Annotated in this window: 56 protein-coding genes and 2 tRNA genes (2 of these 58 only partly in view); 32 read left to right on the top strand and 26 right to left on the bottom strand. The window is 68.0% G+C overall.

Annotation, left to right across the window (positions count from 1 at the left end):
* Together desA and Q333_RS0108725 are read right to left on the bottom strand one after the other, a co-directional pair.
* Positions 1-958, bottom strand: the 5' portion of a protein-coding gene (gene desA / locus Q333_RS0108720) for a syringate O-demethylase (RefSeq protein ID WP_029416365.1). The gene continues 440 nt to the left of window position 1, outside the view; the window shows 958 of its 1,398 coding nt (coding positions 1-958); the start codon lies at positions 956-958; its stop codon lies off the left edge, out of view.
* Positions 959-983: 25 nt separating this feature from the next.
* Positions 984-1,721: an alpha/beta fold hydrolase gene (locus Q333_RS0108725; RefSeq protein ID WP_029416366.1), complete on the bottom strand. Its 738-nt coding sequence runs from the start codon at positions 1,719-1,721 to the stop codon at positions 984-986.
* Between the two features lie 116 nt (positions 1,722-1,837).
* Between Q333_RS0108725 and Q333_RS0108730 the strand changes: the two genes are divergently transcribed.
* The 4 genes from Q333_RS0108730 (at position 1,838) to Q333_RS0108745 (ending at position 5,885) form a co-directional block, all read left to right on the top strand.
* Positions 1,838-2,719 carry a methylenetetrahydrofolate reductase gene (locus tag Q333_RS0108730; protein ID WP_029416367.1) on the top strand — a complete coding sequence of 294 codons (882 nt, stop codon included), beginning with the start codon at positions 1,838-1,840 and terminating at the stop codon, positions 2,717-2,719.
* 25 nt (positions 2,720-2,744) lie between these two features.
* The gene (gene purU / locus Q333_RS0108735; RefSeq protein ID WP_029416368.1) at positions 2,745-3,605 is read left to right on the top strand and encodes a formyltetrahydrofolate deformylase; all 861 of its coding nucleotides are present in this window, start codon (positions 2,745-2,747) and stop codon (positions 3,603-3,605) included.
* The gene (locus tag Q333_RS0108740) at positions 3,605-4,480 is read left to right on the top strand and encodes a bifunctional 5,10-methylenetetrahydrofolate dehydrogenase/5,10-methenyltetrahydrofolate cyclohydrolase (protein ID WP_029416369.1); all 876 of its coding nucleotides are present in this window, start codon (positions 3,605-3,607) and stop codon (positions 4,478-4,480) included. The genes purU and Q333_RS0108740 overlap by 1 nt, the downstream gene beginning before the upstream one ends.
* Before the next feature lie 67 nt (positions 4,481-4,547).
* On the top strand, positions 4,548-5,885 hold the full coding sequence (locus Q333_RS0108745; protein ID WP_051651204.1) for an MFS transporter: 1,338 nt from the start codon (positions 4,548-4,550) through the stop codon (positions 5,883-5,885).
* 58 nt (positions 5,886-5,943) lie between these two features.
* Here Q333_RS0108745 and Q333_RS0108750 read toward each other — a convergent pair whose 3' ends face one another.
* Both Q333_RS0108750 and Q333_RS0108755 read right to left on the bottom strand, forming a co-directional pair.
* On the bottom strand, positions 5,944-8,397 hold the full coding sequence (locus Q333_RS0108750; protein WP_029416371.1) for a S9 family peptidase: 2,454 nt from the start codon (positions 8,395-8,397) through the stop codon (positions 5,944-5,946).
* Between the two features lie 154 nt (positions 8,398-8,551).
* A complete protein-coding gene (locus Q333_RS0108755; protein ID WP_029416372.1) occupies positions 8,552-9,226 on the bottom strand; it encodes a tetratricopeptide repeat protein in 675 nt (224 codons plus the stop codon).
* 179 nt (positions 9,227-9,405) lie between these two features.
* Here Q333_RS0108755 and Q333_RS0108760 point away from each other — a divergent pair, with 179 nt between their 5' ends.
* The 3 genes from Q333_RS0108760 (at position 9,406) to Q333_RS0108770 (ending at position 10,424) form a co-directional block, all read left to right on the top strand.
* A complete protein-coding gene (locus Q333_RS0108760) occupies positions 9,406-9,870 on the top strand; it encodes an RcnB family protein (protein ID WP_029416373.1) in 465 nt (154 codons plus the stop codon).
* Between the two features lie 117 nt (positions 9,871-9,987).
* Positions 9,988-10,158, top strand: coding sequence for a hypothetical protein (locus Q333_RS17765; RefSeq protein ID WP_169738145.1), 171 nt, complete (start codon positions 9,988-9,990; stop codon positions 10,156-10,158).
* On the top strand, positions 10,155-10,424 hold the full coding sequence (locus Q333_RS0108770; protein WP_029416374.1) for a hypothetical protein: 270 nt from the start codon (positions 10,155-10,157) through the stop codon (positions 10,422-10,424). The genes Q333_RS17765 and Q333_RS0108770 overlap by 4 nt, the downstream gene beginning before the upstream one ends.
* Here Q333_RS0108770 and gatB read toward each other — a convergent pair.
* Complete coding sequence (gene gatB, locus Q333_RS0108775) at positions 10,421-11,890, bottom strand: Asp-tRNA(Asn)/Glu-tRNA(Gln) amidotransferase subunit GatB (RefSeq protein WP_029416375.1); 1,470 nt, start codon at positions 11,888-11,890, stop codon at positions 10,421-10,423. The genes Q333_RS0108770 and gatB overlap by 4 nt on opposite strands.
* A 100-nt stretch (positions 11,891-11,990) precedes the next feature.
* Here gatB and Q333_RS16955 point away from each other — a divergent pair, with 100 nt between their 5' ends.
* Positions 11,991-12,335 (top strand): hypothetical protein, encoded by a 345-nt coding sequence (locus Q333_RS16955; RefSeq protein ID WP_051651205.1) that lies wholly within the window; start codon positions 11,991-11,993, stop codon positions 12,333-12,335.
* A 4-nt stretch (positions 12,336-12,339) separates the two neighbouring features.
* On the opposite strand, the gene pyrC is transcribed toward Q333_RS16955, so the two are convergent.
* The 5 genes from pyrC to ruvX all read right to left on the bottom strand — a co-directional run bounded on the left by pyrC (position 12,340) and on the right by ruvX (position 16,610).
* Positions 12,340-13,614, bottom strand: coding sequence for a dihydroorotase (pyrC, locus tag Q333_RS0108785; protein ID WP_029416377.1), 1,275 nt, complete (start codon positions 13,612-13,614; stop codon positions 12,340-12,342).
* Positions 13,611-14,591 carry an aspartate carbamoyltransferase catalytic subunit gene (locus Q333_RS0108790; protein ID WP_029416378.1) on the bottom strand — a complete coding sequence of 327 codons (981 nt, stop codon included), beginning with the start codon at positions 14,589-14,591 and terminating at the stop codon, positions 13,611-13,613. The genes pyrC and Q333_RS0108790 overlap by 4 nt, the downstream gene beginning before the upstream one ends.
* Positions 14,592-14,636: 45 nt before the next feature.
* A complete protein-coding gene (locus tag Q333_RS0108795) occupies positions 14,637-15,158 on the bottom strand; it encodes an RICIN domain-containing protein (protein WP_029416379.1) in 522 nt (173 codons plus the stop codon).
* A 61-nt stretch (positions 15,159-15,219) separates the two neighbouring features.
* Positions 15,220-16,143, bottom strand: coding sequence for an AEC family transporter (locus Q333_RS0108800; RefSeq protein ID WP_029416380.1), 924 nt, complete (start codon positions 16,141-16,143; stop codon positions 15,220-15,222).
* The gene (ruvX, locus tag Q333_RS0108805; protein ID WP_029416381.1) at positions 16,140-16,610 is read right to left on the bottom strand and encodes a Holliday junction resolvase RuvX; all 471 of its coding nucleotides are present in this window, start codon (positions 16,608-16,610) and stop codon (positions 16,140-16,142) included. The genes Q333_RS0108800 and ruvX overlap by 4 nt, the downstream gene beginning before the upstream one ends.
* A gap of 71 nt (positions 16,611-16,681) precedes the next feature.
* Here ruvX and Q333_RS0108810 point away from each other — a divergent pair, with 71 nt between their 5' ends.
* The 4 genes from Q333_RS0108810 (at position 16,682) to Q333_RS16960 (ending at position 19,382) form a co-directional block, all read left to right on the top strand.
* A complete protein-coding gene (locus tag Q333_RS0108810) occupies positions 16,682-17,221 on the top strand; it encodes a hypothetical protein (RefSeq protein ID WP_029416382.1) in 540 nt (179 codons plus the stop codon).
* An 80-nt stretch (positions 17,222-17,301) separates the two neighbouring features.
* Positions 17,302-17,589, top strand: a complete 288-nt coding sequence (gene gatC, locus Q333_RS0108815; protein WP_029416383.1) for an Asp-tRNA(Asn)/Glu-tRNA(Gln) amidotransferase subunit GatC — start codon at positions 17,302-17,304, stop codon at positions 17,587-17,589.
* A 1-nt stretch (position 17,590) separates the two neighbouring features.
* Complete coding sequence (gene gatA / locus Q333_RS0108820; protein ID WP_029416384.1) at positions 17,591-19,069, top strand: Asp-tRNA(Asn)/Glu-tRNA(Gln) amidotransferase subunit GatA; 1,479 nt, start codon at positions 17,591-17,593, stop codon at positions 19,067-19,069.
* Between the two features lie 49 nt (positions 19,070-19,118).
* A complete protein-coding gene (locus Q333_RS16960; protein WP_157072406.1) occupies positions 19,119-19,382 on the top strand; it encodes a hypothetical protein in 264 nt (87 codons plus the stop codon).
* 212 nt (positions 19,383-19,594) lie between these two features.
* Here the strand turns inward: Q333_RS16960 and Q333_RS0108830 are convergent, their stop codons facing one another.
* Positions 19,595-20,527, bottom strand: coding sequence for a glycerophosphodiester phosphodiesterase family protein (locus Q333_RS0108830; RefSeq protein ID WP_029416385.1), 933 nt, complete (start codon positions 20,525-20,527; stop codon positions 19,595-19,597).
* Positions 20,528-20,655: 128 nt separating this feature from the next.
* On the opposite strand from Q333_RS0108830, the gene plsY reads away from it, so the two are divergent.
* Both plsY and dprA read left to right on the top strand, forming a co-directional pair.
* On the top strand, positions 20,656-21,297 hold the full coding sequence (gene plsY, locus Q333_RS0108835) for a glycerol-3-phosphate 1-O-acyltransferase PlsY (protein ID WP_029416386.1): 642 nt from the start codon (positions 20,656-20,658) through the stop codon (positions 21,295-21,297).
* On the top strand, positions 21,294-22,382 hold the full coding sequence (gene dprA, locus Q333_RS0108840; protein ID WP_029416387.1) for a DNA-processing protein DprA: 1,089 nt from the start codon (positions 21,294-21,296) through the stop codon (positions 22,380-22,382). Before plsY ends, dprA begins: the two co-directional genes overlap by 4 nt.
* On the opposite strand, the gene Q333_RS0108845 is transcribed toward dprA, so the two are convergent.
* A complete protein-coding gene (locus Q333_RS0108845; RefSeq protein ID WP_157072407.1) occupies positions 22,379-22,621 on the bottom strand; it encodes a hypothetical protein in 243 nt (80 codons plus the stop codon). The two genes, dprA and Q333_RS0108845, sit on opposite strands and share 4 nt — an antisense overlap.
* A 142-nt stretch (positions 22,622-22,763) precedes the next feature.
* Between Q333_RS0108845 and topA the strand changes: the two genes are divergently transcribed.
* On the top strand, positions 22,764-25,391 hold the full coding sequence (gene topA, locus Q333_RS0108850) for a type I DNA topoisomerase (protein ID WP_029416389.1): 2,628 nt from the start codon (positions 22,764-22,766) through the stop codon (positions 25,389-25,391).
* An 897-nt stretch (positions 25,392-26,288) separates the two neighbouring features.
* On the top strand, positions 26,289-27,365 hold the full coding sequence (locus Q333_RS0108855) for a PA0069 family radical SAM protein (RefSeq protein WP_029416390.1): 1,077 nt from the start codon (positions 26,289-26,291) through the stop codon (positions 27,363-27,365).
* A 4-nt stretch (positions 27,366-27,369) separates the two neighbouring features.
* Here Q333_RS0108855 and Q333_RS0108860 read toward each other — a convergent pair whose 3' ends face one another.
* Entirely contained in the window at positions 27,370-27,753 is a 384-nt protein-coding gene (locus tag Q333_RS0108860) for a hypothetical protein (protein ID WP_029416391.1), read from the bottom strand.
* Positions 27,754-27,755: 2 nt separating this feature from the next.
* Entirely contained in the window at positions 27,756-29,000 is a 1,245-nt protein-coding gene (locus tag Q333_RS0108865) for a class I SAM-dependent RNA methyltransferase (RefSeq protein ID WP_029416392.1), read from the bottom strand.
* A 143-nt stretch (positions 29,001-29,143) separates the two neighbouring features.
* Here Q333_RS0108865 and Q333_RS0108870 point away from each other — a divergent pair, with 143 nt between their 5' ends.
* Positions 29,144-29,680, top strand: a complete 537-nt coding sequence (locus Q333_RS0108870; RefSeq protein ID WP_051651208.1) for a glycine zipper 2TM domain-containing protein — start codon at positions 29,144-29,146, stop codon at positions 29,678-29,680.
* 109 nt (positions 29,681-29,789) lie between these two features.
* Here Q333_RS0108870 and Q333_RS0108875 read toward each other — a convergent pair whose 3' ends face one another.
* Together Q333_RS0108875 and Q333_RS0108880 are read right to left on the bottom strand one after the other, a co-directional pair.
* On the bottom strand, positions 29,790-30,551 hold the full coding sequence (locus tag Q333_RS0108875) for a TlyA family RNA methyltransferase (RefSeq protein WP_029416394.1): 762 nt from the start codon (positions 30,549-30,551) through the stop codon (positions 29,790-29,792).
* Positions 30,548-31,438 (bottom strand): LysR family transcriptional regulator, encoded by an 891-nt coding sequence (locus Q333_RS0108880; protein ID WP_029416395.1) that lies wholly within the window; start codon positions 31,436-31,438, stop codon positions 30,548-30,550. Before Q333_RS0108880 ends, Q333_RS0108875 begins: the two co-directional genes overlap by 4 nt.
* A gap of 129 nt (positions 31,439-31,567) precedes the next feature.
* Between Q333_RS0108880 and Q333_RS0108885 the strand changes: the two genes are divergently transcribed.
* Positions 31,568-32,128 carry a carboxymuconolactone decarboxylase family protein gene (locus tag Q333_RS0108885; RefSeq protein WP_029416396.1) on the top strand — a complete coding sequence of 187 codons (561 nt, stop codon included), beginning with the start codon at positions 31,568-31,570 and terminating at the stop codon, positions 32,126-32,128.
* A 70-nt stretch (positions 32,129-32,198) separates the two neighbouring features.
* The gene (locus tag Q333_RS17970; protein WP_281173715.1) at positions 32,199-32,327 is read left to right on the top strand and encodes a hypothetical protein; all 129 of its coding nucleotides are present in this window, start codon (positions 32,199-32,201) and stop codon (positions 32,325-32,327) included.
* On the opposite strand, the gene Q333_RS0108895 is transcribed toward Q333_RS17970, so the two are convergent.
* The 4 genes from Q333_RS0108895 to Q333_RS0108910 all read right to left on the bottom strand — a co-directional run bounded on the left by Q333_RS0108895 (position 32,324) and on the right by Q333_RS0108910 (position 38,312).
* Positions 32,324-35,038, bottom strand: a complete 2,715-nt coding sequence (locus tag Q333_RS0108895) for a valine--tRNA ligase (protein ID WP_029416397.1) — start codon at positions 35,036-35,038, stop codon at positions 32,324-32,326. The genes Q333_RS17970 and Q333_RS0108895 overlap by 4 nt on opposite strands.
* Before the next feature lie 228 nt (positions 35,039-35,266).
* The gene (locus Q333_RS0108900; protein WP_029416398.1) at positions 35,267-35,881 is read right to left on the bottom strand and encodes a DUF2497 domain-containing protein; all 615 of its coding nucleotides are present in this window, start codon (positions 35,879-35,881) and stop codon (positions 35,267-35,269) included.
* A gap of 142 nt (positions 35,882-36,023) precedes the next feature.
* Positions 36,024-37,553 (bottom strand): TolC family outer membrane protein, encoded by a 1,530-nt coding sequence (locus tag Q333_RS0108905; protein WP_029416399.1) that lies wholly within the window; start codon positions 37,551-37,553, stop codon positions 36,024-36,026.
* Between the two features lie 129 nt (positions 37,554-37,682).
* Positions 37,683-38,312 (bottom strand): protein-L-isoaspartate O-methyltransferase family protein, encoded by a 630-nt coding sequence (locus Q333_RS0108910; RefSeq protein WP_029416400.1) that lies wholly within the window; start codon positions 38,310-38,312, stop codon positions 37,683-37,685.
* A 156-nt stretch (positions 38,313-38,468) separates the two neighbouring features.
* Between Q333_RS0108910 and Q333_RS0108915 the strand changes: the two genes are divergently transcribed.
* Positions 38,469-38,542: transfer RNA gene (locus Q333_RS0108915), tRNA-Cys, on the top strand.
* Positions 38,543-38,770: 228 nt separating this feature from the next.
* Here Q333_RS0108915 and Q333_RS0108925 read toward each other — a convergent pair.
* Complete coding sequence (locus tag Q333_RS0108925; protein ID WP_029416401.1) at positions 38,771-39,580, bottom strand: TrmH family RNA methyltransferase; 810 nt, start codon at positions 39,578-39,580, stop codon at positions 38,771-38,773.
* Between the two features lie 65 nt (positions 39,581-39,645).
* Between Q333_RS0108925 and Q333_RS0108930 the strand changes: the two genes are divergently transcribed.
* Together Q333_RS0108930 and Q333_RS0108935 are read left to right on the top strand one after the other, a co-directional pair.
* Positions 39,646-39,720, top strand: a tRNA-Asn gene (locus tag Q333_RS0108930).
* 392 nt (positions 39,721-40,112) lie between these two features.
* A complete protein-coding gene (locus Q333_RS0108935) occupies positions 40,113-40,904 on the top strand; it encodes a DUF4198 domain-containing protein (protein WP_051651209.1) in 792 nt (263 codons plus the stop codon).
* A 258-nt stretch (positions 40,905-41,162) separates the two neighbouring features.
* On the opposite strand, the gene Q333_RS0108940 is transcribed toward Q333_RS0108935, so the two are convergent.
* Together Q333_RS0108940 and Q333_RS0108945 are read right to left on the bottom strand one after the other, a co-directional pair.
* Complete coding sequence (locus Q333_RS0108940) at positions 41,163-41,924, bottom strand: glutaredoxin family protein (RefSeq protein WP_029416403.1); 762 nt, start codon at positions 41,922-41,924, stop codon at positions 41,163-41,165.
* A 157-nt stretch (positions 41,925-42,081) separates the two neighbouring features.
* Positions 42,082-43,311: a hypothetical protein gene (locus tag Q333_RS0108945; RefSeq protein ID WP_157072408.1), complete on the bottom strand. Its 1,230-nt coding sequence runs from the start codon at positions 43,309-43,311 to the stop codon at positions 42,082-42,084.
* Positions 43,312-43,638: 327 nt separating this feature from the next.
* On the opposite strand from Q333_RS0108945, the gene Q333_RS0108955 reads away from it, so the two are divergent.
* Entirely contained in the window at positions 43,639-44,025 is a 387-nt protein-coding gene (locus Q333_RS0108955) for an ArsR/SmtB family transcription factor (protein ID WP_084175862.1), read from the top strand.
* A 5-nt stretch (positions 44,026-44,030) separates the two neighbouring features.
* On the opposite strand, the gene Q333_RS0108960 is transcribed toward Q333_RS0108955, so the two are convergent.
* Positions 44,031-44,486, bottom strand: coding sequence for a MerR family transcriptional regulator (locus tag Q333_RS0108960; RefSeq protein ID WP_029416406.1), 456 nt, complete (start codon positions 44,484-44,486; stop codon positions 44,031-44,033).
* Between the two features lie 73 nt (positions 44,487-44,559).
* On the opposite strand from Q333_RS0108960, the gene Q333_RS0108965 reads away from it, so the two are divergent.
* From Q333_RS0108965 to Q333_RS0108990, 5 genes are all read left to right on the top strand, one after another.
* Positions 44,560-45,204 (top strand): cation transporter, encoded by a 645-nt coding sequence (locus Q333_RS0108965; RefSeq protein ID WP_029416407.1) that lies wholly within the window; start codon positions 44,560-44,562, stop codon positions 45,202-45,204.
* A gap of 491 nt (positions 45,205-45,695) precedes the next feature.
* A complete protein-coding gene (locus Q333_RS0108975; protein WP_029416409.1) occupies positions 45,696-46,949 on the top strand; it encodes a TolC family protein in 1,254 nt (417 codons plus the stop codon).
* Positions 46,946-48,133 (top strand): efflux RND transporter periplasmic adaptor subunit, encoded by a 1,188-nt coding sequence (locus tag Q333_RS0108980; protein ID WP_029416410.1) that lies wholly within the window; start codon positions 46,946-46,948, stop codon positions 48,131-48,133. The genes Q333_RS0108975 and Q333_RS0108980 overlap by 4 nt, the downstream gene beginning before the upstream one ends.
* A gap of 11 nt (positions 48,134-48,144) precedes the next feature.
* Positions 48,145-51,366 carry an efflux RND transporter permease subunit gene (locus tag Q333_RS0108985; protein WP_029416411.1) on the top strand — a complete coding sequence of 1,074 codons (3,222 nt, stop codon included), beginning with the start codon at positions 48,145-48,147 and terminating at the stop codon, positions 51,364-51,366.
* Positions 51,363-51,947, top strand: a complete 585-nt coding sequence (locus Q333_RS0108990) for a cation transporter (RefSeq protein ID WP_029416412.1) — start codon at positions 51,363-51,365, stop codon at positions 51,945-51,947. Before Q333_RS0108985 ends, Q333_RS0108990 begins: the two co-directional genes overlap by 4 nt.
* Positions 51,948-52,236: 289 nt before the next feature.
* Here Q333_RS0108990 and Q333_RS0109000 read toward each other — a convergent pair whose 3' ends face one another.
* Positions 52,237-52,425, bottom strand: a complete 189-nt coding sequence (locus Q333_RS0109000) for a hypothetical protein (protein ID WP_029416414.1) — start codon at positions 52,423-52,425, stop codon at positions 52,237-52,239.
* Positions 52,426-52,525: 100 nt separating this feature from the next.
* Here Q333_RS0109000 and Q333_RS18070 point away from each other — a divergent pair, with 100 nt between their 5' ends.
* Positions 52,526-53,071, top strand: coding sequence for a hypothetical protein (locus tag Q333_RS18070; protein ID WP_035294030.1), 546 nt, complete (start codon positions 52,526-52,528; stop codon positions 53,069-53,071).
* A gap of 36 nt (positions 53,072-53,107) precedes the next feature.
* Here the strand turns inward: Q333_RS18070 and Q333_RS0109010 are convergent, their stop codons facing one another.
* The gene (locus tag Q333_RS0109010) at positions 53,108-53,512 is read right to left on the bottom strand and encodes a MerR family transcriptional regulator (RefSeq protein WP_029416415.1); all 405 of its coding nucleotides are present in this window, start codon (positions 53,510-53,512) and stop codon (positions 53,108-53,110) included.
* A gap of 64 nt (positions 53,513-53,576) precedes the next feature.
* Between Q333_RS0109010 and Q333_RS0109015 the strand changes: the two genes are divergently transcribed.
* The 3 genes in view from Q333_RS0109015 to Q333_RS0109025 are tightly spaced (at most 35 nt apart) and all read left to right on the top strand, a layout consistent with a single transcriptional unit that may run on beyond the window.
* Positions 53,577-53,960, top strand: coding sequence for an MFS transporter permease (locus tag Q333_RS0109015; RefSeq protein WP_245591513.1), 384 nt, complete (start codon positions 53,577-53,579; stop codon positions 53,958-53,960).
* Entirely contained in the window at positions 53,957-54,172 is a 216-nt protein-coding gene (locus Q333_RS0109020) for a GDCCVxC domain-containing (seleno)protein (protein ID WP_029416417.1), read from the top strand. Before Q333_RS0109015 ends, Q333_RS0109020 begins: the two co-directional genes overlap by 4 nt.
* Positions 54,173-54,207: 35 nt before the next feature.
* Positions 54,208-54,453, top strand: partial view of a bleomycin resistance protein gene (locus tag Q333_RS0109025; RefSeq protein WP_029416418.1) — the 5' portion only. 114 nt of this gene lie beyond the right edge of the window; the window shows 246 of its 360 coding nt (coding positions 1-246); the start codon lies at positions 54,208-54,210; the stop codon falls past the right edge of the window.

The raw sequence follows: 54,453 nt of genomic DNA on the forward strand, positions 1-54,453 counted from the left end.
CTTCCTTGCCGATGAAGTCGTGGTCGAACTTGACGAAGGGGCCGTACCCGAGGTCCCACGGGGTCAGATAGTAGTCCTCAATGTTGTCCGAGTAGAAGCTGCCGCCCAGCGACGCCTTGCCCTCATAGCTCGTGGCCGGCAGCCACTCGCGGTAGGGCCGCATGGCCTCGCCGGTGTAGACGGCCGGCAGCGGCGACGGGATCCAGCCGGACTCCAGCGTGTTGGACGAATAGGTCCGGCCACCCACCAGCTTCAGGCCGAAGTCGGCGCCTGCGGCCACCAGGGCGGCGTGCACCTCGTCGCGCTCCTCCCACGGTCCGAACAGTTCGAAGCCCGGCTGGCCGGCCATGCCGTGACGCAGCGCCCGCACCTGACGACCGGCGATGGTCAGGGTCGTCATGTGGAAGAACTTCAGCTCCGGCGGCGTGTGACCCAGCGCCTTCTCCATCAGCTTCATCGCGTTCGGGCCCTGGATCTGGTACCGGTACGACTTGCGGGTCTGGGGGTCGGGGCGGACCGCGGTGCGCTCGTCGCGGGCGACGCGCACGTCCCAGCCGCCGGTCGCGGCGTGGTACTCGACCCACTCGATGGTCGGAGCACGGCCCACGAGGTTGAAGGTATTTTCGGCCAGATAAAACAGGATGACGTCGCCGATGACGTAGCCGTCGTGGCTGACCGGGACGAACTGCTTGGCGCGGTCGGGCACAAAACCCTTGAAGCTGTTGATGCCCAGGCTGTTCAGCATGGCGAAGGCGTCGGGGCCTTCCACCAGCAGGTCCACCATGTGGTAGCTCTGGTTGAACAGGACACAGGTCTGCTGCCAGGCGATCTGCTCGTCGCGCCAGTTGCTGTATTCAGCCGGGACGCCCGGATAGGCGTTCGGACCCGCCTGCTGATTCCTCAGGAAATCGGGGATGTTTTTGACGCCGTTCAGGACGTCCTGCAGGCTCTGGGTCATGGGGTCTCCTCCTTGAGTTTCTTGTTCAGGCGACGTGTCGAACGGGAAGCGAAACGGGGTCTGCCGCCAGCCAGTCGACTACGGCGGCGACGAAGGCGGCGGGGGCTTCAGCGGGCAGCATGTGGCCCGCGCCCTCGATGATCTTCAGGGTCGCACCGGGAATGGCCGCGGCGATGGCGCGGTGCTGGTCGGGCGGGCTCCACTGATCCTCGGAGCCGACCAGCACGAGGGTCGGACAGCCGATGGTCGGAAGCAGACGTTCGACCTCGGGCCGATGCAGCAGGGCCTTGATCTGATGCGCGAAGGTTTCCACGCCCGCCTGAATACACATGGTCCGCAGCGGCCGGATCAGCGCCTCGTCGGCGCGACGGTCCGGGGCCACCATCGGCGGCAGCCACCGATCGACCAGGGCCTCCGCGCCCTCGGCCAGACCGATGTCCAGCAGGGCGTGACGCGCGTTCGCCTCGCCCGGCCGGGTCAGATGCACCCCGGTCGACACCAGGCCCAGCCGCTCCACGCGATGGGGATGACGCCGCACGATCTCCAGCGCCACCCGCGCGCCCATGGAATGGCCCAGCAGCGAGACCCGCTCCGGCGCGCCTTGAAGCGCCCGCTCGGCCATGTCGGTCAGGGTATCGGCGTCGCCGTAACCCATCGGAGCGATGACGGGCAGGGACAAAGACAGGATTTCGGTCGGCCAGACCCGCGCATCGCACAGCAGACCGGGCAGGAGCAGAAGCGGCGCGGCCGACGATCCAGACATGTCCCCTCCTATCGCTCTTTTGCTTCACATACCTGAACTCTTCATCTATACGAATAAAAAGACGCCCGCTAGAGGCTGTCGCAGGGGTCGTCGCAGGACGACCGACGGGAGGCCCCATGCTGGACGTCACGCGACCAGACACCATCACCGCCCCGCGCCTCGGCGCGCTGCTGAAGCATTTCTCGCTGGAGATGACGGCCAAGGACGTCCCGGCGCTCGAGGAAGCCGCCGGCGTCATTCCGCCGGGCACGCGCATCGCCATCGCCTTCCTGCCCGGCGAGACCTTTGAACAGCGTCTGCACGCGGCTGTCCGCGTGCGGGCACTCGGTTTCGACCCCGCCCCTCACCTCTCGGCGCGGCGCATCGCGTCGGAGACTGAGCTCCGCACCTTCCTCGAACAGCTCGCCGACCAGGCCGCGATCCGTCGTCTGTTCGTCGTCGCCGGCGATCCGCCCGAGCCGATGGGCCCCTACTTCGACGCCCTGTCGCTGATTCGGTCCGGCATGCTGGCCGATCTGGGGCTGGAGAGCGTCGGCGTCTCCGGCTATCCCGAGGGGCATCCCGACATCGGCGAGCCAGCGCTCTGGGGCGCCATGTTCGACAAGCGCGAAGCGCTGGCTGAGCTCGACATCTCCATGACGATCCTGACCCAGTTCGGCTTCGATCCCGACCCCATCGTCGACTGGGTCGGCAAGGTTCGCGGCCACGGCGTCGACGCCCTAATCCGCATCGGCGTGCCAGGTCCGGCGGGGATCAAGACCCTGATGCGCTTCGCCGCCCGCTGCGGCGTCGGCGCCTCCGCCAAGGTCATGAGCCGCTATGGCCTGTCGATCACCAACCTGATCGGCTCGGCTGGTCCCGACCGCCTGGTCCACGACCTGGCAGGACAACTGGACCTGGAGCGCCACGGCCCGCTCAGCCTGCACTTCTATCCCTTCGGCGGTATCGCCAAGACCGCCCAGTGGGTCAGCGACTTCCGCGCCGCCCACGCCGCCTGACCCCTTTTCGGAGACCGCGCCCCGCATGTCCGACATCTGCGTCCTGACCCTGTCCTGCGACGACCAGCCGGGTCTCGTCGCCAAGGTCGCCGGCTTCCTGTTCGAGCACGGCGCCAACATCCTGGAAGCGGGCCAGTTCGACGACCGTGACGCCGGTCGGTTCTTCATGCGGGTGCTGTTTGAACTGGCGGCCGACGCCGAGGGTGTCGAGACGCTGCGCCAGGCCTTCGCCCCGATCGCCTCGGCCCACGCCATGACCTGGACGCTGCGCAACACCGCCGAGAAGCGGCGCGTGCTGATGCTGGTGTCCAAGTTCGACCACTGCCTCGGCGACCTGCTCTACCGCGAGCGCACCGGCGAGCTGCCGATGCAGGTGGTCGGCATCGTGTCGAACCATCCGCGCGAGGTGCTGAAGATCTCGCTCATCGGCGACATCCCCTTCCATCACCTGCCGATCACGCCCGACACCAAGCCCCACCAGGAAGCCGCCATCAAGCGCATCGTCGAGGAGACCGGCGCCGAGCTGGTCGTGCTCGCCCGCTACATGCAGGTGCTTTCCGACGATATGGCGGGATATCTGTCCGGCCGCTGCATCAACATCCACCACAGCTTCCTGCCGGGCTTCAAGGGGGCCAAGCCCTATCACCAGGCGCACAAGCGCGGCGTGAAGATGATCGGCGCGACGGCCCACTACGTCACCGCCGACCTGGATGAAGGCCCGATCATCGCCCAGGACGTGGAGACCATCACCCACGCCGACCGACCCGACGACCTCGTCCGAAAGGGCCGCGACATCGAACGGCGCGTGCTGGCCAAGGCGGTCGCTTACCACCTGCAGGATCGGGTGCTGTTGAACGGCTCCAAGACCGTGGTCTTCAGCGACTGATGGCCCGCGCCGCGCCCATCCTCGACGGGCGCGCGGTCGCCGCCGACCTGACCGCCCGGGTTGCGGCCGACGTCGCCGATCTGGCTGCCTGGGGCGTCACGCCGGGTCTCGCCGTCGTTCTGGTCGGCGAAGATCCCGCCAGCCAGGTGTATGTCCGCCGCAAGGTCGCCGAGACGCGCCGGGTCGGCATGCGCTCCATCGAGCACCGCCTGCCCGCCAGCACGGATCAGGACACCCTGCTTAGGCTGGTCGACGCCGTGAACCGTGACCCCGAAGTCCACGGCATCCTGGTCCAGCTGCCGCTGCCGGCCCAGATCGATGCCGCCGCCGTCCTCGACGCCATCGATCCGCGAAAGGACGTGGACGGCTTTCATCCCGTCAACGTGGGCCGCCTGTCGATCGGCGGGGGCCTGATCCCCTGCACGCCGCTGGGCTGCATGATGCTGCTGGATCAGATCATCTCCGACTTCCGGGGCCTGAACGCGGTGGTGATCGGCAAGTCCAACATCGTCGGCAAGCCGGTGGCGCTCCTGCTGCTCGACCGCGAGTGCACCGTCACCGTGACCCACATCCTGACCAGGGGCCTGCCCGAGATCGCGCGCCGCGCCGACATCCTGGTGGTCGCGGCCGGCAGCCCCGGCCTGGTGCGGGGCGACTGGATCAAGCCGGGCGCCGTGGTCATCGACGTCGGCATCAACCGGATCACGGACGCGAACGGCAAGTCCCGGCTGGTCGGCGATGTGGCGGCGGACGAGGCGGGACACGCGGCCTGGCTGACGCCCGTGCCGGGCGGCGTCGGCCCCATGACCATCGCCTGCCTTCTGTCCAACACCGCCAGCGCCGCCCGCGCCGGCCTGCGACGGCAGGCGGCATGACGACGCCCCCAGTTCTGCTAAGCATTCAACAGACGGCCCGTCAGAGGCCGCGCAGGGAGACGACTCAATGGTGACGGACCCCAGGGCCCTCGTCGATCAGGCGCGCATGTCGCGATTCCAGTGGACCGTGGTCCTCCTGATGATCGGGTTGAACGCGCTGGACGGCTTCGACGTCCTGTCGATCAGCTATGCCTCGCCCGGCATCGCGGCGGACTGGGGCATCGACCGGGCGGCGCTGGGCATCGTCCTGTCGATGGAACTGGTCGGCATGGCGTTCGGGTCGCTGCTGCTCGGCAATGTCGCCGACGCCATCGGGCGGCGAAAGACCATCCTCGGCTGTTTGGTCGTCATGTCGGGCGGCATGTTCGCCGCAGCCACCGCCACCGACATCACCACGCTCTGCATTTACCGCGTCATCACGGGCCTGGGCATCGGCGGCATGCTGGCCTCGATCAACGCCGCGGTGGCCGAGGCCGCCAACGCCAAGCGTCGCGCCCTCTGCGTCGTCCTGATGTCGGCGGGCCTGCCGTTTGGCTCGGTCCTGGGCGGCCTGGTGTCGGGCGAACTGCTGAAGGTCTACGACTGGCCCGCGGTCTTCATCCTGGGCGGTGTAGCCACGGCCTGCTTCATTCCACTGGTCCTTTGGCTGGCCCCTGAGTCCATCGCCTTCGAGATGCACAAGCGCGGACCCGGCGCGCTGGAGCGCATCAACAAGACCCTGAAGCGCATGGGCCACGCCGCCATCGAGGCCCTGCCCGACGCGCCCGCGATCAAGCCCAAGGCGGGCATGGCGTTGCTGTTTTCACCGAACTTCGCGGCGCTCGCCCTGCTGCTGGCGGCGTCCTACTTCGCCCACATCATCACCTTCTACTACATCATCAAGTGGATCCCGAAGATCGTGGTGGACATGGGCTTCCCGCCTCCCACTGCCGCAGGGGTGCTGGTCTGGGCCAGCATCGGCGGCGCGCTCGGGGCCCTGACCCTGGGCCTGATGACGCTGAAGGCGCGGGTCACCGGCCTGACGATCGGAGCCATGCTGCTGTCGACGGTCGCCGTCATCGGCTTTGGCCAAGGCTGGGAGACGCTGGACGAGATCTCCATCGCTGCGGCCGTGGCGGGCTTCTTCACCAACGCCCCGATCGTCGGCCTCTACGCCATCGTGGCCCAGTCCTTCCCGACCGAGCTACGGGCGACCGCAACAGGCTTCATCATCGGCGTCGGACGCGGAGGAGCGGCTCTGGCCCCCGTCATCGCCGGTTTCCTGTTCCAAGCGGGGTGGACCCTGCCGACCGTGTCCACCATTCTGGGGCTGGGGGCGACCGTTGCCGCGATCATGCTGTTCCTGGCCCGGAAGGGCATCGCGGGGAACAGCGGCGCTCCGCCCAGGGCCGGCGCGACGGCCTGAGCGAAGCGCCCTGGCCGCCATCACCCCGCCGCGATCAGGCCCAGCGCGGCGGCCCGCCTCACGGCTGGCCGGCGGCCGGAGCGGTCTTCACATGGCGATCCAGCCAGTCGACCATCTCCCACAGGGTGTGGCCGACGGATTCCCGCGCCCGATACCCGTGCGCCTCATGCGGCAGCACCACGTAACGCGCCGTCGCCCCTGTCCCCTTCAGCGCCGCGTAGAACCGCTCGGACTGGACCGGGAAGGTGCCGGAGTTGTCGTCGGCCTCGCCATGGATCAGCAGGATCGGCTCGTTGATCCGGTTGGCATAGGTGAAGGGCGACATCTCCGCATAGGTGTCGGTCGCCTCCCAATAGGTCCGCTGCTCGGCCTGGAAGCCGAACGGCGTCAGCGTCCGGTTATAGGCGCCCGACCGCGCGATCCCGGCCCGGAACAGGTCGGTGTGGGCCAGCAGATTCGCCGTCATGAAGGCGCCGTAGCTGTGGCCGCCCACGGCGATTCGGTTCCGGTCGGCCACGCCCATGCCGACGACCGCATCGACCGCCGCCTGGGCGCTGGCCGACAACTGTTCGATGTAGGTGTCGTTGGGCTCGGCCCCGTCCACGCCGACGATGGGCATGGAGGGATCGTCCAGCACGGCATAGCCCTGAGTCAGCAGGAACAGATGGCTGGACCCGCCCGGCCGCACGAAGCGGTTGTCGGTGTCGACCACCTGTCCGGCTACGGCCGCGTCGGTGAACTCCGCCGGATAGGCCCACATCACCAGCGGCAGCGGCCCATCGCGCGCCGCGTCGTATCCGGCGGGCAGATACAGCGTGCCCGACAGCTGCACCCCGTCGGCGCGGCTGTAGGTGATGGTCTGACGCGTCACCCCGGCCAGCTGCGGCGCCGGATCGGGGAAGGTCGTCAGCGACTGGGGCTCGGCCGCGTCCAGATCGCGGATGACCATATTGGGCGGGGCCACCTGGGTTTCACGCCGCGACACGAACCGGCGACCGTCGTCGTCCAGCAGGCCAACGATGGTCTCATAGCTCCCGGGGGCCGAGCGCCACAGCTCGGTCCGCTCGCCGGTGTCCAGGTTCATCCGCGCCAGGAAGGGATACTCCCCCTGCCGCGTCGCGCCGGAGCCGTCCATCAGGATGGTCCGTCCCTCGCCCGCGAAGGTCATGACCGGCCGCCCCGCCGCGTTGGGCTCGGTCAGCGGCGTGCCCGGGTCGTTGTAGCGGTCCTGATAGTTCCGCTCGACGATCACCCGGCCTTCGCCCGGATTGGACGGATCGACCAGGAAACGGGTCTCGTGCCGGGTATTGAACCAGCGGCTGTAGACGATGGCCGTGTCGTCCCGGCCCCAGCTGACACCGGCATAGCGTTCCGGCAGGTCGATCAGCCGCATCGGCGCCGCACTGAACGGCGCGGCCTGCATGAAGACCCGGTCGCGCACTTCGGCCTGGCCGCGCGGATCGCCCCCGTCCTGCGCCTCGGCCCAGACGAGCGTCGCGGGCGCATCGGCCCGCCAGCTGACCGAGCGCGGCCCGGTCGCCACCGCGTCGAACGGCGGCGGGATGTTGTCGCGCAGCGGCAGGTCCGCGACCCGGTGCACCACTCGCCCCGTCAGGTCCGTGACCACGATGTCCGTCGGGAACAGGCCCGCCGGCGTGGCGTAGCTGTAGGGCCGCTTGACGCGCGTCTGCAGGATGTAGCGCCCGTCCGGCGAGATCGACGCCCCGAGCACGATCCCCGGCTCGCCGACCGGCGTCAGCCGCCCGTCCAGGCTCGCCAGCGTCGGCTGGGCGGTGAAGTAGTGGTCGAACAGCCGCTCATCGGCCGGGCTACCCAGCAGGTCCTGATAGGTCCGCACCGGCCGCGCCGATCCGCCGGTCTGCTCCACGATCGGCCCGGTCGGCGCCGCTTTCGGCGCCGGTGCCGCGCTGCGCCCGGCCGGGACCGCACGGAACAGGATCGAGCGGCTGTCCGGCGCCCACTCCACGCCGGCGCCCGCCGCCGCATTGACCACGGCCCCGGTCAGGACTGAGGCCGCGCCCGTCCGCGCATCCACGACCCACAGCTCGAGCCCGTCGGCGGCGTCCTTCAGGATCGCCACCTTGCCCCCGTCCGGCGACCAGGTCGGGGAAATGAAGCGCGATCCCGCCGGCAGGGCGGCGGCGACTTCCGCCCCGCTCGCCACGTCCTTGAAGGTGATGGAGGTCAGCCACGCGACCCGCCCGTTCGCCGGCCCGTTGTTCCGAGGATTGATCCGATACCCCGCCAGCCTCAGCGACGGCTCCGCCAGCTCGGAGATCGGCGGCAGATTGGCTCGGCCGAACAGCGCCAGCCGCTGCCTGTCCGGCCCCAGGCTCGCCAGCGGCGTCGGCTCGGCGTCCAGGATGTCGGCGATGGGCTGGGGCGGCTGCTGATAGACCGCCGCGTCTCCCGGCGTCTGCGCCAAAACCGGCGCCGAGACCGCCACCAGGGCCGCGCTCGCGACCGCTAGACCTAGACGAAAAACCGACATCAGAACCCCGCCTGCTGGCCTCGCGCGGCCATGCCGCGCACGCCGGAAACAGCCCGGCGCAGGCGACAATCGACCGCGAAGTGGACGCGGATGCAAGAACTCCGGATTCGAAAGCTTGTCATCCCGCGCCCAAGGGCCCGTCGTGCCTGCCAGTTCAGAAGGGATAGGACGGCGTGCACGATCCCTGGACGGTGGACAGCTGCTCGCAACCTTCAAGGCCGCGCTGCGCCGTAACCGTCAAAGCATGTACGTTGGGTTGCTCGTGGGGTCCCAGGCAGCCGAGGTAGGGCTGGATGAGCCGCAGGCCCTCGGTACCGAGAAAATAGCTGTACTGGTAGGTCGCGCGCGGACCGGGAGCCGATCCGTCCGCGAGACGCGAGGGCATGGGATACTGCGTGACGAAAACGCCGAAATCAGCCTCGAAGGCCGCCATCGTCTGATCGGGGGTCATTCTGCATTGGCCTGCGGCGGCCGCCCCGGCTCCGTCGTCGTCCATTCCGAGTTGTCGGCGCGCGAGGGCTCGGGCGTCGGCGATCATTTCGCGGGTGGGATAGCGATACTGGTCATGTCCCTGAGCGGCGAGATCGAGGTCCGCGAGCGCCCGCTGCCAGTCACCCAACTGGATATAGGCCAGGCCGCGCGCGGCGAACAACTGGGGATGCCGGTTGCCGGTGGTGTTGTGAATATTGGTGCAGCCCCGCACGATATCGCTGGGTGTCGCCCCCCCGTCCCCAGCACAGGCGATGAGGTCCTCATTGCTCTGGCTGATCAGAGCGGGAGACGAGATCGTCCCGGCGAAGAGCAGAGAGGTCAAGATTAGCGCCAGCATGAAGGCGTCCCTTCGACGAACATTGATCGTCAGACTGGTGGTCGAAGTGGCCCAGGACAAGCCTGCATCTTGCAGGGCCTGTTCAGCGTGGGTTCATCCGCCGCCAACGACCATGCACGGCAGTCGGGCTTTCCCCGCGCGCGGCCCACGTCACTCGCGGGTGTGTATGGAGAACGAACATGAAGACCAGGACCCTGATCATTGGCGCCCTGGCCACCTTGGCCACCGTGGCGGCTCCGATGGCGGCGTCGGCCCAGCAGTGGCGGGGCGACCACGATCGCGACGGCCGCTACGAGCGGTGGGAGCGGCGTTCGGATCGCAACCGCTACGACGGCGGGCGCTACACGGAGCGTGAACGCTACAACGACTGGCGTCGCGGCCAGCGCGACCAGTACCGCGATGATCGCCGCTACGGCTACCGCGACGGCCCGCCTTACGGCAACGCCTATGGCTACCACCGGAACCGCTGGTATCGCGGTGCGACCATTCCCTACGACTATCGCAGCCGCTGGTACGTGCGGGACTACAACCGCTACGGCTACGCTCCGCCGCCGCGCGGCTACGGGTACTACCGCACGGACACGGGCGACATCGTACTCGCGGCCATCGCCACCGGCGTGATCATCTCGCTGCTGAACGACTAAGCGCGGCGTCCAAGCCAATGATGGGCCCGTCCGGAGCGATCCGGGCGGGCCTTATCGTATCCTCAGTACCGGAACCCCATGCGTCGCCCCCGGTTGTAGACCCCAGAGGAGACCGCAATGACCGACCCCCGACCCGACCAAGTCAAGCAGAACCCGAACGACCAAGCCGAAACGCCCAAGCCTCGCGATCCCGATCCGCGCATGGGCGAAGCGCCCGCCAAGCCGGCGACGGGCGGCGAAGGCGCGGCCGGCGCCGGCGGCCCCGACGGCTTCGGAACCGGCACATGAGCATGCGCTTCTTCAAGGTCGCGCTCGACGGCCCCCACGGCCGCCGCGAGATTGTCGTCCCCTCCCCGACCGAGGTCCAGGCCGGCGACGCCGCCGCCGTCGAGGCCCGGCCTGGCGAGGCCATCGCCGGCATCACTGAGGTGGACAGCGAGTATCAGCACGCCGACGCCCTGCCGCCGACGACCCAGACCGCCCAGATGCCCCAGCCGCCCAGCTTCGAGCCGGTCGACCGCGACCGGACGAACCTCGACCCGAGCCGGACCTAGAGCCCCAGCTTGGCCTTCAGGATGTCATTGACGGCGGCGGGGTTCGCCTTGCCGCCGGTTGCCTTCATGACCTGACCGACGAACCAGCCGATCGCCTGGGGCTTCTCGGCGACGGCAGCGGCCTTGTCCGGATTGGCGGCGATGATCTCGTCGACGGCCTTTTCGATCGCGCCGGTGTCGGTGACCTGCTTCAAGCCATGCTTTTCGACCACCTCGGCGGGTGAGCCCTCGCCGTTCCAGACGTGGTCGAAGACCTCCTTGGCGATCTTGGACGAGATCGTCCCGTCTTCGATCAGCGCCACAAGCTCGGCGATGTGCGCCGCCGGCACCGGGCTCTCCGAAAAGTCCTTGCCGTCCGCCGCCAGCCGCGCCGACAGCTCGTTCGTCACCCAGTTCGCCACCAGCTTGGCGTCGCGCCCCTTGGCCGCCGCCTCGAAGTAGTCCGCCTTGGCCTGTTCGGAGATCAGGACGACCGCGTCGTACTGCGACAGACCGTACTGCTCCATCAGCCGCCGACGCTTCTCGTCGGGCAGCTCGGGCAGACTGGCCTTGATCTCGTCGATCCACGCCTGCTCCAGCTCCAGCGGCAGCAGGTCGGGGTCGGGGAAGTAGCGATAGTCGTTCGCCTCCTCCTTGGACCGCATCGACCGCGTCTCGCCCTTCACCGGATCGAACAGCCGGGTTTCCTGAATGATCGAGCCCCCGTCCTCCAGGATCTCGATCTGGCGGCGCGCCTCATACTGGATCGCCTGAGAAATGAAGCGGAAGCTGTTGACGTTCTTGATCTCGCAGCGCGTTCCGAACGGTTCGCCGGGCCGCCGCACCGACACGTTCACGTCGGCGCGCAGATTGCCCTTCTCCATGTCGCCGTCGCAGGTGCCCAGATAGATCAGGATGGTCCGGATCTTCTTGACGTAGGCGACGGCCTCCTCAGGGCTGCGCAGATCCGGCTTGGAGACGATCTCCATCAGGGCCGTGCCCGCACGGTTCAGGTCGACGTAGCTCTCGGTCGGCGACAGGTCGTGGATCAGCTTGCCCGCGTCCTGCTCGAGGTGCAGCCGCTCGATGCCGACGTTGAAGAAGCTGCCGTCCTCGGCCTCGACCTCGACCACGCCCTCGCCGACGATGGGGAAATAGAGCTGGCTGATCTGATAGCCGGTCGGCAGGTCGGGATAGAAATAGTTCTTCCGGTCGAACTGGCTGCGATTGTTGATCTTCGCCTTCAGGCCCAGCCCCGTCTTGACCGCCTGCTCGACGCAGTAACGGTTCAGCGTCGGCAGCATGCCGGGAAAGCCCGCATCGACCAGCGACACCTGCTCGTTCGGCCCCGCGCCGAAGCCCACGGCCGCGCCGGAGAACAGCTTGGCCTTCGACGCCACCTGGGCGTGGATCTCCAGGCCCATGACGATCTCCCAGGGTCCGGTGCGCCCCTGGATCAGCTTCGGATTGGTCAGAGTGTCGGTCATCCGCCGTGATTAGCGCCGCCGCACGACCAACGGAAGGTCGTGTCTTGAGCCTGTCGCGATTTCAGGATCATCTGCGCCTTCCCCAAACGGAGCCTGATCCATGAAGTCCCTCCTTCTCGCCGCCACCGTCATCGCCATTGCCCCGGCCGCCGTGGCCCAGCAGGCCGCGCCTGCCCAGGACCATTCAAACCACGGCAACCACGCCAATCACGCCGCCCCGGCCGCGGCTCGCCCGACGATCACCAGCTCGATCAAGGACCTGCTCGCCAATCCTGAGACCGCGGCTGTCATGGAAAAGCACCTGCCCGGCGTCGCCAATCACCCCATGCGGCCTCAGTTCGAGGACATGACGCTGGCCCAGGTCATGCCCCTGTCGGGCGGCGCCATCACCCAGGCGACCATCGACGCCATCGACACCGACCTGAAGGCGCTCCCGGCTTCCTGATCGCCTAGAGGGCGTGGACGGTCCGTCCAGCGACGACCGTCCGCGCCACCCGGCCCTGCAGCCGCCGCCCGTCGAACGGCGAGTTCTTCGACTTGGACCGCAGCGCGTCGGCGTCCACGATCACGGGCGCGCCCGGATCGAACAGCACCAGATCGGCCGGAGCCCCCGGCGCCAGCCGCCCGGCCTCCAGACCCAGCAGGCTGGCCGGTCCTTCGGTCAGCGGGCGCAACACGTCCAGCAGGTCGATCCCCTCCTCGTGATGCAGCGTGAGCGCCGCGGGCAGCAACGTCTCCAGCCCCACCGCCCCTGGCGCCGCCTCCGCGAACGGTCGCCGCTTGTCCTCGGCGGGCGCGGGCGCATGGGCCGAGGTGATGGCCTCGATCAGCCCGTCCCGGACCGCCTCGATCAGCGCCCGCCGGTCGCTCTCGGGCCTGAGCGGCGGGTCCAGCCGGTAGAAGGTGCGGTAGTCGCCGATGTCCACCTCGTTGAAGCACAGGTGGTTGATCGACACCGAGGCGGCGACCTCCAGCCCCCGGCCGCGCGCGCGGGCCAGCACCTCCAGCGCGCCTTCCGTCGAGATCTGGTCCACCAGGAACCGCACCCCGGTCTGTTCGACCAGCGCCAGGTCCCGCTCCAGCTGAATGCGCTCGGCGATGGCGGGCGCTGACGGCAGGCCCAGCCGCGTCGCCAGCTCCCCCGACGTCGCCACCGCCCCCTCCGACAGCCACGGATCGGCCGGCCGACACGCGATCAGGGCGTTGAACGCCGTCGCATAGCTCATGACGCGGCTCAGCACCCGGCTGTCGGCGATGACATGGTCCCCGTCGGTGAAATAGAGCGCGCCCGCCTCGTGCATCAGGCCTATTTCGGCCATCCGGCTCCCGCCCCGGCCCTTCGTCGCCGCGCCCGCCGCCCTGACGTTCACGAGCCCCAGCGCCGCCCCGCGCCGCTGGATGAAGTCGACCATCGCCGGATCGTCGACAGCTGGGTCCGTGTCCGGCTGCACCACGATGGTCGTCACCCCGCCCGCCGCCGCGGCCAGGCTCGCCGACTTCAGCGTCTCCTTGGGCTCGGCCCCCGGCTCGCCTGTGCGCACCCGGATATCGATCAGCCCGGGCGTCAGGCACAGCCCACCGGCGTCGATGACCTGCTCACCCCGGATCGGCGCTCCGCCATGCTCGACGAGGGTGATCACCCCGTCCTCGACCAGCACCGCCCCCGGCCCGTCGTAATCCGACGCCGGGTCCAGCAGGCGCGCGTTGACGACCGCCAGGCTCATCGCGCGCTCTCCAGCCGCATCGCCAGCGACGCAAGCACCGCCATCCGCGCCGCTACGCCCATCTCGACCTGATCCTGGATCAGCGACACCGACAGGTCGTCGGCCACGTCGGAATCGATCTCGACGCCTCGGTTCATCGGCCCGGGATGCATCACCTTCGCCCCGGCCCTGGCCCAGGCCAGCTTCTCACGATCCAGCCCCCAAAAGCGGAAATACTCGCGCGTCGACGGCATCAGCGCCCCGTCCATCCGCTCCAGCTGCAGCCTCAGCATCATCACGACGTCGCAGCCGGCCAGGCCCTCGCGCATGTCGTGGAACACCTCGCAGCCCCAGCGATCCGCGTCACCGGGCACCAGCGTCGGCGGTCCGATCAGCCGCACCCGCGCCCCCATCATCGACAGCAGGGCCACATTGGACCGCGCCACCCGGCTGTGGGCGATGTCGCCGCAGATCGCCACCGTCAGCCCGCCCACGTCCCCGAACGCGCGCCTCAGGCTCAGCAGGTCCAGCAGCGCCTGCGTCGGATGTTCATGGCGCCCGTCGCCCGCGTTCACGACCGCGCACCCGACTTTCTGGCTCAGCAAGGCCGCCGCCCCCGACGCCCCGTGCCGCACCACCAGGATGTCCGGCCGCATGGCGTTCAGCGTCACAGCGGTGTCGATCAGGGTCTCACCCTTCTTCACCGAACTGGCCCCGACGGGCATGGTCACGACGTCGGCCCCCAGCCGCTTGGCTGCGATCTCGAACGAAGAGCTCGTCCGCGTCGAGTTTTCGAAGAACAGGTTCAGCACCGTCCGGCCGCGCAACAGGTCGAGCGCCTTGGTGGAGGACCGGTTCAGTTCGACAAAGGCGTCCCCCAAGTCCAGCAGCGCCGAGACGAACGGCGGGTTCAGGTCGGCCGCCGCGAGGAAATGGGATTTCGGAAACGGGACCAGCCGGTCAGCGATCAGGTCGGCGGCGACGGCGGCGTTGGTCATCGAAGCTCGCCTATAGAGGCAGATGCCGTCGAAGGGAAAGAGGCGTCACCGCCTCTCGAACGTCCACAGCTGATTGGTGCGCCCGTTGCAGGGGGAGGTCAGGACCGCTGTTCCCTGCTCCCCTCGGCCGCCCTCGACGTCCAGACACAGGCTGCTGGATTCGTTGACGATGCTGCGCCCGGCGCGATCCTGACGCCAGAACTGCCGACGCGTGCCGTCGTTGCAGACGGCCAGATAAGGCCGCGAGCCGGGCGACGATGGCGATTCCAGACAGAGCCTCCCATCCCGACCTCCGACGACCAGCTGCGCGCCGCCCCGTCCGACGTCCGAGGGGTTTGCCGGAGCCGGATAAAGCCGCTGGTTGGCTCCGCCGTGGCAGGGCCAGATGATCAGGGCGTCGCCCGGCTGCATCCGGCCGCCCGAAACGTCGAGGCACAGGCCGTTCACGGCCGTCCGGGCCACATAGGTGTTGCGGTAGAAGCCGGGATCGGCCGTCTGGGCGGCCGCTGCATTCACGACCGTCGTCGCCAGGGTCGCAACGACCAGTCCGAACCTCCACAGACCCATCAACCCCTCCCCCGCATCTGCACGATCAAGAGTAGCGCGAGCAGAAATCCGTGTCACCGCGTCACCCCAGATGGAACAGGGCGAGCAGGATCGGGATGCCCGCCGCGCTGCCGACCGTCGTCAACGCCACGATCCCGGCCATCAGAGGCGCGTCCCCGCCCATCTGCCGCGCCAGGATGTACGACGCGGCCGCCCCCGGGGCCGCCCCGCACAGAAGCGCGATCCCCTGCGCCGTGTCCGACCCGCCGTATAGCCGGCACAGCCCCCACATCAGGAACGGGGTGATCACCAGCTTGACGATCGACACGGCCGTGATCGTGCCTTTGCGCCGCGCCACCTCGGCGAAGCTCAGCCCCGCTCCGGCCACGATCAGCCCCAGCGGCAGGGCGGCTCCGCCCAGCAGCTCAAGCGTCTCGGAAATCCCGCCCAGCCTCGGCACGCCCGTCAGGTTCAGCGCCAGCCCGATCAGGCAGGCGATCAGGATGGGGTTGGACAGGATCGCCTTGCCCAGTGACAGCGCCGACAGCTCCCGCTGATCCGCCCCCCACCGCACCAGCACGATCACGCAAAGCACATTCGTCACCGGGATCATCGCCCCGATCACGACCGCTGCCAGAGCCAGCCCGTCCGGCCCATAGACGGCCTGGATCACCGGCAGGAAGACGAAGCTGTTCCAACGGATCACGCCCTGGAACACCGAGGTGTAGGCCGGCCCGTCGATCTTCATCAGCGGCCGGGCCAGAAGCGTCACGGCCGAGATGATCAGCACCGCGCTGACCGCCGCGGCTCCCGCCGCCGTCGCTCCGCCGCCCGAGATGTCCGCATGCCAGATCGCCGGGATCAGAAAGCCCGGATACAGCAGATGGATCGACAGCTTCTCGATCGGCCGCCACGCCGCATCCGGCAGGAAGTCGGATTTCCGAAGGCCATAGCCGATGGCGATCAGCACGAAGACCGGCACCACCCCGGCGAGCAGGGCGGTCATGTCGATGGACGCAGCCGATCCAGCGCGCCCTGAAGAATCCACGCCGCCGCCGTCCGGTCGACCACGCCAGCCCGCCGCCTGCGGCTCAGGTCCAGTTCGTCGATCAGGAACCGCTCGACCGCGCTGGTCGACAGCCGCTCGTCCCAGAAGGCAACGTTGACGGGTCGCAACCGCTCCAGGTTCCGCGCGAAAGCCCGGCACGACTGGGCGCGAGGGCCTTCGGTCCCGTCCATGTTCATCGGCAGGCCGATCACCAGCGCCGACACGCTCCGCCCGTCCATCAACCGGAATAGTGCCTCGGCGTCCTGGGTGAACTTCGTCTTGCGGATCAGCTCCAGCGGACTGGCGATCATGCGGCTGGTGTCCGACACCGCCACCCCGATTGTCTGATCGCCCAGATCCAGTCCTATCCACGCCGTGTCTGGCGGACAGGCGGCAGGAAGGTCTGTCAGATCATGTATGGGCACGCGCGGGCCGTAGGCGTTGCCATTCGGCGTGTCAAAGGACAGGGTGCAAGCGTCACCATCTGGAGGGGTCCATGTCGCGTTTCGCCATCACCGCAGTCGCCGCCGTCGCGTTCGGCTTGTCGGTCGGAGCCTGCGAAGCCGCACCGGGCACAGACGCGGCCGCCCCTGCGGGCTCGGCGACGCCCGCCGAGGCGGCCGCCCCTCAGTCCGCGCCGCTCACGCCCGCGGGCGCTCCGGCCCCGCTCACCGCCGAGAGCGCCGAGGACGAGGGCATTCAGTATGCCGCCTCGGTCGTCCAGCTGGACGCCATTCCCGACACGGACGCCAAGCTTTTCGGCACTGCGGGCGGCGACCCCGCCATCAACGGGCTCTACACCTACCTGGCGGTCTATCAGTCGACGGCCGACGGCTGGGCGGTCTACCGCCTCGGTGATTTCAACAGCTACACGGTGCTGTCGACGGGCCAGAACCGCGTCGATCTCGAGGTCAGCCAGAGCACCTGGAACGACGCGGCAGGGACCGCCGACACTCAGGTCAGCAAGATCATCGTCCAGTGGACCCCGACCGAGGGCGGTCCGCCCTCTTCCGTCACCGTGACGCCGGGGCGCTGATCAAGCCACACGGCCTTCTTGTGCGGCGCGGCACGGGCGGCTAATCCCGCCCGCTTGACCCCTATCGACTGGAGGGCCCTGTGGCCATCGACGCCGAGACGGTGAGGAAGGTCGCCCACCTCGCCCGCATCAAGACCCCTGACGACCGGCTGGAGCCCCTGGCCCGGGAGCTGAACGGCATCCTGGCCTGGATCGAGCAGCTTCAGGAGGTCGATGTGACCGGCGTGGAGCCCATGACCTCCAATGTCGCCCAGCCACTTCGCCTGCGCGACGACGTCGTCACCGACGGCGCCAAGGTCGACGCCGTCCTGTCCAACGCGCCGAAGTCCGCCGACGGCTTCTACGTCGTGCCCAAGGTGGTCGAATAGAATGTTCGACCTGACCCAACTGACCCTCAAGGCCGCTCTCGACGGCCTGAAATCCAAGGCCTTCTCCTCGGAGGAGATCACCCGCGCCTTCGTCTCGACCATTGAGGCCGCCAATCCGACGCTGAACGCCTACGTCGAGATCACGGCCGACAAGGCGATCGACATGGCCCGCGCGTCCGACGCTCGTATCGCCTCGGGCGACGCCGGCGCTCTGGAAGGCGCGCCGCTCGGCATCAAGGATTTGTTCTGCACCGACGGCGTCCAGACGACGGCTGGCTCCAACATGCTGCGCGGATTCGTCCCGCCCTATGAATCGACCGTCACCGCCAACCTCTGGCGCGACGGGGCGGTCATGCTGGGCAAGCTCAACATGGACGAGTTCGCCATGGGCTCGTCCAACGAGACGTCGGCCTTCGGCCCGGTCAAGAACCCCTGGAAATCAAGGGGCTCCAACGCCGACCTGACGCCAGGCGGCAGCTCGGGCGGCTCGGCGTCGGCGGTCGCGGCGGACCTGTGCCTGGCCGCCACGGCGTCCGACACAGGCGGCTCGATCCGCCAGCCCGCCGCCTTTACCGGCACCGTCGGCATCAAGCCCACCTACGGCCGCGCCAGCCGCTACGGCATGGTCGCCTTCGCCAGCTCGCTGGATCAGGCCGGGCCGATCACCAAGACGGTCGAGGACGCCGCCATCCTGCTGCGCTCCATGTGCTCCTTCGACGTGAAGGACTCCACCAGCCTCGACGTCGAGACGCCGGACTGGACCCAGTCGGTCGGCCAGTCGGTCAAGGGCCTGCGCATCGGCGTGCCGCGCGAATACGTCGTCGAGGGGATGCCCGCCGAGATCCAGGCCCTGTGGGACCAGGGCGTCGCCTGGCTGCGCGACGCGGGCTGCGAGATCGTCGACATCTCGCTCCCCCACACCAAGTACGCGCTCCCGACCTACTACATCGTCGCCCCGGCCGAGGCCTCGTCCAACCTCGCCCGCTACGACGGCATGCGCTTCGGCCACCGCGCGGCCGAGGCCAAGTCGCTGACTGACCTCTACGAGACCAGCCGTGCCGAGGGCTTCGGCAAGGAGGTCCAGCGCCGCCTGACCATCGGCGCCTATGTGCTGTCGGCCGGCTTCTACGACGCTTATTACGTCCGCGCGCTCAAGGTCCGCCGGCGCATCGCCCAGGACTTCGACGACGTCTGGGGCCAGGTGGACGCCATCCTGACACCGTCCACGCCCTCGGCCGCCTTCGCGCTCGGCGACAAGCAGATCGACCCGGTGACGATGTACTTGAACGACGTCTTCACGGTGACCGCCAACCTCGCGGGCCTGCCCGGCATCAGCGTCCCCGCCGGCCTCGACGCCAACGGCCTCCCCCTCGGCCTCCAGGTCATCGGCAAGGCGCTCGACGAAGCCACCGTCTTCCAGGTCGGCGCGGCGCTGGAACAGGCGGCCGGCAGCGTCGGCAAGCCCGAGCGGTGGTGGTGATCAACATCCGGTTGCGCTAGACTCCGGCCCGTCCGGTATGGAGGTCAGCATGCGTACGATTCTCACTGCGCTTGGCACTGCGTTGTTCTGCGCAGCCACGCCCGCATCTGCCGACATCTACGCCGACGATCTCAGCCGGTGCCTGGTGAGATCAACCTCGGCTGAGGACCGTGTCGCATTCACCCAGTGGATGTTTTCGGCGATGTCGACAAATCCGAACGTGGCTGGTCTCGCCAGTGTGACCACGGAGCAGCGTGCCAACTATTCGCGCACCACAGCGCTGCTGATGCAGCGACTGCTGCTCGACGACTGACGGGCTGAGACCATCGCCGCTATCCGCTACGAAGGCGAGGCTACCATCGCGACGAGCTTCGAGGTTGTCGGCCGTGTCGCCATGGCAGAACTGATGAACGACCCGGCTGTTGCCGCCGAACTGAGCGGTTTGGGCGAAAGCTTGGACGAAGCTCGCTGGGAGGAACTTATGGCCGAAATCTCACCCGGCCAGCCAGCAACGGAGTAACCGGATTACTCCGGTAACATCCGGCAGCGTTCTGCCGCCGCCAGCTCCGCCCGCAGCACGCTCCTGACCGCCAGCGGCGCGTCCGTCGCAATCACAACCGCGCCCTGCTCGAACAGGTCCCGATACTCGGACACATCCCCGTCCTCGGCATAGCGGTCGTCCAGCCGCCGCCTCGGCGCGCCGAGCGTCCCGAACTGCGCTTCCACACCCCGCTCCGCCAGCGCCTGCCACAGCGCCGGCCGCGGCTCCCGCGTGCCCGTCCACGCCAGAATCTGCGCCGGGATCAGCCCCTCCAGTCCCTCGGCATCGTTCAGACCCGCCGAGATCATCATCTCCGGCGCCATCTCCGCCACCGCGCGCGCAGTCTCCGGCGAATAGGTGATCAGGATCACGCGATCCTCAGCCACCACGGCCCGCACCTCCTCGATCACCCGCCGCGCCAAGGCCAGCGTCGCGGCCTCATCCGCCGGCTTCAGGTCGATGGAAGCGATCACCCCCGCCCGCCCCGCCGCGTCCAGCGCCTCCGCCAACGTCGGGGGCGGCGCGTCGATCACCGTCCCGTCCGTCGCCTCCAGCCGCGCCGCCCGCACCTGTTCGAACGTCAGCTCCGCCACCCGCCCCGCGCCCGTCGTCGTCCGCTCCAGCGTCTCGTCGTGCATCAGCACCAGCCGCCCGTCCGCCGTCAGGGCCGCGTCGATCTCCACGATCGCGCCGGGAATGGCCCGCCCGGTCGCCTCGATCGCTTGGATCGAGTTCTCCGGCTGGTCGTCCGCCGACTGCGCCCGATGCGCCGACACCATCACCCCGCCCGTCTCGCGCACGCAGTCGAAGAAGGCCGCGAGCGCGGGCGTCGGATCCGCCTCTGGCCGCACAGGCGTGGCGGCGCAGCCCGAGGCCAGCAGTGCGGCGACGGCGGTCGTGGCGAACAGACGGATCATGGAGGTCTCCAGGGCGGGCGGAGGCGTCTCTTAACGGCCACAGCGCGCCGCCGGAACCCTCCACCGCCCTTGCCGCGACGACAGCCGCGCCGCATTCTGACGATGCACGTCTGGCGGGAGCGAATCAGTTGCAAGACCTAGTGGGCCCGGCGCTCGGAACCCTCGCGGCTATCGCCGTGGGCGGATATCTGCTGGGCTCGATCCCGTTCGGCGTCCTGATCACCCGCGCCGCCGGGGCCGGCGACGTGCGCAAGATCGGCTCGGGCAACATCGGCGCGACCAATGTGCTCCGCACCGGCCGCAAGGACCTGGCGCTCGCCACCCTTTTGCTGGACGCCGGCAAGGGCGCGGTCGCCCTGCTGATCGCGCGCCAGCTGTTCGGTTCCGAGGTCGCCGGCGCCATCGCGGGCGGCGCGGCCTTCCTCGGCCACCTCTTCCCCGTCTGGCTCGGCTTCAAGGGCGGCAAGGGCGTCGCCACCTTCTTCGGCCTGCTGATCGCCGCCGCCTGGCCGCTGGGGCTGATGGCCGGAGCCACCTGGCTGATCGTCGCCTTCGCCCTGCGCTACTCCTCGCTCGCCGCCCTGGTCGCGTCGGCCGCCGCGCCCATCTACGCCCTTCTGCCCCTTCCGGCGCTGGGCCTCCCCGCTGAGCAACCGATCCTCGTCCTGGCGATCTTCACCGCCGCCCTGATCTGGGTCCGTCACCACGAGAACATCGCCCGCCTGCTCAAGGGGGCCGAGCCCCGCATCGGCGCCGCGAAGAAGGCATGAGCCTCAGCCCGGCCGAGCGGTTCGCCCGGCTGCGGCTCGCCCGCACCGACCGCGTCGGCCCCGTCTCCTTCCGCCAGCTCCTCCAACGCTTCAGCTCGGCCGAGCGCGCGCTCGACGCCCTGCCCGACCTCGTCAGGAAGGGCGGCGGCCACGGCTTCGCCCTCCCGCCGGTCGAGCGCATCGAGGCCGAACTCGCCGCCGCCGACCGCATCGGCGCCCGCCTCATCGTTCTGGGCGACCCAGAGCACCCGCCACGGCTCGCCGCGCTCGACCCGCCCCCGCCCGTCCTCTGGGTCCGAGGCGACGCCAGCCTGCTGGCCAAGGACTCCGTCGCCATCGTCGGCGCCCGCATCGCCTCCGCCGGCGGCCAGCGCATCGCCCGCGGTCTGGCCCAGCAGCTCGGCGAGGTCGGCTTCGTCGTCGTCTCTGGCCTGGCGCGCGGCATCGACGCCGCCGCCCACGCCGGATCGCTCCCGACTGGGACGGTCGCCGTCCTCGGCGGCGGCGTGGACGACGTCTATCCGCCCGACAACGCCGCCCTCTACGACCAGATCGTCGACCAGGGCGCCGTCGTCTCAGAAAGCCCCATGGGCGCCCGCGCCCAGGCCCGCGACTTCCCGCGCCGCAACCGTATCATCTCGGGCCTGTCACGCGGCGTCATCGTGGTCGAGGCCGAGATCCGGTCCGGCTCCCTCATCACCGCCCGCCTCGCCAATGAACAGGGCCGAGAGGTCTTCGCCGTCCCAGGCTCGCCGCTGGACCCGCGCTCCAAGGGCCCCAACGAGCTCCTGCGTCAGGGGGCTCACATCTGCGAGGGCATAGACGACGTGATTCGCGGCCTGGAGACCCTGCGCACCCTCGCCGAGCCGCCCGTCGACAATCCTTTCGACGCCTGCGCCCCCGACGGAGAGCCCGACGCGGCCTTCCTCGACCGCGTCGCCGCCCTGCTGTCGCCTACGCCGACGCCGCGCGACGAGATCGCCCGTGCGCTCAACGTCCCCGTTGCCGACGTCGCCGCCGCCCTGCTGGAGCTCAGCCTTATGGGCCGCGCCACCCTGCTCCCCGGCGCTCTCGCTTCAACTTAGGCTATGTGGCGCCGGGCGACCGGGTCCAGGTCCACCCGCAAGGCCGGAGCCGTTCCGGCTGCCCTCGCCGCCGCCGCATCCAGCAACAGCCCCAGGTCCTCGTCGCCATCCCACCGCGCCATCTGCGCCAGCTCGACGGCCATCGCGCCGATGTACTCTCGCACTGGGTACTCGCGACGCTCGCTCTCCTCGGGCCGGTGCGACTTCGACCGGTCGATGGACTGGGACGGAATGGTCATGGCGAGGCCCTTCGCTGGGGTGACGCCGCAGATGACCACAACTTAAGCCTGTTTGGCAACCATAAGGCGAATTGTCTCGTCCGATTGACAGACGCCGCCTGCCCAACCACGTTCGCCGCCCCTCCCCTCAGACTGAGCCGTAATGAATCTCGTCATCGTCGAGAGCCCCGCCAAGGCCAAGACCATCAACAAATACCTCGGCTCGGGCTACGAGGTGCTCGCCTCCTACGGCCACATCCGCGACCTCCCTTCCAGGGACGGCTCGGTCAAGCCGGACGAGGATTTCGCCATGGACTGGGAGGTCGATCCCAAGGCCTCCAAGCGGATGTCCGAGATCGCCGAGGCCGCCAAGCGCGCCGACCGCCTGATCCTGGCCACCGACCCCGACCGCGAGGGCGAGGCGATCAGCTGGCACGTGCTGGATGTGCTGAACAAGAAGCGCGCGCTCAAGGACACTCCGGTCGAGCGCGTTACCTTCAACGCCATCACCAAGTCCGCCGTGCTCGACGCCATGGCCGCCCCGCGCCAGATCGACATGGAGCTGGTCGAGGCCTACCTGGCGCGCCGCGCGCTCGACTATCTGGTCGGCTTCACCCTTTCGCCCGTGCTGTGGAGGAAGCTCCCCGGCGCCCGCTCGGCCGGCCGCGTCCAGTCCGTGGCGCTGCGCATCGTCGTCGACCGCGAGCTTGAGATCGAACGCTTCCGGCCCCAGGAATACTGGTCGATCGAGGCCGACCTCGCCGCCGACAGCCCGCCCTTCACCGCCCGCCTGGTCAAGCACGCCGGCAAGCGCGTCCAGCGCCTCGACATAAAGGACGAGTCGACCGCGAACGCCGCCCGCGCCGCCATCCAGACCGGCGACTTCACCATCAGGTCGATCGAGAAGAAGCCGGTCCGCCGCTTCCCCTCGCCGCCCTTCACCACCTCAACCCTGCAACAGGAGGCGGCGAGGAAGCTCGGCTTCGACGCCCAGCGCACCATGCGCGCGGCCCAGAAGCTGTACGAAGGCGTCGACGAAACGGGCGGCCTGATCACCTACATGCGGACCGACGGCGTCCAGACCACGCCCGAAGGCATCGCCCAGGCCCGCGAGGTCATCGGCGAGGTCTTCGGCCCGGCCTTCGTCCCGGCGGAACCCAAGTATTACAAGTCCAAGGCCAAGAATGCTCAGGAGGCGCACGAGGCGATCCGGCCGACCAACATCGCGCGCCGCCCCGAGAGCCTGCGCCTCGAATCCGACCTCCAGCGCCTCTACGAACTGATCTGGAAGCGCATGGTGGCCTCCCAGATGGAGGCCGCGCGCCTGGACCGCACGACGGTCGAGATCGAGACGCCCGACGGCCAGACCGGCCTGCGCGCCACCGGCCAGGTCGTTACCTTCGACGGCTTCCTCGCCGTCTATGAGGAAGGCCGCGACGAGAAGCAGAAGGGCGCCGAATCCGAGGAAGACGACGACACGGCCCGCCTCCCCGCCCTGAAAGAAGGCGCCAAGGCCAAGGTCGAAGCCATTCGTTCCGAACAACATTTCACCGAGCCGCCCCCGCGCTATTCGGAAGCGACGCTGGTCAAGAAGCTCGAGGAGCTCGGCATCGGCCGACCCTCGACCTATGCCTCCATCCTGACGACGCTGCGCGACCGCGGCTATGTCCGCATGGACAAGAACCGCTTCATCCCTGAGGACAACGGCCGCCTGGTCACCGCCTTCCTGGAGCAGTTCTTCGGCCAGTGGGTCGAGTACGACTTCACCGCTGCGCTGGAGACCCAGCTGGACGAGGTCTCGGCCGGCGACATGGACTGGAAGGCGCTGCTGCGCGACTTCTGGTCCAAGCTGAAGCCCGCGACCGCCACCGTGCTGGAACGCCAGGGCGTGATCGACGAGCTCGACACCGCCATCGGCCCCTTCCTGTTCCCTGACAAGGGCGATAGGTCGGATCCGCGCCTGTGCCCGCTGTGCAAACAGGGCCGGCTGCACCTGAAGGCCAGCTTCAAGATGAAGTCATCCTTCATCGGCTGCTCGCGCTATCCGGACTGCCGCTACACGCGCGGCTTCGGCGCGGGCGAAAATGCGGGCGAGGAGACCGGCGGCGACCGCGACCTGGGCGTCGATCCGGAAACCGGCCAGCCGGTGTCACTTAAGATCGGCCGCTTCGGCCCCTATGTCGAAACGCCCGTACCCGGCGAGGACAAGCCCAAGCGCTCCTCCCTTCCCAAGGGCTGGTCGCCCGCGACCCTGACGCTGGAACAGGCCTCGCGCCTGCTGTCCCTGCCCCGGCCCGTCGGCGACCACCCCGAGGACGGCAAGCCCATCACGGCGGGCCTCGGCCGCTACGGTCCCTTCATCCTCCATGCCGGGACCTACGCCAATGTCGCGGATATCGAAGAGGTTTTCGAGATCGGCCTGAATCGCGCGGTCGTGCTGCTCGCCGAGAAACGCGCGGGCGGCTTCAAGGGGCGCGGTGCCGCGACCGCCCCGCTGAAGGACCTGGGCGCCCACCCGGAAACGGGCGAACCCGTCCACGTCATGGCCGGCCGCTTCGGCCCCTATGTGAAGTCCGGCAAGGTCAACGCCACGATCCCCAAGGGCACGGCCCCTGAGGACATGACGCTCGAGATCGCGCTGCCTCTCCTCGCCGCCCGCGCCGCCGCCGCCCCCGCCCAGGGCAAGAAGGCTCCGGCGAAGAAAGCCGGCGCCGCCAAGAAGCCTGCGGCGAAGAAGGCGGCTGGGGCAAAAAAGGCGATGGCGAAGAAAAGGGCGACGGTAAAGACGTAGCCCTTCTCCAAGAAGGCGAAGCTTGTCCAACTGTCGGCTCACGCTTCATGTCCTTCTCCCCTTGCGGGTCGGCGAAGGATCGCATGCGATCCGAGGAGGGGTGGCAGCCGAAGGCTGACGGATGAGGGGTGAAACTCGGTGAGCGGAATATCTGGCGCGGTCGATGGTTCGCCGGCGCCGTCGCGTGTCACCCCTCATCCGACCTCGCTGCGCTCGGCCACCTTCTCCCGCAAGGGGAGAAGGGAAGTCGCATGCCATTTTTCTCAATCATCCAAACTCGCCCGGATTTCCTCAACGAATCCAGCGCCCGTCGCCTTTGAGAGCCCGCGAACGCGCCCTCATATCCAGTCCCCTTAAAATCGGCCCCGTCCCGTCGCGAGGGGAAGGCGTCCTGGGCCCAGGACCCGGACGCGCGACGGGGCGCGATCGAAGCGGGGGATGGCCGGGCGACCGGCTGTCACAGCGCGTCGTTCACGGCCACGCTCCCTTTTCCGGCTGGAGGCTGGGACTGTGGACATCGGGTCGGGGCGGCGCGGGATTGTCCGCGGGGCTGAAACCGCGGAGCCCGGAGGGACCTGAGACCCTCCGCCCGCCGTGGGCCTCGGTTGGAAAAGGGTCTAAGCGGCGCAAAGGTTCGGGGTCGACAAGACACAAACCCGACAGGTCGCACGAAGCCCGCGTCCGACTGCTCACGAGCACCGATCGCGACGGAGCCTCGGCGCGAGCCGAAAAACATCTCTGGTCCCCGTAACGCGAAAGCAGGGGGCCCCATCGGTTCCGGGCGACCGCCCAGGCTCCGTCGCTTCCCCATCCCGTTCACAGCGGAAGAACGATGAGGCGTGTGCGATCACGGCAGACTGTTCTTGCTTTGTTCCGTTTTCCCGCTATCCTGATCTCATGTCCCCCACCCCCTTGCCGACGAAAGGCCGAGGCGCCTGCTCCAACGCCACGGGGCGGTACGAACCCACCACGACCGAGGCCTTCGACGACGGCTGGACCTCCGACGACGAACCGGCGGCCCAGATCCGCACCGCCCTGACGCCCGAACACGCCCGGACGATCATCGCGAAAAACACCAGTCCGGACATTGGCTTCGACCGGTCCATCAACCCCTACAAAGGCTGCGAACATGGATGCATCTACTGCTACGCCCGTCCGTCCCATGCCTGGATGGGCCTATCCCCGGGCCTGGATTTCGAGAGCCGGATCTTCTTCAAGCCCGAGGCCCCGCGTCTCCTGGAACAGGAGCTCTCGGCCCGCCGCTACGTCTGCAAGCGCATCCACATCGGCGGCAACACCGACCCGTACCAGCCGGTCGAGCGCGAACTGAAATCCACGCGGGGCATCCTCGAGGTCTGCCGCCGATTCAAACAGCCCTTCTCCATCATCACCAAATCCAATCTGATCACCCGCGATGTGGACATCCTTGGGCCGATGGGCCGCGACCGTCTGGCCAGCGCCTTCGTCTCGATCACGACGCTGGATCGCAAGCTCGCCCGCGCCATGGAGCCCCGCGCCTCGACGCCCGCAAGACGTCTGGAGGCCATAAGCCGCCTCGCCGAGGCGGGCGTTCCGGTCGGCGTGGGATTCGCCCCTGTCATCCCCGGCCTGAACGACCACGAACTGGAAGCCGTGCTGGAAGCAGCCGCCAAGGCCGGCGCCACGACCGCCATGTACGTGACGCTCCGCCTGCCGCTGGAGATCAAGGACCTGTTCCGCGAGTGGCTGGCCGACGCCCGGCCCGACCGCGCCGCCCGCGTCATGTCCCTGGTCCGCCAGACGCGAGGGGGCAAGGACTACGATCCCGACTGGTCCCAGCGCATGAAGGGCTCCGGCCCCGTCGCCGACCTGATCGGCGCCCGCTTCAAGGCCGCGATCAAGCGCTACGGCCTGGACGGCCCTCGCCACGACCTCGACGTCACGAAGTTCCGCGTCCCCGCCGACGCCCGGCCCCAGCTGGAGCTGTTCGCCTGACGGCTCAGACCGCGCCTTCCACCAGCGCCCGCCACGTCGGATCGGTGTCGTCCACAAGATCGACGTCCTCCATCAGGGCCACCACCCCCTCCCCGTCCGGCAGGATCAGGCCCAGAACCTCCATCTCCTCATCGTCGGGCCCGACATGGCGCTCGGCCTGCACCGCGATCGCCGCCTGCTCGCCGTCCTCGTCCCACCAGATCACCGGCTGGGGCAGCTCCATCTCGATCGGCCGGGCGTCCTCCGTGTCGCTCAGGGCGAACACCGCCCGCTTGGCCTGGACATCGTCCAGCATCGCCACCCGACCGGTGAACGGCGCCAGCCGCCGCCAGTCGTCGACGTCGAACCCGCCGCCATCCTCGCCGAAGTCCGGCTCTCGCTCGTCCATCGTCATCTCCGGAACACCCCGACCAGCTCGACATGGCTGGACCACAGGAACTGGTCGACCGGCGTCACCCGCTCCAGCCGAAAGCCCGCGTCGATCAGCACTCGCGCATCCCGCGCAAACGTCACCGGATTGCACGACACGCCCACCAGGACGCCCGCCTTCGTCCCTCCGATCTGCGCCGTCTGCTCGATGGCCCCGGCCCGCGGCGGATCGAACACGATGGCTTCGCATCCCTTCAGGTCGAACGGCGTCAGCGGCCTGCGGAACAAATCCCGCGCCTCGGCCGTGATCGGCTTGATGCCCGACGCCGTCGCGATGCCAGCCTTCAGCGCCGCAATGCCTGCCGCCGAAGCATCGGCCGCGACCACGCTCGCCACGGTCGCCAGCGGAAAGGTGAACGTCCCCGCCCCGCAGAACAGGTCGGCGACCTTCTTCGCCCCCCGCACCGCGTCCACCGCCCGCGAAACCATCGCCGTCTCCGCCTCCGGCACGGCCTGCAGGAACCCGCCCGCCGGCAAGGGCACGGTCGCCGGCCCAAACGCCACGCGAGGCTGCCGCGCCATCACCAGCGTCTCCCCCGCCAGCGACAGCCGCGCCAGCTCGGCTTCCGCCGCCGCCCGCACGGCCTGCGCCCGTCGGTCCGCCGACAGCCCGCCCGAGCGCCGCTCCACCCCCGTCACATCGACGTCCAGCCCATCCAGCGTCCAGGTCACATGCAGCGTCGGCGCCGACTTCGGATGCTCCAGAAAGGCTGCCGCGACCTTCGCCAGCGCCGGAAGCGCCCGCACCAGCCGGGGATCGGCGACCGGACATTCGCGGACCTCGACCAGCCGCCAGGACTTGCGCGCCTTGAACCCAAGCACGACCCGCCCGTCCGCGAGCCTTCGCGCATGTAACGCCAGCCGCCGCCGCGTCCCGGCGGGCACGGCCACGGTCGCCTCGACCTCCGTCTCGATCCGCTCCCGCGCCAGGGCGGCGACGACCTGCTCCCGCTTCCACGCCAGATACGGCCCGCTCGCCCAATGCTGCAGCGAACACCCGCCACAGTCGCCGTAATGGGCCGAAACCGGCGTCACCCGATCCGGACTGGCCTCGACGAGCTCGCCGCCCTCCAGCCGCCCGTCCCGCACCTCGCCCCGCACCACCTCGCCCGGCAGGGTCAGGGGCGCGAACACCGGCCCGGCGGGCGTCTCGGCCACACCGTCGCCCTGCCCGGCCACGCGGGCGATCGTCAGGATCGTCGTCATCGCCGGTCTCTAGCCCGCCCGGCCCGCCCGCGAAACATAAACGAAGATGAACGCCCCGATCAAAGCCGGTTCAGGTTGCGGGCTCTAGAACCGCTCTCAACAGACGCCGGATGTCCCGGTGTCGGAACAGGGGAGAGCTTCCCATGACCCGCAAGTTCGCCAAGCCCGCCGCCGTCGCCGCCGCCCTGGTCGGTGCCATGGCCCTGGCCCCCGCCGCCACGGCCCAATCGTATGGCTACGGCAACGGCTATCACAACAACGGCTACAGCCAGCCTTACGGCTACAACAATGGCTACGGTCAATCCTACGACCGCTGCCGCACCCTCGGTCAGGGCCGGACCGGCGCGGGTGCCCTGATCGGCGGCGGTATCGGCGCGGTGGCGGGCTCCCAGATCGCGGGCCGTGGCAACCGCACAGAAGGCTCCATCATCGGCGGCGTGCTCGGCGCAGTGATCGGCTCGCAGGTCGGTCGAGCCTCCAACGACAACTGCCGCTCGCGCGACGATCGGGCCTACGGCTACGATCGCTACAACGACCGCGCCTATTCCGGCGGCTACGACGACCGCAACTACGGTCGCTATGACAACCGCCGCGACGGCCGCCGCTACGAGAACGGCTACGAGGTCTCGGCCGACGGCTTCTACTACTACGATCCGCGCCGGGGCTGGCTGCCGCGCTGATCGCTTGAGGGTTCGCGGTCCCGGTTAGTTTTCAGCCCCCCTGTCGATCGGGATCGTGACAGGCGCCGCCGGCGGAGCAATCCGCCGGCGGTTGCTTTTTTGGGGGTCGCTAGCGCTCGCCGCGCGGCGACTGGCCCATTGAGCGACAGCTCGCCCAAAGCAAATACTCGACATTGCCGTCGCCGCCGAGGATGGGGCTATCGGCGGTTGCTCGAACGCTCCAGCCTGCGGTTTCCAGCCAGGCCGAGACCCGTCCGACCGAAGCGACGCGGGCGTGAGCGTCCTTGACGATGCCACCCTTGCCGATCGCTTGGGGGCCGTCCGCCTCGAACTGGGGCTTGACGAGGGCGACCAGATCGGCGGTCTCCGCCGCCAGTTCGAGAGCGGCAGGCAGCACCTTGATGAGGCTGATGAAGCTGGCGTCGCAGACGATCAGATCGGGCGCATCCGGCATCAGCGCGCGCGACAGAATCCGCGCATCGGTGCGCTCCAGATTGATCACCCGCGCATCGGACGCCACACGCGGATGCAGCTGGCCGGAGCCGACATCGACCGCATAGACCCGCGTCGCGCCCCGGCTGAGACAGACCTCGGTGAAGCCGCCCGTCGAGGCGCCCACGTCCAGCACCGTCCGGCCCAAGACAGGGATCGCCCAGCGGTCCAAGGCCTCAACCAGCTTCAGCGCCCCGCGCCCGACCCACGGATGAGGCTCCTCCACGGTCACGACATCGTCCTCGGCCACGATTTCGGAGGCCTTGGTGGCCGGTCGCCCATCAACGGTGACCCCGCCCGCCTCGATGGCCGCCTTGGCGCGCGCCCGGCTCGCGACCAGGCCGCGCGTGACCAACAGCACGTCCAACCGAACGGTCATCGCTGGTCCAGCCTCAGGCGCGGCGTGACGTGATCGAGGAACAGCCGCGCCTTTCTCGGCAAGTCGCGATGGGTCCACAGCGCCGTCAGCGGCATGGTCGGGCCCGACCATGCCGGCGCCACCCGCGCCAGCCGTCCCTCTGCGACGGCGTCTCGCACGGCGAAAGACGGCATAAGCGCCACACCGGCCCCTGCCTCAGCGAGGCCAAGAACAACCGCGCCGGCCGAGGCGCTTAGGGGTCCCGAGGGCTCAAGCTCGACCGCGTCGTCGGGGCCCTCCAGCCGCCACTTCTGCGCCAGGCTGGTCCCGGAAAAGACCACGCATCGCTCCCTCAGCCGCTCGGCCATCGGCGCCTCCGGGTCCAGCGACGCCGCCACCTCCGGTGCCGCGACCAGCCACCGCTCATAAGCCCCGAGCCTTCGTCCCGTCAGGCTGCTGTCGGTCAGCGAGCCAAGCCGCAGGATCAGATCCACCCCTTCCGCCACCGCGTCGATGCGCGCGTCCGTCGCCGCGAGATCGAGCCTCAGACGAGGCCATTCACGCAGGAAGCCATCCACATGCGGGGCCACCTCAGCCGTGGCGAAAGCCACCGAAGTCGACACCCTCAGCCGTCCGATCGGCTCACGATCCGCCCCGGCCGCCGCTTCGACGAGGGCCGCGTCCTCCTCCAGCAGCCGCAGCGCCTGCTCATAGACCCGCTGCCCCGCCTCGGTGACAGACAGCCGCCGCGTGGTCCGCAACAGCAGCCGCGCCCCAAGCTCGGCCTCGAGCCCCGCAATCGCGCGGCTGGTGGCGGACTGCGACAGGCCGACGTCCCGCCCGGCGCGCGAGAAGCTGCCGCTTTCGACGGCTCGGACGAACAGGCGAAGGGCGGACAGGCGGTCCATGCCGCGTCATTTCATGCGTCCACCGCATAAGTCAAAGCCGATCTGCCCGGCTACTGGGCGAACCGATCTGGGCGCACCTTCCCCCTCGACGACGCGCTGCTGCGCCGCCCGAACCGAAAGGAAACCGCCATGACCCAGTTCCCCATCCACACCGTGGAAACCGCCCCGGAGGCCTCGCGCCCCTTCATCGCCGGCGCCAAGGCCGCCTTCGGCATCGTGCCGAACCTGGTCGGCGAGTTCGCCGAGAGCCCGGCCGTCATCGAGGGCTATCTGGCCCTCGCCGGCGCCTACCAGAAGTCGGGCCTGACCCCGCTGGAGCGCGAGGTCGTCCTGATCGCCGCCTCCGTCGAGAACGCCTGCCACTACTGCGTCGCCGCCCACACCACGGTCACGCAGGGCCAGAAGCTGGACCAGACCGTCATTCAGGCCGTCCGCAACGGCGGGCCGATCGCCGACGCCAGGCTGGAGGCCCTGCGTGACTTCGCCACCCGCGTGGTCCGCGAGCGCGGCTGGGTCTCTGACGCCGACGTCAACCGCCTGATCGCGGCCGGCTATACGGCGGGCAATGTGCTGGAGGTCGTGCTGGGCGTGGGCCTGAAGACCATCTCGAACTACGTCAATCACATCGCCGAGACCCCGGTCGACGCCGCCTTCCAGGCCAACGCCTTCGAGCCGCGCCGGGCGGCCTGATCCCCTTCCCCGTAACGCGGCGGCGGCGTCCGGCGAAAGCCGGACGTCGTCACCGTTTCAGGAGGCGCGGATGCGCGTGATCTCCGTCCTGTTCGCCCTGGCCGTCCTGGTCGCGGCGCTCCTGCTGATCCCGGCCACGCGGCGCGGCATGCTCGTCGCCGCGGAGAGTGTCAGCATCACCATGCCCCGGATGCGCTAGAGCCCCGCCAACCGCCCCAACGCCGCCTGCAGACGCGCTTTGGTCGCCTCGGCCTCGGCCAGCTTGGCGCGTTGCTCCTCGACCACCTCGGGCGCAGCGCGGTCGACGAAGTTGGGGTTGCCCAGCTTCTTCATGACGTGGCCGATATCGCTCTCGGCCGCCGCGACCTCCTTGGTCAGGCGAGCCAGCTCGGCCGTCACGTCGATGACGCCGGCCAACGACAGGGCCGCAGCCGAGCCGCCCGAGACGATCGTCACGGCCCCCTCCGGCGCCGCCTCGGACACGGCGACCTCCGACACCCGTGCAAGTGTCAGGATCAGGTCGCGGTGCCGCTCGATCCGGGCGGCGGTCGTCGTGTCGGGTTGCACAAAAGTCAGGGGCGGCTTGGCGGCTGGGGGCACGTTCATCTCGCCGCGCAGGGCCCGGATCTCGCCCACCAGATCGACCAGCCAGCCGATCTCGTCCTCGGCGTCGGAATCGACGGACTCATCCGGCAGCACCGGCCACGCTGCGCCCAGCAGCATGGCCTCGTCCCGCGCCGCTCCGGCCCTGCCGAGTTCGGCCCACAGCTCCTCCGTGATGAAGGGCATGACCGGATGCAGAAGCTTCAGCGTCTGGTCCAGCGTCCACGCCGTCATGGCCCGGGTCTCGGCCTTGGCGGCATCGTCGGCGCCCTGGAACACGGGCTTGGCCAGCTCCAGGTACCAGTCGCAGAAGACGTTCCAGACGAAGCGGTAGAGCGCCGACGCCGCGTCGTCGAACCGACCGCCCTCGATGGCTTCCGACACCTGGCGCTCGGCCTTGGTCAGTTCGCCCCGGACCCAGCGGTTGATGGTCTGCTGCACCGTCGCCGGGTCGAATCCCGGGGCGCGGGCGCAGTCGTTCATCTGGGAAAAGCGCGCCGCGTTCCACAGCTTGGTGCCGAAATTGCGATAGCCCTCAATGCGCTGCTTCGACAACTTGATGTCGCGCGTGCCCGACAGGATGGCCATGGTGAAGCGCAGGGGGTCGGCCCCCAGCTCGTCGATGATGGTCAGGGGATCGATGACGTTCCCCTTGGACTTGCTCATCTTCTGGCCCTTCTCGTCGCGGACCAGGCCGTTGATGATGACCCGCCGGAACGGGACCTCATCCATGAAGTGCAGCCCCATCATCATCATCCGGGCCACCCAGAAGAAGATGATGTCGGCCGCCGTGACCAGGTCCGATGTCGGGTAGAAGCGCTTCAGGTCGTCGGTGTCTTCCGGCCAGCCCATGGTCGAGAAGGGCCACAGGGCGGAGCTGAACCAGGTGTCCAGCACATCCTCGTCCTGCGTCAGGGTCTTCCCGGCTGCTTGCGCCCTCGCCTCTTCCTCGGTTTCGGCGACGTAGATGTTTCCATCGGCGTCATACCAGGCCGGGATCCGGTGGCCCCACCAGAGCTGGCGGCTGATGCACCAGGGCTCGATGTTTCGCAGCCACTCGAAGTAGATCTTCTCGTAGGACTTGGGCTCGAAGACCGTGTCGCCCTGCTCGACCGCCTTCAGCGCAGGCTGGGCCAGGGTCGCGGCATCAACGTACCACTGGTCCGTCAGCCACGGCTCGATGACCACGCCCGAGCGGTCGCCGTGGGGCACGACGTGCTTCGTCTTCTCGATGTCCTTCAGCCAGCCCTCTTCCTCGGCGCGGGCGACGATGGCCTTCCTCGCCGCAAACCGGTCCATGCCGTCGTATTCGACCGGCAGGTCCGGAGCGCCCGCCGTGGTGATCCGCGCAAAGGCGTCCATGACGTTGATCGCCTGAACTCCCGCACGCTTTCCGACGCCGAAGTCATTGAAATCATGGGCGGGCGTGATCTTCACCGCGCCCGAGCCCTTGGTCGGATCGGCGTAGTCGTCGGCCACGATCGGGATGCGCCGCCCGACGATGGGCAGGGTCACGAACTTGCCGACCAGCCCGGCATAGCGCGCGTCGTCTGGATGCACCGCCACCCCGGTGTCGCCCAGCATGGTCTCCGGCCGCGTCGTCGCCACGACGATGTAGTCCCGGGTCTCAAACTCCGTCGCCTCGCCCAGCTCGTCGAAGGCGATGGGGTGTTCGTAGGTCACGCCGTCCGCGAGCGGATAGGCGAAGTGCCAGTAGTGGCCGTCGACCTCGCGCTGCTCGACCTCCAGGTCGCTGATCGCCGTCTGGAACTGCGGGTCCCAGTTCACCAGTCGCTTGTCGCGATAGATCAGGCCCTTGCGGTGCAGCTCGACGAAGACCTTGCGCACCGCCGCGTTCAGCCCCTCGTCCAGGGTGAACCGCTCCCGGCTCCAGTCGCACGAGGCGCCCAGGCGGCGCAGCTGCTGGACGATGGTCCCCCCGCTCTCGGCCTTCCATTCCCAGACCTTGGCCACGAAGGCGTCGCGGCCCATGTCGCGCCGGCCGACATTGCCCTGGGCCGCCAGCTGGCGCTCGACCACCATCTGGGTGGCGATGCCGGCGTGGTCGGTGCCGGGCAGCCACAGCACCGCCTTGCCCCGCATCCGGTGATAGCGGGCCAGAATGTCCTGAAGCGTATTGTTCAGCGCATGGCCGATGTGCAGCGACCCCGTCACGTTCGGCGGCGGAATGACGATCGAATAGGCCTCGGCCGCGCCTTCGGTCCGTGGCGCAAACAGGCCCGAGCTCTCCCACATCGCATACAGGCGGGGTTCGGCGGCCTTGGGGTCGAAAGTCTTCTCAAGCATGGTCGGCGTTTCGGTCTTTGCCGGAGCCCCCATCCGCCGTGCACCCCGGCGAAGGCCGGGGTCCAGATCGCGGACCAGTTGGCTGGGACAGCGCACCCGGGACCGCTTCGGCGAACGAGACCTCCATCTGGACCCCGGCCTGCGCCGGGGTGCACGGTGGGAGGAAAAGCAAAAGGGGCGGCCCGTCTGGACCGCCCCGTCCGATCTAGTCGCTAGCTGCGAGCGGGGCTAGCCCGCGCTGCGGGCGATGCGTTCGACTTCCTTGCGTACGGCGGCCTCGACGATGCCGGGCAGGTTGGCGTCGAGCCATTCCTTGAGCATCGGCCGCAACAGTTCGCGCGCCAGGGCGTCGATGGTCGGCCCGCTGCCGCCGGCCAGCGCCGCAGGTTCGGGCCTTGCGAGGCTGGCAGTCAGGCCGGCAAAGGCCGAGGCCGCGCTGGCGGCCGCGCCAGCACCCACCAGCGCCTCGACCGGAGCGGAGGTTTCGGACGTGGCGGGCGCGTGATGCACGGGCTCGGGCTCCGGCTGGAAGGCGGTCGGGAAGGGTTCGGGTTCGGGCTCTTCGTGGGCCGAAACGTCCAGATCGCCAATGCTTTCCACCGCCGGCGCCTCATAGCGCTCGGTCAGCTCCAGCACTTCCTCTTCGGCGGGCGCGGGCTCAGGCTCGGGCTCCGGCTCAGTCGCCATGACGGGCTCGGGCTCGGGCGCGACTTCAGGCTCCGGCGCAGGCTCGGCCGCCGCGGGCGCGGCCTCGGCGGCGGGCGCGTCATCTTCCGAGATGATCCGGCGGATCGACGCCAGGATCTCTTCCATCGTCGGTTCTTGAGCGGTCGTGTCGGTCATGGTCGGGCCTCGAGCGAACCTTCGGGAAGGCGAAAACATGGACGAGAGACTGTGGACCGACCCCCGGCCAGCCCTGTCCCGTTCGTCGCATCAACGACCAGCGGAATCAACGAGACTTTTTCGCCTCGTTGGTTAATCCGGCCTACTGACCCTGCGGCGCCGTCCGGATGATTTCGCCGTTCAGCTGATCGTCGATGGGCGCCTGCGGTCCGTCGTTGGCGGGCGTGACCGGCGGCGAGGCGATGCGGTCAAGCGCCTCGACGGCGAAGTCCCACGGCAGGCCGCCGCGATTGCGCACGCGGTCGGCGTTGACGGTCGGGTCGTAGATGTCGAGGGTCGGATCCAGGTCCTCGCCGCTCAACCGGCCCATCGAGGCCAGCAGGTTGGCCTGAGCGACGTACTGATTGCGGCGCGCTTGGGCGAGCGTGATCTCGGCGTTGCGGAGTTCCAGCTCGGCGTTCAGCACGTCAAGCGTGGTGCGCAGGCCGACCTGCTGCTCCTGACGCACGCCCTCGGCGGCGATGCGGGCGGCGCGCACACCCTCTTCGCCCGCCGCCAGCTGGGCGTTGGCCTGGATGATCTGGGCGTAGGAGGTGCTGACGTTCTGCAGCACCGTCCGCTCTTCGCCCCGGATGGCGATCTTGGCGGCGTTGGCCTGTTCGAGCGCCTGGGCGACCCGGCTGCGGTTCAGGCCGCCGGTGAACAGGGGCACCGTAAGCGTGGCGCCTGCCTGAAACGCCGTGTTCCGGCTGAGGTTGAACGACGACAGTTCGTCCTGGCCGCCATAAGAGGCCGAAAGACCCACGGAGGGCATGAACTGCGAGCGCGCCTGCGCCACCTGCGCCTCTGCGGCCTGAAGTTCATACTGAGCCGCGAGGACGCTGGGGTTTTCGGCGAGGCCGATGTCCAGCGCGGATTCGAAATCTGCGGGCACGCCCGGCAATGCCGGCGGCTGTTCAAGGTTGGCGGGCGCCTGCCCGACGACGGCCGCGTAGACCGCGCGCGACACCGAGAGCTGCGACTGGGCCCCGGCCAGGTCCGATTCGGACTGGGCCAGGCGCGCCTCGGACTGGGCCACGTCGGTGCGGGTGATCTCGCCGACCTCGAAGCGAGCGTTGGATTCCTCCAGCTGGCGTTGCAGGACGCCGAGGTTGGCCTCTCGGATGCGCAGGATCTCCATGTCGCGCAGCACGTCGACGTAGGCCTGGATGACCGAGCCCAGCACCGACTGCTCGACCGCGCGCAGCTGCTCGCGCCCGCTGCGCACATTGGCCTCGGCCGCATCGATGCCTCGTGCGACACGGCCGCCGGAATAGAGGGTCTGGTTCAGGCCGATCTGGGCGCTTCCGGTCTCATCCTCGGTAATGTTGTCTGACGGCTGGACATCGAAAACGCCGTCGTTGTTGAAATCGATGCCTTCCGTGTCCGGCGCATCCCGACGCGTGTAACTCGCCGACACCGAGGCTGACACATCCGGGCGCAGTCCGGCGCGCGCCTGGGGCACCAGTTCGTCGACCGCCCGCTGATTCGCCCGCTGCGCCTGCAGCGTCGGATTGGTGCGATAGGCGAGCGCGATGGCGTCCCGCAGCGTATCGGCGAAGGCCGGAGCCGCCGTCGACACCGCCACGGCGATGACGGCGACCGAGGCGAGCGCGCGCGAACGTTTGAACATGACCTGATCCTTCGGTGCGCCAGCCCGGCGCCGGTATCCCACGAACGGCGTAGTGCGTAAGAGCTTCGCCTTGCGCCAGTTAAGTTTTTTTCACGCGAACGCCAGTCCGATGCTCGTCCAATCCGGCGATCAGAGGGCGAAGGCGGGCGCCGGCGTCATTTCCTGCAAAACAGGCGGCGCCGCATCGAACAGTTCGCGCCGCGACACCCCGCCCTGGCCCTTCACATACAGGACCGCCCGGCCGTTCGGCCCGTGGCGCTCCACGACCGCCAGCCGACCGCCGACCCGCAGCGCCGCCAGCCAGACCTCGGGCTTCACCGCCACGGCGGCCTCGGACACGATCACATCGTAGCCCTCGCCCGACGGCTGGGCCAAGAGCGCGACCACAGCTTCCACGCCGGCCTCCGCCAGAGCCGGGGCGACGACCTCCATCACCGCCGGATCGGCTTCCTGCGCGGTGACCTTCAGGCCCAGCCGGGCCAGCACCGCCGCGGCATAGGGGGCCGCAATGGCCAGAGCCGTCTCGTCCTCGCGGACGTCGAGCGCCTGGATCAGCTTGGCGACCTCGCGGGCCTGCATCAGACGACGGCCGTTGGCTATCTCGACCTCGACCTCGCCATAGGCGGTGAAGGCGCGGTCCGGGGCGCAGAACCGTTCGCGCGGCACGGCCAGCAGCGCGGCCTGCAGCGACCGGTCGGTGACATCGCTCACGCGGACCTGGCTGTCGACCATAACCTTGCGGGCGGCGGCGAAGTCCATGCGGCGGGCGTCCTGACGGCGTTCAGAGGAAAACTGGCGCGCTTATAGGGTCGCGCGCCGCGCCGGACAATGTTTGCGACGGCCTCATTGCAGGCCTCGGATCGATCTGATAGCGAACGCGCCTCGCGATCGCGGGGCCCCGTCGAGGGGTCTCAGGGCCTGATGGCGGAGTGGTGACGCAGAGGACTGCAAATCCTTGCACCCGGGTTCGATTCCCGGTCAGGCCTCCATCGCGATCTCTTCGGGATCGACCCTAGATCGGCGCGGTCATCCAGCCGATCGCGCCAGCCGCGCCGACGCTGGCGGCGACGACCGCCACCGCGACCACGATCCGCACATTGCGGCCCATGAAGCTCAACAACCCAGCCATGTCGTCCTCCCCGGACCTCCATAGCGTCACGGAAACCGCCGTTCATCAAGGCGGATGAAGCGTTAATGGCTTGAATTTTTAACGACAGTCACGGCTGTGGCGGATCGCACACATGGTGGAGCGCGATCGCCGCCGAGGTCGCCACATTCAACGAGTCGAAGCCTCCGGCCATCGGAATGCCGACGGTCCGAACCCGATCCAAGATCGCTGACGGCAGGCCCGGCCCCTCGGACCCGACCAGCAGCGCCTGTCGCCCCTCCCGCCGCACGGCCGTAAGAGGCTCTCGCGCCGACGGCGACAGGGCGATCACCTCAAATCCGGCCGCCTCCAGCTGCTCGATCAGGATCGCGGGCGGCCCCGAGATGGCCGTCGGCGTCCTCAGCACCGCGCCCACCGAGACCCGAATGCTCTTGCGGTAAAAGGGGTCGCAGCAGCGGTCATCCCTCAGCACCGCCGCCGCGCCAAACGCCGCCGCGTTGCGAAACAGCCCGCCCATGTTGTCGTGATTGCCGACGCCCGACACCGCCAGCACCACGGCCCGCTCGCCCAGCTGTCGCAGAATCGTTTCGCCATCCGAAGGGACCGGCTTCTCACCAAGCGCCAGCATGCCTCGATGCAGCTCGAACCCCGCGATCCGGTCCAGCACCGCCTGCGACGCCGCATAGACCGGCACGCCGTCCGGAACCCGCGCCAGCAGCTCTGCCCGGCGCTCGATCCGGTGCGCCGCCATCAAGACCGCCCTCGGCCGACACAGCGACTGCGGCGACAGCAGCACGTTCAGCACCACCTCGCCCTCGGCAATGAACAGCCCCTCGCGCCCCGTCAGATCGCGCTCGCGGATGTCGCGGAAGGCGGCGACGCGGGGATCGTCGGGGTCTTCGACAGGCAGGATCGACACGGATGAGATTTCCCGTTGCGCGACGCGGAAAGCCGCTGCTATAGGCGCGCCTCCCGAGCAGCTGTTCCGCGGTAGCTCAGTGGTAGAGCAGCCGACTGTTAATCGGCTGGTCGTAGGTTCGAATCCTACCCGCGGAGCCACTTGGCTGTCTAGTGTGTTGTTTTCTTTCAGATTTCTTGTCTGAATGACCGCTTACCCACCAGGCTACCCACCAGGCAAACATCACCGGTCGCTCGGCTTCACCGGCTTTCAGTGCGTTTCAGCGCTCGAACACGGCACTCCCCGTGCACGATTTTTCTGCGGGGAAGCATGTCGGATTTGCCTCTCGGTCTGCAGGCAGGCGATCTGAGTCGACCGACTAGCCTGCAGACGCGGTCGTTTCATTCTGTTTTGGCATATTCCCAAACACGGGGACGGCACGACATCGTCGCTAAGGGGGTGCAGGGTCCCTAGGGCTTGGGTAGATAGGCGTTTCACGAGTTCGGTCGGCGCAGGCCCCGGTCGCGCAGTCAACCAGCGAGAGGCTTAGGGCATGAGAGCGCGTTCCACACTGGCTGCGGCCGTGGCTTTAAGCCTGTTCGGCGGGGCGGCGGTCGCCCACGACTTCTTTCTCGCGCCGGAGCGCTTCGTCAGGCCCGCTGGCCAGCCGCTGATTGTTCATGCAACCTCGTCGTCTGATTTCCCTGCCCTCAACATCGGTTCGCAGCCCACGCGCATCGCCGATCTTCAAGCTCTCGTTGCTGGCCGCCCCGCGGATGTCACGGTCACGGCTCAGCCCCAGTCTCTCCGTTTGACGGTGTCCAGCGAAAGTCAGGGAATGGCGTCGGTGACGCTGCAGACCATTTGGGGCGAAACGAGCTGGAGGCCGGACCAGGTCGACACCTATCTGGAGGAGCATCCCTTCAAGGCCGAAGAGGTTGCGACGGTGCGGCGTCTGCTGCCAGAAGGCGCGACACTCCAGATCCGGTCGCGCAGACTTGCCAAGACGTTTGTCTGTTTCCAGACGTGCACCCCGGCGGTGAACGGCGCTGGAGGGCTGGAAGTGGAGTTCCTTCCGGAGTTCGAGCCCGGCCGGACTGCTCCGACCCGCTTCCAGCTGGTCCGCAATGGTAATCCGATGTCGGCCCATCCGGTGACGATCAGGTTCGGTCAGGACCAACGCCGTGAGGTTCAAACCGATGGGAACGGCCGGCTCGAGCTACCCGAGGGCACTATAGGTCCCGTCATGCTGGTGGCCGCGACGCTTGACGCTCCGACCGAGGGCGGAGGACGTTTCACCACCAATAACGCAACACTGACGTTTGAAGTGGCAACGGACCGATAGACTGTCGCGGCCAACATTGCTTCGTCGGCGGCCGCCTACACCGGCGTTTGCAGGAAGTCGCAAGCGTCGATGGAGGCGCTTTGCTGCGTTACGCCTTCGAGCTGCGGCTGTGCTCATCAGCCCGACTGGGACTGCAAAAGCCGTCTAAAACCTCCCGTCACAGCACAGTCTGCCACGGATAGTCCGACATCACATCCTGGCCGACCTAATCGATAGCAGACCTAGCGCAACGGCGCTCCCAAAGCCGCACATCCGGCTTCACATGGCCATCGTGCCAGCTTGGCCGTATGTCATAAACGCCATCCACACCGCCATGGCGAGCATCATCAGGTTCTCGGTCAGCGACAAGAAGCCTAGCGGCACATTGCTGTCGCCGCCGACGCAGGCGCACTTCAGCTCGCGCTTGTCGATGTAGACGGCCTTGAACACCGAGACCGCGCCGATGCCGCCAATGAACAGGGCGACCGGGACCGACAGCCAGGTCAGCACCCCTGCCAACATCAGCGCCCCCGCTCCGAACTCGGCGAAGGGGTAGACCTTGCCGTAGGGCACCCAGCGTTTGGCCAACAGGTCGTAGTTCAGGAACATGGACGAGAAGCTCTCGATGTTCTGGAGCTTCAGCATGGCCAGCGCCATCATCGACAAGGCGATGAACCATTCTCCGGCGCGGAGGGTCAGCGGCGTGCCGTAGACTGTCAGGCTGAGCATGGCCGCCATGACCGCCGTGGTCAGGAAGACGACCAGGACCGGCGTATAGGTCGTCGCCTTGGGGTCGCGCACTTTCAGTCCGAGAAAACGGCGCAGGTCGTCGTGACCTCCGATCCTCCGTCCGTCGATGACAACTTGGGGCGTGGTCATGACCCCGTGTTCGGCCTTGAAGGCGTCCACCTGCTCGCGGGTGGTCAGCCAGTGGTCCTCGACCTTGTAGCCTCGGCTCTTCAACAGGTGACGGGCTTTCAGCCCCCAGGGACAGGTGTGGTCGGGCATCACCATGCGGTGGATGGTGGCGGTCTTGCTCATGTCGGCCTCCGTGATCTTCTCAATCCGAGGCGCACTCCTTAAGTTCCGTATCGTGATACGGAGTCAAGCATGAATGTTCGGAGGTGGTGACGCAGTTTGAACTTAGGGGTTAGGTATCGTGATCCAAACGATGCCAGGGGATGGGGGTCTGGGTCGTCTAGGGGTAGTAGCCCCGCTTGAAATAGTCCCCCAGGCAGACGTTACAAATCGAATGGTCATCGGGCTGTATGGCGACCGATGCGGCGATCGCGTCTTCCAGCGAATAGTAGGGCATCCAGACCCCCGACGACTTGGCACCGGCCTTGCGGCCCTGGCCGTCGCGGCAAAAAGCGCATTCTGCTTTGTGAACCTTGGTAGATTGGTGCGTGGTGCTCGAATAAACCCAATGCGACGGGGCCAGCACGACATCGTCGTCCGAAACTTCGATCAGGATCGGCTCGGACGGCGGCTCTTCGCCCTGCTCGGACTCCACCAGTCGGCGTTCGGCCGTGAAGTCGTCCGCCATCGTGAGCATGTCGGCGACCGACCAGAGCCGCGTTGCAAGGCCGGCCGCGATCGCCGCCGGGTCCCTCTTGATCCATTGGCGGCTGCGCGTTCCATCGGGCTGAAGGCGAGGCCGCATCGGGCGCGGAATCCAACAGTAGTTGTGATAGACGGCCCACATGGCGATGTGCCGCTCGTGGTTCAGCATCGTTTTGGAGAAGGCGTTGGTCTTCCGGTTGAAGCGCCGGTTTCCCATTCGCAGATTCAGATTCTGGCGCTCGATGTATGACGTGTGGGTGTCTTCGACGCGCCAGTCGCCGGAGCCCTTTTTTCGATTGGCGCCGATGTAGCGTCCGCCCGGCGCCTTGTTCCCGTTCTTGTCCTGCTTGTCGTATTGCTTCTCCAGGATGCCGTAGTCAGCGTCCGCGCCAAACGCGTTCCTGAAAGCCTTCGTGTAGGCCTTCAGGCCATCGGTCGCGAGGTGCGGCCGAACGACGAACCCGCCGTCCGGGCTCCGTTCCAATTTCCCCGCCACGTTCTTTAGGAACTCGCTGGCGTTGAGAGCGTCCTGATCGCCGAGGTGGTATTCGAAGATCAGCTTAAAATCCGCGCACATGGCGAGGTAGGTCCAGACACGGCCAGCGCCCTCGGGTGGGTCGATCATGTCCGACAAGTTCTTTTCCTTCGCCCCAACGAACGAATGCAGTTCGTCGGCTTGGATGTTGGCGATGTGCAGATTCTTGAGCGTCTTCATGTGGGCGATGGCCCAATCACCGACTTCGGCGAACAGCTTGGCGACGGTGTTCTGACTGACGTCGAAGATGCGCTCGCAGGAACGCTGCGACATGCCCTCGCACAGGCAATGAAGCATACGAACGCGCAGGTCCTGTGGCTTCCGGTTCATGGCGTGGAGCCCGCCCGCGCGATCACGAACGTGTAGAACTCGTCAACTTGGAGGCCGGAGCCTGCGCCTTGATCGATCGAGGTTGCGACCGGTTCGCTCGACGGTGAACCGACGTCATCCGCTGTCGGCTGGCACAGCGTCTCTTCAGGCGTCCCTTCCATGCTCCATCCTCCTCACTCTCGCTCGGGAATGAGGCGACTTCATAAAGCAGCGACATGTCTAGGTCAACGATATATCGGCGTATCACCGTATGTCAATATTCTTGACGTAGAACACCCTCGAATGTCAGGATTCACGACATAGACCCGGTGTCACGGTTCGTGACAGATGAACACCTTGACGAACAACGGATTTTCGGTAGAGTCCGAAGTTCAACGTATCGGAGGAGTCCGAATTATGGATATGGCAGTCGTGATGATGGGCTTCTCGGCCCTTTCGACCGTGTCGCGGGTAGAGATTCTTCGGCTTCTCGCCAAAGAGGCGCCGCCGGAGGGCATGAAGTCCGGCGACATTGCGAAACGGCTGGGGGTCGCGCAGAACACCCTCTCTACCCAGTTGATGATGCTGTCCCATGCCCGATTGGTTCAGTATCAGCGGGACGGCCGGTCCATCCTCTATCGCGTGGACCAGGAGAACCTTCAGGCGTTGTCGGACTTCCTTTTGAAGGAATGCGTTGGCCTGCCGCGCGCCCGACCGACGCGCAAAGCCGCCTAGCCGGGTTAGAAGTCCGACCTCGTGCCGCCGTGATCGGCGCCACAGCGGTCGTGATCATGTAGGACCTCGATCACCTTGCAGGCCGAGACGCGCCCACCGGCGCACTCGGCCGTCATCCGGGAGAGTTCGGCCTGAAGGGCCTTCAATCGAGCGATTTTTCCCGTGACCACCGCGAGGTGGCGGTCGGCGATTGCGTTGGCCTCGCCGCACGGCCGCTCCGGTTCATCGGCTAGGTCCAGCAGCGAGCGGATCGAGTCCAGGTCGAAGCCCAGGTCACGGGCGTGGCGGACAAACGACAGCCGGCGCAGTGCCGCGTCGTCGTACACGCGGCGATCGCTCGCGGTCCGCTCCGGGGCGGGCATGATCCCGATCTGCTCGTAGAAGCGGATGGTGGGGACCTTCACGCCCGTGAGCGCGGCTAATCTCCCGATGCTTCGCGTGGACAGGGAGGTGGAGGCCATCTCGTGAAAATAGGCGCTTGATCCTCTAGTGGCTAGAGGATGCAGAAGGGTCTCTCCCACTTGGAGGTCGCCCGTGAGCCAGCCGATCCTGAATGAGCCTTCCGCCGGCTGCGGATGCGGCGCCGCCGTCAAGTTTGACGGCGCCACGCCCGCCTATCGCCGCATCCTTTGGTCGGTGATCGCCATCAACGCCCTCGCGTTCGTGGCGTTGGCCGGGGGCGCCTGGCTGCAAGGTTCGGCGGCGCTGGGGGCGAACGCTCTGGATTTCTTGGCCGACAGCGCGACCTACGCGATCAGCCTATGGGCTATCGGTCGCTCGACGCGGATCAGGGCGGGCGCGGCCCTGCTGAAGGGCGCGAGCCTCGGGCTGCTCGCCGCCTTCATCCTGGGCTTCGCGATCTGGCGCGCCGTGTCGGGGGCGCCGCCGGAGGGGGCCGTCATCTCAGGGCTGGGACTGCTCGGCTTCGTCGCCAACGGCATCGCCGCCCTGCTGCTGGTTCGCCACCGTGACGGCGACGCCAATGTCCGGTCCGTCTGGCTCTGCACCCGCAACGATCTCATCGAGAGCCTGGTCGTCGCGGCGGCAGGCGGTTTGGTGTGGATCACCGCTTCGCGCTGGCCCGACCTGATCGCGGGCGTTATCCTGGCCTTGGTCTTCCTTCAGTCGGCCTGGGCGATCGTTCGCCAGTCGCGCGACGAGTTGAGGCAGGGTTCATGATTGGCTGGTTCGGCAAAGCTGGGGCGCGACGCAGCGCTCGTGCGAGAAGGACGTGTTCTTCAACGCGCCTCATGCTATGGGGCCGCGTGGACATGATGCGGCTCAAACGAGGATGGATGGCGGCGGTGCTCGCGGCGTTCATGTCGCTGTTCGTGCTTTCGTCCGCCGTGGACGCCGCGACCTGCGCGTTGGAGCCGGCGCACTCGACCTCCGCCGAAGCCTCATCCGGCTCGCTGGACACGGAATCCGGCGACCTTGGTGAAGACCATGCGATCTGTTCGCATGGTCACTGTCACCACGGTGGCGCGCCCTTGCCGCTGGCCCCGGAGCCGGCGGCAGCGACCCCCGACTCGACCACGACGCCGCTCCTACCGGCGTCCGAGCCCCTGGATTCACGCACCCCCAGCGGTCCCAAGCGCCCTCCCAGAGCCTGACGATGCCCTGCGCCTGATGGCGCTCGTCAATCGTTTGGAACCTCTGGGACATGGAACATGCCACCCCTGAAATTCTGCCGCTCGCGTCTCGCGATCGGCTGCGCCGTGGTCGCCATGGCGACCGTCGCGATCGGCCCTGCCTGGGCCGACCCCGTGCCGTCATACGAAGAACTGCTCGAACGCATCGGCCTGACGCCCGGAGCGCTGGAAGCCGACGCCCTGGTCGATGCGGCCGAAGCGCGCGTCCGTCAGGCGGGCGTCCGGCCGAACCCCGAACTGAGCCTTGAAGCCGAGAACGCCTTCGGCAGTGGACCCTTCTCCGGCTACGACAACGCCGAGACCACCCTGTCGGTCAGCCAAGACCTGGAACTCTGGGGCCGGCGAAGCGCCAGGGTGGGCGTCGCCCAGGCGGAGGGTAGAACGTCGCTGCTGCGGCGCGACCTCGCCACGCTGGACGCGGCAGGCAGACTGGCGCTCGCCTATGCCGAAGCCGAGGCGGCCGAGCGGCGACTTCAGTTGGCGCAGGAAGCGCTCGACCTGACGATCGCCGACGCGCGGGCGCTGATGATCCTGGTCGAGGAGGGCCGCGAGCCGCTGTTTCGTGGCATCCAGGCCCAGAGCCAAGCGGCGGCGGCGAGAGCCGCGCTCGACGAGGCCCAAGCCGAACGCGACGCCGCCTTCGCGAGACTGACCGCCGTGGCGATGCTGCCGAACCCGGTGACCTCCATTGGTGCCAGCCTGCTGGATCGGGAGCCGCCCGCGCTCGTTCCGACCTCCTCGACGTCGCCCGAAGTGCGGGTGGCCGAGGCCGAACGCGCCGCCGCCGAGAGCCGGATCGAAGTGGAGCGGGTCCGCGCGAGGCCCGACGTCCGCGTCTCGGTCGGCGTGCGTCGTTACGAGGCCGAAGACGCGACAGCCCTGACGTTCGGGGTCAGCATGCCGCTGCCGCTGTTTGACCGGAACCGAGGCAACTACGACGCCGCCCAGGCCGAGTTTCGGGCCGCCGACGCGCGCGTTATGGCTGCGACACAGACCGCGCAGGCCGATCTCGCCGGGGCTGAGGCTCGATTGCGATCCGCCAACAGCCGTGTCTGGGCGACCGACGGCGGCGTGACGGCAGCAGAGGAGGCGTATCGCCTCTCCCGGATCGGCTTTGAGGCCGGACGCATCTCGCAACTCGAACTCAGTTCATCCCGAGCCGCGCTGATCGCGGCCCGCAACGCCGCCGTTGACGCCCGCCTCGCGCGGGTCCGGGCGGAAGTCGATCTCGCGCGCCTGCAAGGCCGTTTCCCGTTTGGATCATCGAAATGAAACGCACCCCCAACATCAACAAGACCTGGCTCATGGCCGGGGTCGCCGCCGTCGTCGTGATTGGCGGTGCGGGCCTCTACGCCATGTCACGCTCGCCGGCCGAAGCACCGGCCGCGTCAGCCGAAGGAGAACATGTCGAAGGTGAAGAAGGTCATGCCGAGGAAGGCGCGGCCGAGGAAGGCGTCGTCCTCCTGACCGAGGCGCAGATCGCCGCCGCGAACATCTCGGTCGTCGCGGTCACGGGCGGCGGCGGAAGCGAGACCCGTCTTTCCGGGCGCGTCGAGCCGATGGTGGACGCGCGCGCGGCCGTCGCCGCAAGCGTAGGCGGGCGCGTCGAAAGAGTTCTGGTAGCACCTGGGCAGTCGGTTCGCGCGGGTCAGCCCCTGGCGGTGCTGGTCAGCGGCGATGCCGCTGCCCTGCGCGCCGAGGCGGACGCCGCGAACGCGTCGGCGGATGCTGCTCGCCGCGCTTATGAGCGTGACCGTAACTTGGAAGAAGCCGGCGTCGTTGCGCGTCAGGAAGTCGAGACATCGCGGGCTCAGTCGCTGAGTTCGGACGCCGCCGCACGCGCGGCGCGAGCGCGGGTCTCGGCCGCCGGCTCTCCCAATGCCTCGGGTCGACTCAGCGTCGTCAGCCCCATCAGCGGGGTTGTAACCAGCGTTCAAGTCGGGCCGGGCGGCTTCGCCGCCCAGGGCGGGGTGATCGCCGAGGTCACCAACCCGGCGCGGGTCGAGATCATCTTCGCGGCGCCTCCCGCGCTCGCGGCCCAGGTTCGCGCGGGTTCGACCGTGCGCGTGCAGGCACCGGCGGGCGAGTTCGACGCCGTCGTCACTGGCGTCGCCGCCGATGCAAGCGAAGAAAGCGGTGCAACGATCATACGCGCCCGGCCGACCGGAGGGGGATTGCCGCCCGCAGGATCGGCCGTCTCCGGCGTTGTGGTCACGGACCAGTCCGCCGGCGGCCTCACGGTCCCGTCCGACGCCGTCCAAACCGTAGAGGGTTCGAACGTGGTGTTTGTGCGCACCGCGACGGGTTTTCGCGCCGCCCCCGTCCTGGTCGGCCGGCAAGCCGGCGATCGAACCGAAATCCTGAGCGGCCTGACCGGGACCGAGCGCATCGCCGGAACCAACGCCTTCCTCCTGAAAGCCGAACTCGCCAAGGGCGAGGCCGAGCACGGCCACTAGGGAGCGACAGCATGTTCAGCGCAATCATCGCGGCATCCGTCCGCTTCCGTTGGTTCGTCATCCTAGCCGTCAGCCTCGTGGCGGCCCTGGGTCTGTTCGAACTGACCAAGCTGCCCATCGACGCCGTTCCCGACATCACCAACAGACAGGTTCAGATCACCACGGTCGCCCCCGCCCTGGCGCCCGAGCAGATCGAGCGGCAGGTCACCTATCCGCTGGAAACTGCCCTCGCGGGCATCCCCGGCCTGACCAGCACGCGGTCACTGTCACGCAACGGCTTCAGTCAGATCACCGCGATCTTCACGGACCAGACCGACATCTATTTCGCGCGTCAGCAGGTCGCCGAACGGCTCGCCGCCGCGTCGGAGGGCCTTCCTGAAGGCGTGGAGCCGGGGCTGTCGCCGATCACCACCGGCCTCGGCGAAGTGCTGATGTGGACGGTCGATTACGTCCCCTTCAACACCGAGAACCTTTCCAGACCCGGCCAGCCCGGCTGGCAGGCCGGCGGCGTCTACCTGACACCGGAGGGTGAGCGACTGACGACGCCAGAGCAGCGCGCGACCTATCTGCGGACGGTCCAGGACTGGATCATCGCGCCGCAGATGCGCACGACCGCTGGCCTAGCTGGCGTCGATACCGTTGGTGGCTACGTCAAGGAGTATGCCGTCAGGCCCGACGCCGCGCGGTTGTCCGCTTATGGTCTGGGCCTCGGCGACCTGGTCCAGGCGGTCGAACGCGCCAATACGCAGGCCGGCGCCGGCTACATCCAGCGCGCGGGCGAGGCCCTGGTCGTCCGCACCGACGCTCTGGCGCTGACCATCGACGATCTGGCCCAAGCCCCCGTGGTCAATCGCGGCGGCCTGGTCGTCCGGGTCGCCGACGTCGCCACAGTCGAGATCGGTCAGGCCCCACGCCTGGGCGGCGCCAGCCGTGACGGGCATGAGGCGGTGCTCGGCACAGCCCTGATGATCGCCGGCGGCAACAGCCGCACGGTGGCCCAGGCGGCGGCCGAGCGGCTGGCGGTGGTGGACGACAGCCTGCCTCCTGGCATCGTCGCCCTGCCGGTTCTGAACCGCAGCGAGCTGGTCAACTCGACCATCTCGACCGTCGCTCGGAACCTGACCGAGGGTGCGCTGCTGGTCATCGTCGTTCTGTTCCTGCTGCTGGGCAACATCCGCGCCGCCACCATCACGGCCCTGATGATCCCGCTGTCCTTCCTGTTCGCCGTCATCGGCATGAACAGGTTCGGCATCAGCGGAAATCTGATGAGCCTGGGTGCGCTGGACTTCGGTCTGATGGTCGATGGCGCGGTCGTGGTGATCGAGAATACCCTGCTGATGCTGACCCAACGACGGGCTCAACTGGGGCGGATGCTGACCCGACATGAGCGCCTGGACGTGGCGGTTCAGTCCGCGCGCCAGATGGTGAAGCCGGCCGCCTTCGGCCAGTTGATCATCCTCTTGGTCTTCGCACCGCTGCTGCTGCTCGAAGGGGTCGAGGGCAAGACGTTCCAGCCGATGGGCGCGACCGTCATGCTTGCCCTCGTCGGAGCCTTCATCTTCTCCTTCACCTTCGTGCCTGCCATGACCGCCCTGCTTGTGCGCGATCCCAAGTCCGTTCACGTCGGCGCCGACGGTCAGGTCGCGGAGCACGAGACCTGGCTTCTCCGCTTCGCCCGGCGCTTCCTTCAGCCGGCGATCCAGGTGGCGGTGTCACGGCCGAAGATCGTGCTGATCTCCGCTGTCGCGGCCCTCGCGGTCGGGCTCGCATCCTTCATGGCGCTGGGACGGGAGTTCATCCCGACCCTGGACGAAGGCGACATCGCCATGCAGGCGTTGCGCGTCCCATCCGCCTCCTTGGAGCAATCCCTGACGATGCAGATGGCGTTGGAGCGCGCCATCAAGGCCCAGCCGGAGGTGGAGACCATGTTCTCGCGCACCGGCACGGCCGAGGCCGCCGTCGACCCCATGCCGCCCAACATCTCCGACAGCGTCATCGTGCTCAAGGACCGCAAGGATTGGCCCGATCCGGACCTGGAGAAGGAAGAACTGATCGAACGGATCGAAGGCGTGGCCGCCCAGCAGATCGGCAACAATTTCGAATTCAGCCAGCCGATCGAATTGCGGTTCAACGAACTGATCTCCGGCGTGCGCACAGACCTCGCGGTCATGGTCTATGGCGACGACTTCGACACCCTCCAGCGGGTCGCGGATCAGGTCGCGACCGCGCTTCGGGAGACGACCGGATCGGCCGACGTTCGGGTCGAGCAGGCGTCCGGCCTGCCCACCCTGACCGTCAGCGTAGATCGAACCGCCGCCGCCAGCTACGGCCTGTCGGCCGCAGACGTCAGCGAAGCGGTCTCGGCCGGCATCGGCGGCGCCGAGGCCGGACGCATCTTCGAGGGCGACCGGCGGTTCGACGTCGTCGTCCGCCTGCCCGACGACGCCCGCAACGACCCGGCGGCCTTGGCGGCGCTTCCCATCGTGTCCGACACCGGCGTGATCGTGCCCTTGTCTTCGGTCGCGCGGATTCAGACGGCGGAGGGGCCGAACCAGATCAGCCGCGAGAACGGCAGCCGCCGTATGGTGGTCCAGGCCAATGTGCGCGGGCGTGACCTGGGCGGCTTCGTCACCGAGGCCCAAAGCCAAGTCGCAGAGATCGCCCTGCCGGCCGGGGTCTATCTCGATTGGGGTGGGCAGTTCGAGAACCTGAAGCGAGCCGAGCAACGCTTCGGCCTCGTCATTCCGATCGTGTTCGTCCTGATCGGGGTGCTGCTGTTCCTGGCGTTGGGATCGTTCGCGGAGGCCGGTCTGGTCTTCGCCTGCGTCCCTCTGGCTTTGGTGGGCGGAGCCCTGGCGCTGCTGCTGCGCGGGATGCCGTTTTCGGTCTCTGCGGCGGTCGGCTTCATCGCTGTGTCGGGCGTGGCGACCTTGAACGGCCTTGTCCTGATGCAAGCCATTCGAGAGCGGCTGACGGCCGGGCTGACGCCCAACCAAGCCGCCATCGAAGGCGCGTCCAGCCGCCTGCGAGCCGTTCTGACGACGGCGCTCGTCGCCATCGTCGGCTTCATCCCGATGGCGCTGGCCCACGGCGCCGGCGCCGAGGTGCAGAAGCCGTTGGCGACGGTGGTGATCGGCGGTCTGCTGACCGCGACCATCCTGACCCTGCTCGTCCTGCCGACCTTCGCGGCCAGGGCGGTCAAACACCGGACGTCGGAAGGAATGGACGATTGAACGCCCTGAATGCTCAAGACCAGCGGCAGCGCCGGACGCTGCTGCTGGTCCTCGTCCTGAACTTCGGGCTGTTCCTGGCGCTGGGGGTGGCGGGCTGGCTGGCCGACTCCAGCGCCTTGCTGGCGAACGCGGCCGACAACGCTTCGGACAGCGCGGTCTATCTGATCAGCTTCCTGGCCGTGGGCCGCGCCCCGCGATGGAAAAAGACGGCCGCCACGATGTCCGGGGTTCTCCTGCTGCTGTTCGCGATCGGGGTTCTGGCGGACGTTGGCCGTCGATGGCTGATGGGGACGGAGCCCATCGGGCCGACCATGATGGTCATGGCCCTCGCTGCGGCCCTCGTGAACCTCTGGTGCCTGAAGCTGCTGCAAAAGGTGGACAGCGACGACGTCAACATGCGCGCCGCCGAAACCTTCAGCTTCAACGACTTCGTGTCCAACGGCGGCATCCTGGTCGCCGGCGGCTTGGTCCTCTGGCTCGGTCAGGCTTGGCCGGACCTGATCGTCGGCGCCTTGGTTGCGATCGTGGCGGCCAAGGGAGCGTTTGAGATATTGAGCGACGTCAGAGATCAGCCTTCCTGAAAAGCAAAACGCCGGGCCTTCGAGCCCGGCGTTCTTCATTAGCGCCCGCGAGCCAACGCCCGCGCCATCTCTCGGAGTTCTTCCCGCGTAGGCCGGGGGTGCTCCGCTTTCACCTCGGCCATCAAGGCTTCTTCTTCGGCCGTGATAGGCGTTTCGTCGTCTTCAGTTTCGCCCGAAAACCGGCGAGCGGCCCGCACCATGCGGGCCGCTCGCTCGTCATCGCGCGTCCTGTCTCTTCGGGTCATCCGCACCTCGTCTCGGTCAGCATAGCACGCATCGTCGGCTTAGGTCAGGCCGCCGGAGAGTAGGCGAGACGGCGCAGCAGAGAGCAAACGGCACCCTCCTTGGTCGGCGACTGCACGCAGACGCGCCCATCGACTCGACCGATGTAGCGGACTACGCCTCCGATGAATTCTTGAGCGACGGTGAGCGTCTGGTTTCCCCGACGCAGTTCCATGGTTTCGATGTTGTAGCGCATGGCGATCTCCTCTGTTCGCCACGCACCGCTCCGGCCGCTGATCACCGTTATCAATCTAGAAAATCAAACTGCGTCACCACCTGATCGGACGATCGCGGGCTTGGCGCGCGAGGGCGGGGTCGGGGTCGAGACGGTGCGATTCTATCAACGGCGCGGCCTGTTGCCGACGCCGGATCGCTGGTCGCGCGACGGCGGGGGCGCCGGCATCCGCTATCTCGCCTATCGCGCCGCCGGCGATCATCCGCGCGGGACGGAGATCGCGTTCCGCCGGGCCTCCGGCGAATTCTATCTGTCGAGCGCCCTGATTGAGCGCGGCCTGCGGCAGGCGATGGCCGAGCGGGGCCGCACGGTGTTGCAGACCACCACCGTCGATCCCGGAGCCGCCACGGGCGGTTTCATCTTCGCCGATCAGCTTTCGATCCCGGAGGGGACGGTTCGGGCGATCCTGGTCGAAGTGAACTTCGGGGGCGCGCCTCACCAGTTCACCATCACCTTGGCGCCGTCAGGCACATCGTCTGAAGTTCCGACCAACATCCCCGCCGTCGCTTCGCAAAGGATGCAGGCCATGCAGCGCACGCCGGAGACTTGGCACTGGACCGACGGACCTTCGCCAACCCCTTACGACGGTCTCGAAATTATCGAATGACCTTTGCTGCCAAGGTGCAGGCCAGTAGCAGCTTGATCAGTTCAACCCTAATTCTTGGATCACCGGACAGCGGATTTCCCGTCCGTCGCGACAATCGGCGACGGCTTGTTGCAAGACGGCTCGAAGGCGTCGCAGGTCGGCGATCTTTGCGTCGATGCTGGCGACCTGCTCCTGGGCCATGTCGCGCACCTCGCTGCAAGCCTGAACCTCCGGTTCGCTCAGCGCGATCAGCCGTCGAATGGCGTCGATGCCGAAGCCGAGTTCGCGGGACCGACGGATGAACTTTAAGCGCTGAGAATGACTTGGCGCATAGCTTCGATGGCCGCCCTCCGTCCGGGCTGGGGCTGGCATCAGCCCGATCCGCTCGTAGTAGCGCACCGTCTCCAAATTGACGCCGGCACCACGCGCCAGGCGTCCGATGGTCAAAACCTGACTGCGCATCCTCTTGATCCCGTAGTGGCTACGGGTTGTAGGCTGTATCAGAGATTGAGCAGGAGACACCATGATGACCGATCAGAACCGTCCTCGTATCCCAGAGGTCGCCGTCGGCGCGTCGGCGGCTGTCAGTGGAGTCGCCGCCGTTTTCGCTTGGGCGGCCTGCTGCGTCCTGCCGCTGGCTTTGTCGGTAGCCGGTGTCTCGTTCGCCGGCGCTGCGATCATCGCCGGCGCGCGGACTTGGTTGACGCTTCTTACCGCCGTGATCTTGGCGGCGGGTTGGTTGCTGCACTGGCGCCGTCTTCAGTTATGCAAGCGCAACGCCGCCTGTGCTCGCCCTTCGCCGCTGGCCTTTTGGTTGCTAGTCGTCGCCTCGTTCCTGGTGGCGCTGTCACTAGCTTGGGAGCCCTACATCGAACCGTGGGCCATGCCCCAATTGGCGGCGATGCGATGACATCTATCCTGCTGGAATCGACGCTGACCTGCCCACAATGTGGTCATATGGCGACTGAGATGATGCCGACCGACGCCTGCATCTGGTTCTACGATTGCCTCGGCTGCGGCACCAAACTGCGACCCGAGCCCGGTGACTGCTGCGTGTTCTGCTCCTACGCCGATGTGCCGTGCCCGCCGATCCAGGTGGATGGCAAGGGTTGCTGCGGCTAGTGTCCGCTACAAGCCGCTTCGATCTGGAGATCGCCGTGACCGACCATGCTACGCCCAATCTGCCGTCGCGGGATTTCGAGACGACATCGCGGTTCTATTCTCAATTCGGCTTCGAACAGGGGTGGCGCGACGATGGCTGGATGATCATGAAGCGGGGCGAACTGACGCTGGAGTTCTTCCCTCACCCGGAAGTTGACCCGCTGACGAGTTGCTTCAGTTGCTGCCTGCGCCTCGACGACCTTGATGCCTTCTATGCCATCTGCAAAGCGACGGGACTGCCC

Origin of the sequence: Brevundimonas bacteroides DSM 4726, assembly GCF_000701445.1 — a bacterium.
Taxonomy (GTDB): domain Bacteria; phylum Pseudomonadota; class Alphaproteobacteria; order Caulobacterales; family Caulobacteraceae; genus Brevundimonas; species Brevundimonas bacteroides.

Excerpts from the sequence above, each read along its gene's own strand:
- Q333_RS0108725 (WP_029416366.1), bottom strand. The coding sequence starts at position 1,721 with ATGTCTGGATCGTCGGCCGCGCCGCTTCTGCTCCTGCCCGGTCTGCTG.
- Q333_RS0108730 (WP_029416367.1), top strand. The coding sequence starts at position 1,838 with ATGCTGGACGTCACGCGACCAGACACCATCACCGCCCCGCGCCTCGGC.
- purU (WP_029416368.1), top strand. The coding sequence starts at position 2,745 with ATGTCCGACATCTGCGTCCTGACCCTGTCCTGCGACGACCAGCCGGGT.
- Q333_RS0108740 (WP_029416369.1), top strand. The coding sequence starts at position 3,605 with ATGGCCCGCGCCGCGCCCATCCTCGACGGGCGCGCGGTCGCCGCCGAC.
- Q333_RS0108745 (WP_051651204.1), top strand. The coding sequence starts at position 4,548 with ATGGTGACGGACCCCAGGGCCCTCGTCGATCAGGCGCGCATGTCGCGA.
- Q333_RS0108750 (WP_029416371.1), bottom strand. The coding sequence starts at position 8,397 with ATGTCGGTTTTTCGTCTAGGTCTAGCGGTCGCGAGCGCGGCCCTGGTG.
- Q333_RS0108755 (WP_029416372.1), bottom strand. The coding sequence starts at position 9,226 with ATGCTGGCGCTAATCTTGACCTCTCTGCTCTTCGCCGGGACGATCTCG.
- Q333_RS0108760 (WP_029416373.1), top strand. The coding sequence starts at position 9,406 with ATGAAGACCAGGACCCTGATCATTGGCGCCCTGGCCACCTTGGCCACC.
- Q333_RS17765 (WP_169738145.1), top strand. The coding sequence starts at position 9,988 with ATGACCGACCCCCGACCCGACCAAGTCAAGCAGAACCCGAACGACCAA.
- Q333_RS0108770 (WP_029416374.1), top strand. The coding sequence starts at position 10,155 with ATGAGCATGCGCTTCTTCAAGGTCGCGCTCGACGGCCCCCACGGCCGC.
- gatB (WP_029416375.1), bottom strand. The coding sequence starts at position 11,890 with ATGACCGACACTCTGACCAATCCGAAGCTGATCCAGGGGCGCACCGGA.
- Q333_RS16955 (WP_051651205.1), top strand. The coding sequence starts at position 11,991 with ATGAAGTCCCTCCTTCTCGCCGCCACCGTCATCGCCATTGCCCCGGCC.
- pyrC (WP_029416377.1), bottom strand. The coding sequence starts at position 13,614 with ATGAGCCTGGCGGTCGTCAACGCGCGCCTGCTGGACCCGGCGTCGGAT.
- Q333_RS0108790 (WP_029416378.1), bottom strand. The coding sequence starts at position 14,591 with ATGACCAACGCCGCCGTCGCCGCCGACCTGATCGCTGACCGGCTGGTC.
- Q333_RS0108795 (WP_029416379.1), bottom strand. The coding sequence starts at position 15,158 with ATGGGTCTGTGGAGGTTCGGACTGGTCGTTGCGACCCTGGCGACGACG.
- Q333_RS0108800 (WP_029416380.1), bottom strand. The coding sequence starts at position 16,143 with ATGACCGCCCTGCTCGCCGGGGTGGTGCCGGTCTTCGTGCTGATCGCC.
- Q333_RS0108810 (WP_029416382.1), top strand. The coding sequence starts at position 16,682 with ATGTCGCGTTTCGCCATCACCGCAGTCGCCGCCGTCGCGTTCGGCTTG.
- gatA (WP_029416384.1), top strand. The coding sequence starts at position 17,591 with ATGTTCGACCTGACCCAACTGACCCTCAAGGCCGCTCTCGACGGCCTG.
- Q333_RS16960 (WP_157072406.1), top strand. The coding sequence starts at position 19,119 with ATGCGTACGATTCTCACTGCGCTTGGCACTGCGTTGTTCTGCGCAGCC.
- Q333_RS0108830 (WP_029416385.1), bottom strand. The coding sequence starts at position 20,527 with ATGATCCGTCTGTTCGCCACGACCGCCGTCGCCGCACTGCTGGCCTCG.
- dprA (WP_029416387.1), top strand. The coding sequence starts at position 21,294 with ATGAGCCTCAGCCCGGCCGAGCGGTTCGCCCGGCTGCGGCTCGCCCGC.
- Q333_RS0108845 (WP_157072407.1), bottom strand. The coding sequence starts at position 22,621 with ATGACCATTCCGTCCCAGTCCATCGACCGGTCGAAGTCGCACCGGCCC.
- topA (WP_029416389.1), top strand. The coding sequence starts at position 22,764 with ATGAATCTCGTCATCGTCGAGAGCCCCGCCAAGGCCAAGACCATCAAC.
- Q333_RS0108855 (WP_029416390.1), top strand. The coding sequence starts at position 26,289 with ATGTCCCCCACCCCCTTGCCGACGAAAGGCCGAGGCGCCTGCTCCAAC.
- Q333_RS0108860 (WP_029416391.1), bottom strand. The coding sequence starts at position 27,753 with ATGGACGAGCGAGAGCCGGACTTCGGCGAGGATGGCGGCGGGTTCGAC.
- Q333_RS0108865 (WP_029416392.1), bottom strand. The coding sequence starts at position 29,000 with ATGACGACGATCCTGACGATCGCCCGCGTGGCCGGGCAGGGCGACGGT.
- Q333_RS0108870 (WP_051651208.1), top strand. The coding sequence starts at position 29,144 with ATGACCCGCAAGTTCGCCAAGCCCGCCGCCGTCGCCGCCGCCCTGGTC.
- Q333_RS0108875 (WP_029416394.1), bottom strand. The coding sequence starts at position 30,551 with ATGACCGTTCGGTTGGACGTGCTGTTGGTCACGCGCGGCCTGGTCGCG.
- Q333_RS0108880 (WP_029416395.1), bottom strand. The coding sequence starts at position 31,438 with ATGGACCGCCTGTCCGCCCTTCGCCTGTTCGTCCGAGCCGTCGAAAGC.
- Q333_RS0108885 (WP_029416396.1), top strand. The coding sequence starts at position 31,568 with ATGACCCAGTTCCCCATCCACACCGTGGAAACCGCCCCGGAGGCCTCG.
- Q333_RS17970 (WP_281173715.1), top strand. The coding sequence starts at position 32,199 with ATGCGCGTGATCTCCGTCCTGTTCGCCCTGGCCGTCCTGGTCGCGGCG.
- Q333_RS0108895 (WP_029416397.1), bottom strand. The coding sequence starts at position 35,038 with ATGCTTGAGAAGACTTTCGACCCCAAGGCCGCCGAACCCCGCCTGTAT.
- Q333_RS0108900 (WP_029416398.1), bottom strand. The coding sequence starts at position 35,881 with ATGACCGACACGACCGCTCAAGAACCGACGATGGAAGAGATCCTGGCG.
- Q333_RS0108905 (WP_029416399.1), bottom strand. The coding sequence starts at position 37,553 with ATGTTCAAACGTTCGCGCGCGCTCGCCTCGGTCGCCGTCATCGCCGTG.
- Q333_RS0108910 (WP_029416400.1), bottom strand. The coding sequence starts at position 38,312 with ATGGACTTCGCCGCCGCCCGCAAGGTTATGGTCGACAGCCAGGTCCGC.
- Q333_RS0108935 (WP_051651209.1), top strand. The coding sequence starts at position 40,113 with ATGAGAGCGCGTTCCACACTGGCTGCGGCCGTGGCTTTAAGCCTGTTC.
- Q333_RS0108940 (WP_029416403.1), bottom strand. The coding sequence starts at position 41,924 with ATGAGCAAGACCGCCACCATCCACCGCATGGTGATGCCCGACCACACC.
- Q333_RS0108945 (WP_157072408.1), bottom strand. The coding sequence starts at position 43,311 with ATGAACCGGAAGCCACAGGACCTGCGCGTTCGTATGCTTCATTGCCTG.
- Q333_RS0108955 (WP_084175862.1), top strand. The coding sequence starts at position 43,639 with ATGAACACCTTGACGAACAACGGATTTTCGGTAGAGTCCGAAGTTCAA.
- Q333_RS0108960 (WP_029416406.1), bottom strand. The coding sequence starts at position 44,486 with ATGGCCTCCACCTCCCTGTCCACGCGAAGCATCGGGAGATTAGCCGCG.
- Q333_RS0108975 (WP_029416409.1), top strand. The coding sequence starts at position 45,696 with ATGCCACCCCTGAAATTCTGCCGCTCGCGTCTCGCGATCGGCTGCGCC.
- Q333_RS0108980 (WP_029416410.1), top strand. The coding sequence starts at position 46,946 with ATGAAACGCACCCCCAACATCAACAAGACCTGGCTCATGGCCGGGGTC.
- Q333_RS0108985 (WP_029416411.1), top strand. The coding sequence starts at position 48,145 with ATGTTCAGCGCAATCATCGCGGCATCCGTCCGCTTCCGTTGGTTCGTC.
- Q333_RS0109000 (WP_029416414.1), bottom strand. The coding sequence starts at position 52,425 with ATGCGCTACAACATCGAAACCATGGAACTGCGTCGGGGAAACCAGACG.
- Q333_RS0109010 (WP_029416415.1), bottom strand. The coding sequence starts at position 53,512 with ATGCGCAGTCAGGTTTTGACCATCGGACGCCTGGCGCGTGGTGCCGGC.
- Q333_RS0109015 (WP_245591513.1), top strand. The coding sequence starts at position 53,577 with ATGACCGATCAGAACCGTCCTCGTATCCCAGAGGTCGCCGTCGGCGCG.
- Q333_RS0109020 (WP_029416417.1), top strand. The coding sequence starts at position 53,957 with ATGACATCTATCCTGCTGGAATCGACGCTGACCTGCCCACAATGTGGT.